Here is a 57671-nt window from a genome sequence, read left to right on the forward strand (position 1 = left end):
TACCGATCGGCCGGACGACGGGTCTCGTCGGCGGTCTCTATCTTCTCTGGTTATTGACCCGCTCGAAACAAAAATGATGCGGCTTCAAGCGGATGGAGCGGGATCGTCAAGCGGTACGACCATGGGATCGCCGGTCACCGGATCGTCAATCACGACGGCCGCAAGCCCGAAGACTGTCTGCACGAGATCAGCCGTCATCACACTGCGCGGATCTCCCTCGGTGATGATACGTCCATCGCGCATTACGACGATATGATCAGCGTAGCGGCACGCCTGATTGAGGTCGTGCAGCACGGCAACAACGGTATTGCCCTGGCGCCGGTTGAGGTCTCTGAGCAGGTTAAGCAGCTCAATCTGGTGCGCGATATCGAGAAATGTGGTTGGCTCATCGAGAAGGAGAAGCGGCGTTTCCTGTGCCAGGACCATCGCAATCCAGACGCGTTGGCGCTGCCCGCCCGAAAGTTCGTCAACCGCCCGCGATGCGAGTTCTTCCACCCGGGCCGTTTTCATAGCCCAGGTGACGGCGTCTTCATCCGCCTGGCTCCAACGCTGCAGGAACGACTGGTGTGGATAGCGACCGCGAGCAACCAGATCGGCTACGGTAATGCCGTCGGGTGCGACCGAACTTTGCGGAAGAAGGCCAAGTGTGCGCGCAACTTCGCGCGCAGGAATGCGCTCGATCTGCTTGCCATCGAGAACGACATGGCCGTTATCAGGCCGGATGATACGTGCAAGCGCCCTCAAAAGCGTGGATTTTCCGCAGGCATTGGGACCGACAATCACGGTGAAAAGGCCGTCGGGAACCTTGAAGGTCAGATCACGGGAAATCGTCCGTTCGCCGTAGACCAGCGTCACGTCCCGCGCTTCGAGCCGGGATTGCTCGCCTTGCGGCACTGATTTTGAAACAGGCGCGACCATGAAACCTCCAGCTTTGCGTCGGCTCCTTTTGGCCGAGTGGCCGAAGCATCGTCAAGTACAAATGCCGGTTTCAGAAAAATCTGCCGGACGCAGCGAACCGGCGACAGATGTCAAAAGGGCGAGGCTCTAGCCTCGCCCTTCAATTCAACGGAGACGTTGGGGGAGAGCGTCCGCCGGTATCAGCGGTATGTAACTCTCGCCACCAAGCTGCTCCAGGTGTTCTTTCTTCGCGACAGCAATCAGCTCCGGGTCCGTCAATGCCCTCACCGCGGATGCAGCCAGCACCTTTCCGGCCTGCAGCATGCCCTTGTGGGCATAACCCGATGTACCCTGAGACACCATCTGCCAGGTGTGCGGCGGCGTTCCATAGGCCTCTGTTGCGACATAGACCTGTCCGGTCGGCACGAGCCAGCTCACATCACCGACATCGGTGGATCCATGCAAGAACGTCGGGACCTCTTCAAACGCATTCAGGTCTTCGGAGAGGATTTTGCCGCGCTTGGCGATCCTCGCCTGCACTTCACTTGAGAACGTCTTCTGAATACTCCCTGCGAAGTCCTTCTCGCTGTTGGAGAAATTGGCAACGCCGAACTTCTCGAACTCCTGGTGCATCATGCGAGCAAGGGTGACATTGGGAACGAGGTCGGCGGAAGCCGCATCGAAAGTAATTTCGAGTTCCGTCCCGGTCATCAGGGCCGCACCTCGGGCAACATCCTTCACCCGCTCGGTAATGTCACGAACCTGATCCATTCTGGGGGCTCGCACCTTGTAGAGCACCTGCGCCTGCGACTGCACGACGTTGGGCGCTCTCCCACCGGTATCGGTGATCGCATAGTGGATGCGGCCATCCTGGATGATGTGCTCACGCAGGTAATTGCAGCCCACGTTGGTCAGTTCGACGGCATCGAGTGCCGAGCGTCCAAGGTGCGGTTCAAACCCTGCATGGGCGCTTGTCCCCTTGAAGGTGAAATAGAGCTGGTTGGTTGCCAGCATCCGGGCATTATAGGCGAGGTTCTCATCCCAGGGGTGCCACGTGAAGGCAACGTCGACATCTGAAAACAGACCTTCGCGGGCCATGTAGGCCTTGCCGCCACCACCTTCTTCGGCCGGGCAGCCGTAAAAGCGGATCGTGCCGGCGAGACCCAGTTCATCCTTGCATGCCTTCAGTGCCAGAATGGCGGCAAGTGCGCCTGTCCCAAGGAGATTGTGGCCACAGCCATGGCCGTTACCACCAGCAACAATTGGATCGTGTTGGGTTACACCACTCTTCTGGCTCAACCCTGTCAGCGCATCGAATTCACCAAGGATTGCAACGACGGGCTGGCCTTCTCCGTAGCTTGCGACGAAGGCGGTTTCGATGTTGCCGGCATTGCGGGTGACATCAAAGCCGGCCTTTTCCAGTTCATCGGCCAGAAGGGCTGCAGACTGCGTTTCTTCATAGCGGATTTCGGCAAACGACCAGATTGCGTCGGAGACCGATTTCAGACTGTCGGATTGGGACGCGACTGTCCGTTCGATGATATCGAGATAAGTCATAATATTCCTTCAGGCGGTCTGTTCGACAGGCTTTTTGCCGTGGACGGCGGGAAAGGTTGTGGCGATGGCGCAGACAATGACAGCGCAGCCGACGATCACGGAAAACGCGATGCTGTAATTCTGGTTGGTTGCCGAAAGGACAGCACCGATCAGCATCGGAGATGCGAAAGAACCGAGCTGTGCAAGCGAGTTGATCAGGCCGGTCGCGGTTCCAACCGTATTTTGCGGAAAATGCTTCATGATGCTGACGAAGACGCTGATCGAGATCGCATTCAGGAAGACGTTTGAGACGGAGAGATAGGCGAAGGCGAGCGGAATGGATTCCTCATTGGCCATGAGGTAGATGAAAACAGCTGAGACAGCCGAGCCAATGCAGATGAGGTATTTTTCCTTCTGGTGGAAAAATCGGTCGAGCAACCAGCCGCAGGTCAGGAACGAAATGAAGCCAAGGGCCGGCGGGATCATCGAATAGGCTCCCATCTGCACCATGCTCATGCCCTTCACCTTCACCCAGTAAGATGGCAGCCAGGACTGAAGACCCCAGAAGACGATATTGGTGAAGAAGTAGACCAGCGTGATTTTCCAGGTCAGCGAATTCTTGAGCAGTGCGCCGATGCGCTTCTTTTCTGAGACCTTTTCGACCTTTTCCTTGACGACAGGCTGATCGTTCGTCGGTTTCATGACGTAGAAGAGAGCGACCGAGAGCAGCAGTCCTACTGCGCCGAGGACATAGAACATCATTTGCCAGCTATGAGCGGCGATCAGCGCGGTTATGACGATCGAGCCGACGGCAAATCCCACGGAGGCACCCGATTGCAGGACTGACTTGGCGCGGGCCATCTGCGATTTTTCGAAGTGCTCGGTAATGGCTACGGATCCACCGGCAGGAAAGACTGCCTCACCTGCACCAGTGACAGCACGTGCGGCTGCCAGCCCAACAGCATTGCTGACGGCGCCCGAGACGGCGGTCCCCAACGACCAGACGGCAACTGCAGAGCTCAGGACGCGCCGGGCACCAAAACGGTCTACCAGATAACCACCGATAAGCTGTGTCATCGAATAGGCGAGAAAGAAGGCGCTGATGATCATGCCCTGATGGTCGGGGCTGAGACCAAACTCTTCACTGATCGGGATGATTGCGATGTTGATTGCCGTCTTGTCGATAAAGCCGACGACCCAGCATATGAACAGCATTCCTATGATGACGTGGCGACGTTGTATGTTTGAAAACATGTCGGAAGTTCCCCTTGTTTAAACTTTCCTCTTTTGTCGCACCGCTTCCGAAGAATGATATGGTGATTGCCACATCTTCAATTGAATTTTTATATGTATTGCCACATAGTTTCTAACATGAAGATTGATTTCGTTTCGAATTCTGCGTTTCGCGAGTTGGCCCAGTCTGGCATTGTCAGTTGGGAGGACCGGCAGATCGCACCAGCTGGATCGACAGGCGAGATTGGTCACACGATCGTCAGCGATGATGACAGCCTGCAGCTTATCGTCGATCATTCGCATTTCACGGCCCACCAGAGCGAATTCCGCATTCGGGGCGATGATCGGCAAAGTGTGGCTGATCTGGTGTTGCGATCGGTCGAGGCCTCGATCATCGCACTACAGTCCCGCACCATCGAGAAGCTAGGCTCGGTCAATGCGGCAGTCATCAACTCTCTCGATGACAACGAGATCGTCCATAACGTTTTGCGCGAAGTCATGAACGTCCTACCGCATTCGGACGCCGGCGTGTTCAGACTTTTTGACGAAAAGACTGGCCTTCTCATTCCCGTCTCCTATGACGGACTGCCGGAGGATTACGCGCATTATCGGCTTCAACCGAACGAATCCGTATCAGGCGAGGTGTTTTCGACCGGTCAGCCTGCCATCCATAACGGACGGCAGAACATCATTGATGCTCACAGGGTCATGCGGCCCGAAAGCCAATCCTTCATGGAGCGGTCCAATATTGCCAATGCCCTGCTCTGTGTGCCCGTGATGGCAGAGGGACGGCGTCTTGGAACATTGACCACGCTGTCCTTTTCGCCTGACGGGGCCTTCTCGTTGTTCGATCAGACCATTCTCGAACTTCTGGCGAGCCAGGTGGCCGTCGCATATCAGCGTTCATTGACCTATCAGAACACCCTTGCCGCATCCCGCCGGCTCGAACAGATGCGCAGCGATCTTGCCGACAAGAATAGCGAGCTCGATCGCGCAGTTGATCTGCATGAGAGCCTGTTGCGCATCTTCTCGACCGGCAGCAGCCAGAGCGAGCAGCTTGAGGCCGTATCCAGACTTTACCACGCCGAATTCATATTCGAGAACGTGCTCGGCCAGGATCATCGTTCATCTGGCTGGAATGAAGACGGTGATGTCGTGCGACAAGCCGTAGAGGTTGCAGAGGTCAGCGTCGGGCACTTTCGTTATGATGGCTCCGTCGACACCGCCTTCCGGCGCGCACTCTTTGGAACTCTTGCCGCCTTCGTCGCCCTCGACTTTGTTCGCGACATGTCCCGGATCGATGCCATGAATGTCCGGAAAAAAGGCTATTTCGACACGCTTTCCTCAGCGGGAGACACCAGAGACCGCCGCGCCAATTATGGCTTCCGACCGAACAGGTTCAACCAGATCTTCGTCGCATTGACGCCTGGGGGTGAAGCAACTGCAAATGCCAGCCTTACCCGCCAGAAGACAATTCTTGATCTGCAGAAGGTGATGACACTCTCCAACGCCCTGATCTTCCACGAAGACGATGAGATCGTTGTCCTTGTTTCCGCTCCGACCTCTGCAGCACTCGAGCGCAATCGTCAGGTTATGGCAGAGGCCATATCGCGACTGGATATTCACGTCGGAGCAAGCAACCCCTACGAAGAGGTGGCAAACCATCACCAGGCGCGAGCCAAGGCAAAACAGGCTGCAGATGCGCTCCAGCGCCGTGGGAAGGCCGGCCTGCTTCAACATGCGCAGATGGGGCTCGACATGCTTTTAGGCGGACAGGATCGCGATGAGGTGCTTGATTTCGCGACGCAGGTCCTTCAACCGCTGCTTCAGGACCCGAAACATCTCGTTCTCTTCGAGACGTTCACGCAGTATATGCTCGCAGGAAAATCACCTGCAAAAACGGCTGACGCACTGAGTATCCACCCGAATACCCTCTATCAGCGTCTCGCAAAGGTGGAAAAGCTGACCGGCCGCGATCTTGACGATGCGGCCGATTACACGTTGCTCTGCGTCGCAAGCCAACTCTACCGCACCTATACGACTGGCAAGCCGGACGGCTAGAACGGGCGCTCACGCGTGGTGCGCGACAAGCGTCTGTTTCACGCTCGCAATACCGCGGCGCAGGAATGGGTCTGTGTGAATGTAAAAATACTGCACCCCCTTCTCGAGCCAATAGGGCAGTTCGTCAGCCGTTACCAATGTGCCGGCAATCTTGCCTGCTGCACGTATTTTCTCCACGGCAACGGCAACCTTCTCCATCACTACGTCCGGGCGCGGTTCGCCGAACGGCGGCGCAGGCGGATAGCCCATGTCCTGCGAGAGGTCGCCAGGCCCGATGAAAAACACATCGATGCCTTCGACCTTCAGCATATCTTCCAGCCGGTCGATGGCATCAGCCGTCTCGATCATTGCAACAACAAGGCGTTTTTCGTAATCGGCCGGCAGCGCGTAACGCACGGCATCGACAACCGCACGTGCCTGATCGGCATTGTCGATCATCGGCACCATGATGCCGTCAGCACCGGCGTTCAGATAACGGATAATCACCGGCCGTTCGTGAGAATGGGGGCGCACGATTGCAGCGCCGCCGACGGAGCGAACGATCTGGCCGGTTTCCCGGACATCTTCAAAACTCCAGGTGCCATGTTCGCAATCGACGAAGACGCAGTCACCGCCAAGTTCGATCAGGCGCCCGGCGAGACCTGATGAAACATGATGCGTGTTGTACATGGTGACAGCCTCGCCGGCCAAAAGCCGAGCGCGCAGCTTCGTTCCGTTCATCACTTCCTCCTATGTTCCGGCAGATCCGGAGTATCAGCAGGCGCTCCCACCCAGCGTGCAATCTCGATGTCAGCGGACGTATCGCGCATGTAAGTCGGGCAGATATGGAGCTCCGGGATGACGGCGCTCTTGTTGAGGCTTGCGCAGAGCGCGATGGCACGTGCGACGTCAATCGGATCCATCATCACCGCACGCTCCTCCTCAAGTGGCGGGCGGGCACGGTTATCCATGATGGGCGTGTTGGTTTCGCCAGGCAAAATGGTGGTCGCGCGAATGCCCTGATTGCGATAGGTGTTGTGCAGGAACGTCATGAAGTTCTTCACGCCTGCCTTGGCCGCCCCGTAAGCGGCTCCCCCTAAGAGATTGGGATTAACCGCGGCGAGTGACGACACGGTGATAACGGTGCCATCACCTCTGGCGATCATGTCTGGAAGAACCGCCTGGGTCAGGTTGAACACGGCTGTCAGGTTGACATTGAGGGTAGAGTTCCACTCTTCCTCGCTGAGAAAACGTGCATTCAGCACCTTGCTGGCGCTCCCGGCATTGTTGACGAGGATGTCAACAGGACCAATACCGTCCTTGATCCACTTCACCGTTTCGATGATGTCATCGCGCTCTTCGATATTCAAAGCGCGGGCAAATGCCCGCCCTTTTGCCTTTTCGATCAGGCTTGCAACATCACGAAGCGGCTCCAGGCGACGACCCGTCAGGACGACGGTCGCGCCGTCTCTGGCCAGAAGCAGTGCGGTCTCGCGGCCAATGCCCGACCCCGCGCCCGTGACCAATGCGATCTTTCCTTCAAGAAGTCCCATGTCTCTCCCCTACTCCGCTGCAACTGCCGTTGATCCGGTATAGCCATAGATATCCTTGGCTGCCTTCGCCGTAACCAGATTTTCCGACAGATCGTGCGTTATGAGCTCTTGAGCGCGCTCGGACGCACGGCCCCAGCCGCCGCCGCCGGGCGTTTCGACTTCCAGCGTTTCACCGGTTTTCAGGACAACCTTGCCCTTGGGGAAATGCGGTTTGCCTTCCTTGAGGACCTTGCCGGCCGATCCGCTCTGACCTTCGACGACACCGAAGCAGGCATGGCGAACACGTTCGGAGGCAAGGTAGATATTCATCGGGTTCTTGCCGAGATTGCGCAGGATGACCCGCTGGCCGAGGCCACCGCGATATTTGCCCGCACCGCCGGAATCGGCGATCAGTTCCTTGCATTCGGTGAGCGCCGGAACAGCAACTTCGAACATTTCGATCGCAGTAACCTTGCAGTTTGACGGGAAGCTCAACGTGTCGAGCCCGTCGAATTCCGCGCGTGCGCCCTGCCCGCCGTGGAAATTCTGCACCGAACCATATTGAGAACCGTCGTTCCTCTGGCCGACGCAGTTTGCGGCCCAGATCGGAGCTCCACCGCTGTCCCCCATCACCTTGTCGGGCACAACACCTTCAAGAGCCTTGAAGATCAATGAGGGAATGACGTGACCGATCAGGTTGCGCGAATTGCCTGCCGTCCATTGCTGCGGATTGAGGATCGATCCGAGTGGCGCTTCATCGGTGATCGGAATGATGCAGCCTTCATTGTTGGGGGTCTCAGGATCAAGAAGGCACTTCAGCGCATAGACAGAATGCGCATAGCGATAGTTGGTGCGGCAATTGATCGAATGCAGGACCTGATCCGATGTCCCGGTATAATCCACATGGACCGAGTCATCCTTGACGATGACAGATGCCCTCAGGGTCACGTCGACATCGTAGCCATCAAGCAGAACCTCGGCGCTATAGGTGCCATTTGGCCACTCACGGATCGCGTTACGGGTCTGCGCTTCCGAGCGAGAATGGATTGCCTCAGCCAGTCCTTCAACATCGTCCAAGCCGTATTCATCGAGGAATTTGACGAGCTCTCGCCCCATGACATTGTTGGCAGCAATCATCGATTCCAGATCGCCGCGAACTTCGGTTGGAAGGCGGACCGATGCTTCGATGATGTCGAAAACGTCCTCGTTCGGCACGCCCGCGTTCAACAATTTGACGATTGGGAAGCGGATACCTTCTGCGAAAATGTCGCTTGCTTCCGAATGCAGCGGCGCACCACCAATATCAGGCAGGTGGGCGATGGAGCCGGCATAGGCGACAACCTTGCCGTTCTTGAAGATCGGGGTGATCATTGTGACGTCTGGCAGGTGACCCGTGCCGATTTCCGGGTCGTTGGTCGCCAGGACATCGCCCTCCACCAGCTTTTCCGCCGGGAATTTCGGCAGAAAATACTTCTGGGCCGCAGCCGGAAGGGAGGTGATGAATACCGGTATGGACCAGGTGCACTGCGCGAGCGCTTGGCCCTTGGCATCCAGAAGCACCGTTACATAGTCGTGGTTTTCCCGAACAATCGGCGAAAAGGCGGTTTTTCCGAGAACGTTATCTGCCTGATCAGCGATGAAAATCAGGCGATTCCACATGACCTGCAGATTGATCGGGTCGTTGAAATCGGTAGCGGGTTTCGACATCGTAGAGCCCTCAGAGAATGTTGATGACGAGATTGCCATGGGCGTCCACATGGAAGACGCCACTTGGGCCGACCACTGCGGTCGATTCGCGCTGTTCGACGATTGCAGGCCCCTTCACAGCCTCGCCGACGGGAAGCTTGTAGTGATCGTAGACCGATGTCTCCACGTAGCCACCGGCTTCCTGGAAAAACACCTGCCGGCTTCCCTTACGGGCATCGGCAACCACGGTTTCATGCGGGCGCGTGACCTGATCCTTGTCGCCACTGGCGCGCAGGCGCCAAGTGATGACTTCAAGGGGCGCCGCAACCGTACGGCCGAAGAGCTCGCGGTAAAGCTTGAAAAAGGCATCACGCAGTTCCTGAAGGAACGTCTCCTTCGGCAAGGAGCGATCCGGCAGGACAACCGTGATTTCGTGGCCCTGACCGACATGGCGCATGTCGACGGTATAACGGTTGGTGATTGTGTCCTTCGGCACGCCTGCAGCAGACACAACTTCCGCACCCTGTGCGGCGAGGTCGTCGAGCAGGCGGTTCATGGCATCGATATCCCAGCTCTCAAGTCCCATCGGATGACTTGCGGAGAGATCGACTGCGACCGGTGCAATCAGCAGACCGATTGCCGAGCTGACGCCTGCGCCTGTCGGGCAGATGATGCGATTGATGCCGAGCTTGCGAGCGATGCCGTAGGCGTGAACCGGACCTGCTCCACCGAAGGCAACCATAGGCAGGGACCGTGGATCAACGCCAAGGTCGGTCGCATGCATGGCCGCAGCCTTGCTCATCGATTCATTGACGAGATCGTGGATGCCCCAGGCGCATCGTTCGATAGAAACGTCGAGCGATGTCGCGAGTTTGGCCATGGCATCGCGTGCGGCATCCTTGGAGACCTTGAATGAACCGCCAACGAAGGAGCCCGTTCCCATGTAGCCAAGAAGGATATCCGCGTCGGTCACGGTCGGCTGGGTGCCGCCACGCTGGTAGGCCGCAGGTCCTGGCATGGCACCGGCAGAATGTGGACCGACGTCAAGCAGACCAAGCGGGTTCTTGGCGGCGATGGAACCGCCGCCAGCACCAATCTCGATCATCTGGATTGACTGAATTTTCAGAGGGAAGCCAGAGCCCTTGCGGAAACGCTGGTAGTGGGCGACCTCCAGGTCCGTCCCGACATTCGGCTCACCATTCGGGATCAGGCAAAGCTTGGCGGTTGTTCCACCCATATCGAACGAAAGAACACTGTTTTCACCGGCGGTCCGTCCAAATTCCGCAGCAGCGACCGCGCCGGCCGCAGGACCTGATTCAATCAGACGCACCGGCAATTCAGCGGCGCGACGGCTCGGTACGAGACCACCCGACGAGGTCATCCACAGGACCTGGCGATCGATCCCCTTGGCCGAGAATTCGCGCTGCAGATGCGCCACGTGACCCGCCATTTGCGGGCGGGTATAGGCGTTTACCACAGTGGTCGACGCACGGTCGAACTCCCGCATTTCCGGGCACACTTCAGAAGACAGCGAAACGAATACGTCGGGATATTCTTCGCGAAGCAACGCGGCAACGCGCTGTTCGTGCTGTGGGTACTTGTAGGCGTGCAAGAGGCACACGGCCACTGAGCGGATACCTTTTTCCTTCAATCGTCCGGCGATATCGCGAACTGTCTCTTCCTTGAGTTCGGTCATGACCGATCCGTCGGCGGCAATACGCTCTCTCGCACCATAGCTGTTGGCACGCGACACCAGGGGATCGGGGTATTTGATGTTGAGGTCGTAGAGGTCGTAACGGCCTTCGTTACGGATGCGCAGCATGTCCTGAAAGCCATCCGTGGTGACGAAACCGGTTTCCACACCCTTCCGCTCAAGGACTGCGTTGGTGACCACGGTTGTTGCACCAAGCACCTGGAGGTTCTCGATCGAAATGGTGTCCGCAAATTTTTCCAGCAGTTCGGAAACACCCTGAACAACGGCTTCGGCCGGATTTTTCGGGGTGCTCAAGACCTTGTGCAGGTGAAGATCGCCCTTGTCGTCCAGGAGCGCGAAATCGGTAAAGGTACCGCCGGTGTCGAAAGCAAGTTTTGCCATGTTTCCCTCAGTGCGACGTGACCAGCGGCTATCCCGCTGTGAAGGGGCCGATCTGTTGCGACCCTTTGTCTGTCATGAGGTTAGGCGACGGCTGGCTGGATTGGCCAACACAACTACGGTCTGCCGCCATATGGTTTGCTTATGACGAAGTCAGATTGAGCGTATGCCCGGATGATGGCTGCCAAGCAGTTTGCCGACGATTTCGACAAGGATGGAGCGCGCTGCCAGAGCGGGTTCTGAAAGCGGCAGATGATCCGAGACGCAGAGTGAAACAGTCGCGTCGATCACCGGCGTTGTCAGAGGCCGAACCTGCGCACCTGCAAAGCTGGAAGTTTCCGAGACCACAGAGGCCGGCAGGATCGTCGAGCCGAGACCATCGAGCACCGCAGCACCAAGTGCCGGAATGGATTCGATTTCCGACAGCACATCGGGAACGGATCGGGCCCGGTTCAGGGCATCGTCAATCAACCGGCGCAGAAAGTGGTTCTTGCTGGGCAACAGCAGGGGGTGACCATTCAGCGCAGAGAGTGGAAGCGGCTGTCCGGCCTCAGCTGGAAGCTCCATGTCGGCCGGAGACACCAGGAACATTTCTTCGCGGAACAGCGGCTGCAGCGTCACGCCTTTGATCGGGTTGGACGTATAGATCAGCGCCATGTCCATCTTGCCGGTCATCACGAGCTCGCTCAGGATATGACCGAAACTGTCGTTGATGTGGACGATGATCTGCGGGTACTTCGCGCGGATTTCCTTGAGGATCGGCAGGGAGAGAGCACTCGACGACGAATAGGTGGCAAGCCCGATCGATACGCGCCCTGCGACCGATTTGGCCGATTGTTCGATGTCGGTCTGTGCCTGGTCGATCTGACGCAGCATGATCTGTGCGTGGCGATAAAGGATCATGCCTGCTTCTGTCGGCGTAATACCGACATTGCTACGGATCAGAAGCTGGTGGCGAAAATGGGCTTCAAGAGAGGCGATCTGTTGCGACAGAGCCGGTTGGGCAATACGCAACAGACTTGCCGCTCTCGATACGCTACCGGTATCGACGATCTTGACGAAGCTTTTCAGTTTTTTGAAATCGACACTCATGGTTCCCAAGCCTTTGGCCGGAACCTAAGGCCAGCAGGACGCAAATTGCAAGGCCTCCTGCCGGCGTAGCAGCAACTACTGGAGTTGCGTCACAGCCCGCTCGATACGGCTGCAAGCCTCCTGAATAACCTCCATGGAGGTTGCAAATGACAGGCGGAAATGCGGAGAGAGCCCATAAGCTGCCCCTTGCAGTGCGGCAACGCCGACGCCATCGAGAAGGTAGAGGACGAAATCGAGATCGTTCTCGATCACCTTGCCATCCGGTGTCTTTTTCCCAATGACGCCGCTGCAGTTTGGATAGAGATAGAATGCTCCATCTGGCACGGCGCAGGAAAGGCCAGGAATAGCGTTGAGCTTGGCGCAGGCATAATCGCGCCTTTCCTTGTAGACATCGGTGCTCTCAGCAATAAACCGCTGGTCGTCGGACAAGGCATGTGCGGCTGCCGCCTGACTGATGGATGAGGGGCAAGATGACATTTGTGACTGAAGTTTGTTGATGGCAGCAACGAGTGGCGCCGGTCCTGCTGCGTAGCCGATACGCCAGCCCGTCATGGCGTAGGATTTGGAGACACCGTTCGCCAGAAGCACACGGTCCTTGAGCGCAGGCACAGCCGCCACAAGTGTCGTCATCGGCTCATCCTTGAACCAGACCTGATCGTAGATGTCGTCGCAAAGCACAAAGACGTGGGGGTGGCGCAACAACACCGCACCGAGCGCCTCAAGTTCACGTCTGGTATAGGCAGCCCCCGTCGGATTGGAGGGTGCGTTGAGGATGAGCCAGAGCGTTTTCGGCGTAATTGCCATTTCGAGCGCTTCCGGCGTCAGCTTGAAACCCTTGTCCTGCGGGCACTCGACGATGACAGGCTTACCTTCATTGGCGATGACCATGTCAGGATAAGACACCCAGTAGGGCGCCGGGATGATAACTTCAGCATCGTTTTCGACACTCGCCATCAGGGCTAGAAACAGGATCTGCTTGGCACCTCCACCAACACAAATCTCGTTGTCGGCGTAGGTCACGCCAAGACGGCGCGCAAAATCACCGATGATTGCCTTGCGCAGCGCCGGCGTTCCGTTGACCGCGGTATATTTCGTCTCACCGCGATCGATTGCGGCGTGCGCTGCGGCCTTGACGTTTTCCGGGGTATCGAAGTCCGGCTCTCCAACCGTGAGATCAACGATATCTCGGCCAGCGGCCTTCAATTCCCGGGCGCGTGCTGCAGCCGCCGTACTGGGCGATACTTTTATCCTGGACACGCGTGTTGCAGGCACGAATGTGCTCATTGGAACTTCCTTAGTCTTGTTGGTCAGGGAGTTACGAAGCGTCAGTGGACAGCTTCGGTTTCACCGCGCATTTTTCCGGTCAGGAACAATTCGCCGAGTTCATCGTGGGTGATGTCTTTGGGAAGGCCATCCCAGATCACCTTGCCGAGGCGCAGAATGACAGCGCGTTCAGCGACTTCCATCGCCTTCTTCGTGTTCTGCTCGACCAAAAGGATCGTCATGCCATCCGCATGCAGCCGCAGCAATTCGTCAAAAACGATCCCGATTGCTGCCGGTGACAGGCCCACCGATGGCTCATCGACGAGCAGGACCTTCGGCCGCTGGAGAACGGCCATCGCCACTTCCAGAAGCTGCTGCTCGCCACCCGACATGTTGCCGGCAAGCGTGGAGCGACGGGTCTTCAGGATCGGGAAAAGATCATAGACGTAGTCACGATCCGCCTTCACCTTGGCATCACGGATCGTATAGGCCGCCATCTGCAGGTTTTCATCGACGGTCATCACGGGGAAATTACAACGTCCCTGGGGAACGAAGGACATACCCTCCCCCAGGATGGCACGAGACTTTGCACCTGCGATATCCTTGCCGCGCCAGTCAATGCCGCCCCCCTTGACGGTCGTCATTCCATAGAGGGTTTTGAGAAGCGTCGATTTCCCGGCGCCATTCGGACCCATCAAGGCAACGAACTGGCCTGCCGGAATATCGAGATCGACGCCGTTCAGAATATCGAGGTTGCCGTAGCCTGCACGCAGGTCACGGATGAGGAGATTGGAGTTAGCCACCAAGATAGGCCTCCCTGACACGCTGGTCCTGAATGATGTCGTGTGGTGCCCCCTCGACAAGCTTCGTGCCCTGATCGAGGACAATCACCCGCTGACAAATGCTCGTCACCACATCGATATTGTGTTCGATGACGAGGAAGCTGACGCCCAGCGACTTGTTGGCATAGAGGATCGTGTCGACGACGCGCTCGATAATCTTCGGATTGATGCCCGCCATCGGCTCGTCCAGCAGGATGAGTTTCGGCTCAGGCATCAACATCGAGGCAAACTGGATGAGCTTCTGCTGACCGCCCGACAGATTGCCGGCCGGCTGGTGACGGACGTCCCAAAGGCCTGCCATCCTGATTAGTTCCCGTGCACGTTCCCGCAGTCCGTCGATACGGCTTTTCGATAGCTTGCCAAGCCCGAAGGTCGAAGCAAGAGTGGGAAACGTAAACATCTGGCCGGCGATGATCAGATTTTCTTCCACATCGAGCGACTTGAATGTCACCGTCTTCTGGAAGGAGCGCAACATGCGCCCCTCGCGGGCAATCCGGTTGAGCGACCAACCGGTGATATCCTGGCCATCGAGAATGACCGTACCGGAATCAGGCCGGGCAAGGCCCGAGCTGCAGTCGAAGAATGTCGATTTTCCCGAGCCGTTCGGTCCGATCAGACCGGCAATCTCACCCCGGTTGATATGGATAGAGACATCGTTGACCGCGCGGATTGCGCCATAGGATTTGCAGAGATTGCGGATTTCGAGGATCGGCAGGTGACTGGTCATTTTGCACCTCCGATCATGTTCCAGAAGCGGTTGATGAGCGGCGCACAGCCATTCTTGAACCAGAACACGAGAACCAGAAGGCAACCGCCATAGGCAATCATGCGCAACTCAGGGGTAATGCGAAGAGCCTCGGTCAATCCGACGAACAAGAGGCTGCCGAACACCGTACCTGAGATCATTCCGGCACCTCCACCGAGCACGATGATCAGCATGGTGGTGGAGTAGTACATCTGGAAGGTCAACGGGCTGACGACCGTAAGGTAATAGGCATAGAGGCAACCGCCGACACCGGCAAAGACAGCACTGATCATGAAGACGATCAGTTTGTAGCGCCAGGTGGGCACTCCGAGAGATTCAGCCAGCGTTTCGTTTTCACGGATCGCCACCATGTTGCGCCCTGCCGGCGAGCGGACAAGTGCCCACGCAGCAAGCGTTGCCAGAACACCGATTGCCAGAGCGAGGTAATAGAAGTTCGTCGTGCCGCTGACGGTGAACGACCACGGGCCGAGCTCAAAGTAGGGCTTCGGAATACCGGACAGACCCATGTCGCCACGCGTGAGCGATACCCAGTTCTTCGAAATTGCCTGACCGATGATGACAAATCCAAGCGTACACATGACGAAAGAGGTCGAGCGGAGGCGCAAAGCCGGGATGCCAAGCGGGAGAGCAAGGGCGCCGGAGACGACACCTGCGGCAATCAGATTGACGTAGAACGGTGTTTCGAAATGGACAGCGAGCAAGCCTGCCGTGTAGGCCCCGATGCCGAAGAATGCCGCCTGAGCAAGCGAAAGAAGACCCGTATAGCCAACCAGCAGGTTAAGACCATGCGCGGGAAGCATGAAGATCAACGCGATAATAAGAGCGTGCGTGACGTATCGTGTTCCGATGAAGGGAAACACGAGGGCCAGAACGACCAGGAGAAGGGCAAGCGGGATACGAAGATCGCGCCGGCGCAGCTTGCCTGCTGTGTCTGTGAGTGACATGTCTAGTCCTCAAAGTTCGAGTACATGCGGCGGGCGCGGCTATCAGAAGCGCGCCTGCGTCGAGAAAAGACCGTGCGGACGCCACATCAGCATCAGGATCAGCGTTGCAAAACCAACGGTGTCTCTGAATTGCAGGCCGATATAGGTCGCGACAAGGCTTTCGGCGATGCCGAGGATCATGGCGGCAAACAACGTGCCGCGAACGTTTCCAAGACCGCCCATGATGATGATCGGAAGCGTCTTGAAGGTGATGAGTTCGCCCATGCCGCCGTAGACACTGACATTGACAGGTGCTGTCAGCACACCGGAAAGTGCTGCAAGTGCGGCACCGAGAATGAAGGTGCGCAAGACGACCTGCGGCACATCGATACCGACAACCCCGCAACATTCAACGTTCTGCGACACGGCCCGCATCGCCATTCCGAGACGGCTATAGGTCACCATGAGTTCGAGGCCGATGAAGACCATGATACAGACGATGAGAATGAGAATGCGTTGTTGCGCAAGGCTGAAACCGAGGATCGAGATTGGCTCGATGTAGCCGCCGGAGAAGAACTTGTAGCCGCCACCGAACACGAAGATCACCGTGTTCTGCAGGATCAGCGCGATGCCGAGGGTGGCAAGCACCCCCGATTCCGGAGGTGCGCCAACCATGCGCCGCATGACCAACTGGCCAACGACATAAGCAACGACGATCGTCGCAAGGACGCCAACGACGATCGACGCTTCGTACGACAGACCAAGATAGTCGATCGCAAACCAAGCTCCGAACGTGCCGAGCATGTAATATTCGCCATGGGCGAAGTTGATGGCCCTCAGCACGCCAAAGATCATGGTCATGCCAACGGCAACGATCGCATAGACGGAACCGGTGACAATCCCGTTTACGACCTGCTCGAGAATGGTCGAGAGCATAGTTTCATTCCTCCCAGCGACTTAGTTGGCAGGATACTGGATGTCCGCCGAGTATGCGCCTTTGATACTCGGTACGCCATTTTCGATCTGCAGGAGGATCATCGGCAAGCGAGCCTGGTTGTGGTCGTCAAAGGTCACCTCGCCGACAGGGCTTTCGTATTTGATCTTGGAAAGCGCGTCGCGAACTGCAACCTTGTCGGCGCTTCCGGCCTGCTTGATCGCCTGGGACAGCAAATTGACGGTGTCCCAATGCACGTAAGCGTGGTTGTTCGGGGCTTCGCTATAGGTCGTTGTGAACTTTTCGACAAAGGCCTTGCTGGCGGCGGAGTCATATTGCGGAAGCCATGCAGCCGCCTCGACGGCACCCTCCATCGCCTTCGGCGCGGCCTTGATTGTCTTTTCCGTATTGAATTCGCCATTGCCGATCAGTGTGACCTTACCGGCCATCCCAAGCTCAAGCATCTGGCGGGCAATGATTGGCGTGGTGTCTGCCAGGCCGTACATGATGATGGCCTGCGCGCCATTGTCGCGGATCTTTGCGAGGACACTGCGAAAGTCGACTTCGCCTTCCTTGTAGTAATCTTCGCTCAGGATCTCGCCCTTGTAGTCGGGCAGATATTTCTTGGTGAAGGTGATCGCGGAGCGACCGTAGTCGCTATCAACAGACAGGACAGAGAACTTGGTGAAACCACGCTGTTCTGCCGCATATTTGGTGATGACGAGGGCTCGGTTCTCATCTGTCGGGTAGTTGCGATAGGTCCATTTGAAGCCACCGACACCCGCCTGATAGGTGATCTTCGGGTTGGAAGAAGCAGCGTTCAGGAGGAGGACTTCCGCATCTTCCGCGACCGGTTGCATGGCAAGGGTAACAGAGCTCGATACGTCGCCGATGACGAAATCAACGCCGTCCTGATCGATCAGGCGACGGATCGCCGAAACGCCTTCTACAGGTGTTCCCTGGCTATCGGCATTGAACAGTTCGATCTGCATGCCATTGACGCCGCCGGCAGCATTGATGTCTTTCACAGCAAGTTCGGCACCATGCATGGAAAACGCGCCGTAGCGGGCGTTAGGGCCGCTCATCGGCGCAACGATTCCAAGCTTGATGGTGTCTGCAGCCTGAACCGGAGCTGCAAAAGCACCGGCGACAGATAGGATCGCGGTCGAGATGCAGAGCATCCTGCGAGTAAACTTGTATGTCATGTTCCCACTCCGTGTGTTCGGATGACGTCGTCCGGCTCCATGCCGTGCGCGAAATGCCGCTTTTTGCGGTTCTTCTTAGCCAGTCTTCATTCCGGCTTATGTCACAGTAGGTTCATGCAGGCTTGCTTGGCCAACACAACTCCTTTCTGCCGCCATAGCGTTTCGTTATAGCGAATTGTCGTATCGGGAGTGTCCCTAGGTCGACCTGCGTCAAAAGCATGCCTGCCGTGAAAGCAAATGCATTCATTTTCAGCATCGATAAGACTAAATAATGCGCATCACACAAACACATGGACAAGATGATGCGTATCGGCAGAAAACTGAAGACCTACCTGGAAAATCGTCGCGCTATTCGCGAACTGTCGGAACTTGACGACCGCGCACTGAGCGACCTCGGCGTTTCCCGCCACAACCTTCGCGCAGCCGTCGAAGGCCGCCGCTAAAGGCCAGATGAACGTTGCCGCACAAGACATGACGGCACGCTCACCCACTACGGTTCGTAGAGAAATCTTCGAAACGAAAAATGGCAAGCGCTCTTCTGGAACGCTCACCATTAAAAGCCTGACGCAGCCTTACTATGAAACAGGCTGCGCCAATGGCTTCAAGAGATTGTTGTCTCTTATCCTTTGACGCCTGAGGAAATCATAACAGCCTCGGTAACCTTCTTCTGGAAGATCAGATAGGCGATCGCGACCGGCATAGCGCCCAGTAGCGCGACCGACATCAGCCGTGCGTAAAAGACGCCGAAGGCATCGTTCACCTGGGTAATCCCGACAGGAATGGTCATTTTGCTTTCGCTTGTCACGGCGAGGAAAGGCCAGAAGAACTGGTTCCACGCCATGATGAAGGTGATGATCGCGAGCGCCGTCGTGATACCCCAGTTCAGCGGCAGATAGACCTTGAAGAGCAGCGTGTAGTCGCCGCCACCATCCAGCACCACCGCCTCGCGCATCTCCTTCGGCACAGCATCGAAGAACTGTTTGTAGACGATGATGACGACAGGTACGATCAGCTGCGGCAGGATGATACCGGCCCAGGTGTTGATCAGCCCAAGGTCATTGATGAGGATAAACTGCGTCACCACAAGCGCCTGTGATGGAACCATGAAGCTTGCCAGCACGACACCATAAAGAATGCGCCGGCCCGGAAAACGAAGCTGGGAAATTGCGTAGGCGCACATCATTCCCGAGACAATCACCGTGGCGGTGATGATAACGGCCGTACCGATCGAATTGATGTACCAGTTGATGATGTTGGTATTCCAGAGAATATCGACATAGGCTCCGAGATTGAATTCGTCCGGCATGACACCGGCGGCATCCGAGACAACCCGCTCTTCCGAACGGACAGACGTGATGAAAGCCCAGTAGAGCGGGAATATCCAGATCGCCGCGGCCAGGAACGTGCCGAGCGTCAGCACCCAGTTTTCAAACAACCTTGCGGATTTCATCGACGCCCTCCGGCACGCAGAAGCTGGAACTGCAACACTGAAAACACGGCAATCACGACAAACAGCACAAGTGCGATCGCAGAGGCGTATCCGCCGTGATTGAGCTGGAAAGCTTCACGATAGACCATCAGCAGCAGGACATAGGATGAATTGAATGGCCCACCGCTGCTGAGCAGGTAAACCTGGTCGAATATCTTCAACTGCAGGATCAGTTGCAGTGTCAGAACGAGGCCCGTGACCGGCCATAATAGCGGCCAGGTCACCCTGGTGAACTTCTGTATCCGTGTCGCACCGTCGAGTGCGGCAGCCTCATAATAATCCTTGGAAATGTTTCTGAGGCCGGCAATGAACAGCAGCACATTAAAGCCGTTGGTCCACCAGATTGTCACGGCCGCAACAGTCGGCATTACCCAATAGGGGTTCTTGAAGACCGGGACGGGTTTGCCGTTGAAAAACGCGATGACCGGCTGGAGGACACCGAACTGGAAGTCGAGCATCCACATCCAGATCTGCGTCACCACCGAGACGGGCAGGATGTAAGGCAGAAAGAATATCGCCAGTGCCAGTGCCTGCAACGAGCCCCGAAGGCGCGTGATCAGCAAGGCGATGCCGAGCGCAAGCGCCGTCGTCGGCACAACCGTCAAAAGCACGAAATATCCGTTGTTCTTCAAAGACGTCAGAAACAGCTTGTCAGATAAAAGCCGCTTGAAATTATCGAGCCCCACCCATTCCCCCGGACCAATCAGGGGTGAGTTTGTCAGGCTCAGTTCAACGAGCCTTATCGTCGGGTAGAGAAACACCAGCGCGAAAGTCACGACGAACGGCGCCACGAGGGTCGCAGCCACGGCAACTTCCTTGCGCCGGTTTGTGAGCATTGCCACGTCACCAACCTCCCAGAAAAAAGACAGGCCGCGCTCAAACGCGCGGCCTTCGCATCGGATTACTTCAGCTTGTCCTGCAGATCCTGCTTGATCTGTTCTGCTGCAGCCATCGGCTCGGCATAACCGTGAATGGCGGGCGAGATGATGTTGATGGCCGCGTCATAGGCGGGCGATGCCACACCTGCGATCGGTGAGCGAGGATCATAGGAGGCCGTATTGGCGAGCGCCGAATAGGTCGCATTCGGCTCCATCTTCTTGAATGCTTCGCCCTCCGCGACTTCCTTGTAGGCTGGAATATGGCCGGCCTCGGCCCATGAGAGCGAGTTCTTTTCCATCCAGCCGATCACCGTCATGACGGCCTTACGTTTTTCTGGTGTCATCTTGTTGTTTGCCGGGATCGCAAAGGCATGGGAATCCGCCCATGTGGTTTGTGTTCCCATCAGGTTCGGCACCTGAACAGCGCCCCACTCGTATCCGAGCGATCCTTTTTTCGCGAGGTCGATCATGGTGGGCACTTCCCACACGCCGTTCAGCGAAAAGGCAGACTTCCCAGACGTAAAGAGCGCCACGGACGCTTCGTACTCCGCCTGCTCGGGCTGCCATCCCTTGTCGGCCCAGGTCGTCATGACTTCAATCGCCTTGGCGGCCTTTTCCAGATTATCGCCTGCAAGGACCTCTTTGCCGGTGATCAGCTCACCGCCCTGTTGGCGCAGCAGCGTATAGAACACACGGAAAGTGCCGCCATCGTCGCCGGTCGCATATGACACCGGCGCGGCAGCACCCTTCTCCTTGGCGAGTGCCAGAGCTTCCTCGAAATCCTTGAGATTATTGATGCCGGTCAACTTGCCATTGGCGTCGAGGAACTTCGAACCTTCCAGATAGGACTTGTTGTAATAGAGGACGATGGAGTGAATATCGAAAGGCATGGCGTGCAGTTTGCCATCGTCGGAGCTAGCCGCCTTGACAGACGCCGGGAAGAAACTCTCCTTCGTGACGCCGGCATTTTTCAGATCTTCGTCGGTGATCTCATCAAGCACGCCCTCTTCAAGACCAAGCGGAAGGCGTGAAAGATGGTAGGTCATCACATCAGGCCCCTGCCCGACAGCCACGGATGTGCGAACCTTGGTGTAAAAGGGAATGCCCCACTCCAGCGTCGTGCCGGTGATTTTGATGTCTGGATGTTCTTCGTTAAAGCGCGTGATCAGCGCTTTCATACGCACACCGTCACCACCACTCAGGAAATCCCACCATGTGACATTTTCCTGAGCCATTGCCGGTATCGCCATCAGCGCCATAGCCGTCGCTGCAAGCAGACTTCTGTATCGCATGCCCATTTCCTCCTCCTGAAAGCCACCCTTCTCCCGTCGGTGGCGGTTGAACCAATTCACTGCGACGCTCAGCGAAGCCGTTGCCCGTCCTCTGCGAAAACAAGGATGTCACCGGGTGCCACGCCAAGAGAGATTGTCTGGCCGTCGAGGCTATCGCGGCGCCCGCGCGTCTCGACGACAATTGGCCGTCCGTCTGCAAGGCGCGTATGCAGGTAGGAGACACCACCGAGGTCCTCCTCCATGTCGACGGTTACAGGAATACCGTTTTCCACCGTATGAAGGTGTTCCGGCCGAAGCCCGATCCTGACGCGGGTTCCATCACCGACATCGTTGGTGATCTCAGCTGTAAGCTCCCTGTCTGTTCCATCGATACCAATCCGCAAACTGCCGTCCGCACGGCCAAGCACCCTGCCGGACAGGAAGTTCATCGCGGGTGATCCGATAAAACCGCCGACGAACTGGTTGTCGGGATTGTCGTAAAGCTGCAGGGGTTTGCCAGCCTGCTGCACCACCCCGCCTTTGAGGACGAATATCCGGTCCGCCAAGGTCATCGCCTCCACCTGGTCGTGCGTGACATAGATCATCGTCGCGCCGATCTGCTTGTGAAGCTTGGCCAATTCGAGCCGCATCTGCACGCGCAGCTCAGCATCAAGATTGGACAGCGGCTCATCGAACAGGAACACCTTTGGCTGTCGGACGATCGCCCGTCCGATCGCGACGCGCTGGCGCTGGCCACCCGAAAGTTCGGATGGCCGTTTTTTGAGGTGATCTTCGAGGTGAAGGATGCGCGCTGCCTCATTCACCATCTCATCGACCTTCGTCTTGGCCGTCTTCTTCAGTCTCAGGGAAAAGGCCATGTTTTCGAAGACTGTCAGGTGCGGGTAGAGTGCGTAGGACTGGAACACCATCGCGACCTCGCGCTTGGCTGGCTCCACGTCCGTAACATCCCTGCCCTCGATGGTGATCTTGCCCGCCGTTGTGTCTTCCAGGCCTGCAATCATGCGCAAAAGCGTGGATTTTCCACAGCCAGAGGGCCCGACAAAGACTGCGAAGTCACCAGTGGGTATTTCCATGCTCACGTCATGAATGACATCCACCGCGCCGAAGCTCTTTTTGACATTGCTGAGTGTGATGCCCATGCCAGGCCTCAATTCAGCTTGAGACGGAAGACGTGGTAGGAAAGCGGTGCAATTGCGCCCTTGAGCTTGCCGTCTTCCACACCAACTCCCGAACCAGCCTTTGGAACTACATGATCTGGCCGGTCAGGACCGTTGGTCTCGTTCAGACCGTAGCCCTCCATCGCATGGTGCTCCGCAAGAGAGAGATCGGAAAAGCCGGTCAACCCGACGTCAAGCTCGGCCTTCTCTGTCAGGTGACGGTTGACGACGAACAACGTCAACATGCCCTCGTCCCTGTTGTAGACGGCGGAAACATCGAGGTAGCAGACGTCGTCGGCAACGCTGCAATCGTAGGTCGGTGCATCAACGGCAACGTTCAAAGCCTGACCGCGGCCATAGATCGAAGCAAAGCGATAGGGATGGTAAATCGTCTGGCGCCACGCGGGGCCATTCTTTTCAGCACGGATTGGGGCAATGACGTTCACGAGCTGCGCGATGCAGGCAATACGAACACGGTCCGAGCGACGGATGAATTCATTGAGGAGACCCGCAACAAACAGCGCATCTTCGAAATTGTAGGTTTCCTCGAGAAGTGCCGGGGCTTCCGGCCAGTCCCAGGTGCGCCAGCGATGGCTGTCCTCGTCGCGAATGTGATACCAGACGTTCCACTCGTCAAAGCAGATATAGACATCGTTCTTGGCTCGTTTCTTCGCCTTCACGTAGTCGATCGCACCGGCAATCGTCTGAATGTATCGGCCGGTTTCCTCGATCTTGCCGAAGTAGTTCAGCGTATCCTTGCTCTTGTTACCGAAATATTTGTGCAGCGAGATGTAGTCGACGTTCTCGTAGCACTCCTCGAGAACCTCGCGTTCCCACTCGGGATAGGTCGCCATTCCGTCGTTGGAGCTGCCGCAGACGATCGCCTCAATGTCCTTGTCGAAGCCCTTGAAGGCCTTTGCGGTCTCATTGGCCAACCGGCCATATTCGGTTGCGACCTTGTGACCGATCTGCCAGGGACCATCCATCTCATTGCCCAGGCACCACATCTTGACATCATGGCCATTCGGCTTGCCATGCGAGTGACGCAGATCACTCCATGTCGTACCGCCCGGGAAGTTGACATATTCAAGGAAATTGCGGGCGTCTTCCAGTCCGCGCGAACCGAGATTGACCGCAAGCATCATTTCGATGCCGGCCATTTTGGACCAGTCGGCAAACTCGTTGATGCCGATTTGGTTGGTCTCCTTCGAACGCCAGGCAAGATCGAGACGAACAGGACGGTTCTCGCGCGGACCGATACCGTCTTCCCAGCGGTAGGCCGATACGAAATTACCACCGGGATAACGAATGGCGGGGATTTTCAGATCCTGCACGAATTTCAGAACATCCTTGCGGAAACCCTGGGCGTCAGCCTGCGGGTGGCCAGGCTCATAGATACCACCGTAGATCGCCCGTCCCATGTGTTCGATGAAGGCCGAATACAGCCTTTCATCGATGTCGCTGATTTTGAAGTCGCGATGAACGGCTATACGAGCCTTCATGAATGTCTCCTCCATAACAATCAATAATTACGATATGCATCGTAATTTTCGATATACTTCGACAGAGGCGGACGCGTTGTCAATGGGGATATTGTGCTGCACTGCGAAGCGGGCGCATGAGGCGTCCCGTCATCGTCATTCGCTGAGGGTTTTTAGGCGAAGGAGAATATCCTGATCATAGTTGCCGAAACCGCGGCCGAAGATGTTAATGCCGCCTGGATGCTTGCTGTCTGCCTTGACTTCCACACGCAAACGCACTGACCTGTGCTCATTGAGCCCGAGATCACTTGCTCTGACATCGGAAATATTGTGCCCATCGACAAAAGTGCCGCCAGGTCCGACGGACCAGGTCTTGAGCATGCCGTATTGGGACCCCTGGAGCTTCCACCATGCAGGGGTGTAGGTGCCGCGACGATCTCCGAAATCGCCTGGAGATGTCCACACACCGATTTCAACACCGTTGATCGACAAGACGATGTCGGAAGGCCAGTTCGCAAGCGTCCCGGGCACCTCCGAACTGACCTCCATCACGACATCAACGGATTCGATCAACTCCCCGCGAAGCTTGGCATTATTGGGAAACTGGTATTCAACAAACCCGCTGGTGAACCACAACAGGCTGGTTTTCATGCGCTCCGGGTCCATGTAGGTTTCCGGAACGTCGAGGAGGCCGATGATCCCATCCGTCGAACAAATGCCGCAAGGTGCGGTTACTGCGTTGCTGGTGTAAAGCCCAAGCGGCATTGAAACTTCGATGACATTGTCGCGGATTGCTTCGGGAGCAGGCTGCAGCGTCACGATCAATTCGTCATAGACAGCAAAACAGACCTTCTGATTTCCCTTTTTTGCCCGTCTCGATTCGGTACGAATAAGACCGGCCTCTTCCAGTATCTTGAGGTGGGATGAGACGGATGATTGCGGAAGCTCGGAAACTTCGGCAAGTTCATTGACGTTGATGCCGGGATGGTTTGCGATTTCCTGCAAAAGCTGAATGCGTGGAAGAGCAAAAATCCCCTTCAATGCCCCCAGATCCTTGCGAGGATCAATCACCAAGAATTTCGAACTCATTATAGCTCCCAACATCAGATTATGGGATCTATATCAGTTTTTCCGATGAATATGTAGATGTCTTTTGTCGTAGAATTTCGCTGCGGCGGCAGGGAAGACCGGAGAGACGTGCAGCCTCTCCGGGTCGTAGAGCGTCGTGCGCTTAAGCGCGCTGCTCGAAACGTTCCGGCCGGAAGGTGGCCAGCATGGGGTGTTCTTTACCGGTGGCGATTTCATAGGCCAGCAATTCACCAATGATCAGGCCAAGCGTCGCACCGCTGTGACTGAAGGCAACATAATAACCAGGGATACGTTTCAGCGCCCCAACGACCGGCTCACCGTCGCCCGGGATGGGCTTGCCACCAACACCGATGGACGCCACCTCGAGCTCCGGATTGCCTTCAAGCACCTTGGACGCTTCCTTGAGCAAGGCCTCGACGACCGAATGGTCGATCTCGTGACTTCCATCTGCCTTGATCTTGACCCCTTCATCGGCAGCCCAATCCGCATCAATCGAAAACGTCCCGCCTGGCGCTGGCCGCACGGCAACACGTGGCGTGTTCAACACCGCCGCAAGGGGGTGGTCGAGCGGCTTTGTCTGTACCAGAAGGGCAATCGGGGTATCGTCGCCGATTGTCAAACCTGATTCCGCCGCCATTTTTGGCACGTCAGGCCCTGTCGCCAGAACAACCACATCCGCGCTGAACCGGCTGTCCGACGTTGTCACCACGCCAACGGCACGCCCTTCCTCGACTATGACGCTCGCCTTTCCCTGATCAGTGATGAGCACGCCGCCAAGAGCGGAAAATTCCTCCAGAAGATGACCGATCAGTCGCGGCAGATCGACCCAGCCTTCGCCAGGATTAAAGATCGCCCCCGGCGCCGTCACCGCCCGCGTATCAACACCTGGCGTCGAGTTTGCAACAGCCTGGGACGACAGGTGCCTGGCGTCATAGCCGATCGAGGTTTCATATGCGAAGGCGCGTTCTATGCCGTTGCCTTCGCCTTCTGCATCCCAGGTGAGGCCACCTTCGAAACGCAGCCAGTCCGCATCCTGATGACGGGCAGCAAGCGTGCGATAACGATCGATCCCTGCCATCCGCAAGAGATGATAAGGCTCGGAGCGCATTCTGGCGGAGTTCAACCAGGAGAGTGAACGGCCAGATGCACCGTTTGCCGGTGGACCATCATTGACGATGGTGACCTTCACGCCGCGACGGGCGAGCTGCAAACCGGTGGAAACGCCAAAGATGCCGGCGCCGATGATGATGGCTGAAGTGATGATGGTGTCGCTCATTATCGTGTCTTTCGATGGTTGTTCGTCAAGATCGGTAAGAATGATCAGGGGCTTTCCCAGCGTCCGCTCGTCGTCGAACGCATCAGCGCGTCTATCGCCTTCATGTTGGCGACAGCGTCGTCGAGGCCGTCGGAAAGCGGCGTTCCTGTCAAGATGGCAGATGCGAAGGCATCGACCTGTTCGCGATACTGGTCGACGGGATCGATTATGATCTCCTCGCGTCCGCCGCCGGAGAGGTCACGCCCGTCATCACTCGCGATCACCGTCACCTCATCTGCCGGGGCGTTGAACGGCACCTTTATCTCGATACGGCCGCGGGTCCCGAGGATCGTCACTTTCTGGGTCAGCGCCAGTTGCGTCGCGCAGGTGAAAACAAGCTGGCGCGCCCCCGGAAACTCCATCAGCCCGCTCGTCAGCCTATCTGTACCGAACACCGGATCACGTTCCATCAAGGCGATGGCGCGCAACGGTTCGGCATCAAACAGAAAACGCGCTGTATTGATGGCGTAACAACCGACGTCGAACAACCCACCGCCGCCAATGGATGCCTGATTTCGGACATTCGCTGGATCATCGAGATAATAGGAAAAGATCGTCTGCATCGCCCTGAACTCTCCGATGCGCCCTTCCGCAATGAGAGCTTTTGCCCGTTTCCACTGCGGATGGTGACGCACCATAAACGCTTCAGCGACAGGAAGCTGCGCCTTGGCCTGCGCTTTTGCCAACACCGCGGCTTCTTCTGCATTGAGTGCGATCGGCTTTTCGCAAAGCACAGGTTTGCCACGCTCCAGCGCCTTGAGGGTCATGGGCACGTGAAGGTGATTGGGGAGCGGATTATAAATGGCATCCACCTCTGGATCGGCGAGCAACGCCTCGTAGCTGCCATAGGGCTTGGCAATCCCGAAAGATGCCGCGGTTTCCTCGGCCTTGGTCAGGTCACGCGACGCAATCGCTGTGACCCTGCCAAGACGACTGGATTGAATGGCCGGGATAACGGCCTTGACCGCAATCCCTGCACAGCCAAGCACACCCCATCTGATTGTCTTTGTCATTGTCTTCTCCTGCGCGCCGATCTCACAGCACTTCCGCAAGGAAGCGCTGAAGGCGCGGGCTTTGCGGATGATCAAAAATTGCTTCGGGCGTTCCTGCCTCGACAACACGCCCCTCATCCATGAACACAACCTGGTCCGCCACACGCCGGGCGAAGCCCATTTCATGGGTCACGACGATCATCGTCATGCCCTGTTTTCCAAGGTCGGCCATGAGGTTGAGGACACCCTTCACCAGTTCCGGATCGAGAGCACTTGTCACCTCATCGAACAGGATGACTTCCGGCTCCATCGCCAAGGCACGGGCAATTGCCACGCGTTGCTGCTGACCACCAGAAAGACCACCTGGCCGATGGTGCTGACGGCTCGCCAGACCGACATCGGCAAGGCGTGCCTTGGCGATACGCTCGGCCTCTGCCTTGGACATGCCCTTGATCTTCGTGAGCGACAACATGACGTTTTCAAGCGCTGTGTGATCGGGAAAGAGATTGAAATGCTGGAAAACCATACCGACGCGACGGCGCAATCGTTCAGGCTTCATCGCAAGAATGCTCTGCCCGTCAACGAGGATGTCGCCGCTTTTCGGCTCGACCAGACGGTTAAGGCAGCGCAGCAGCGTCGACTTTCCAGAACCGGACGGTCCAATGATGCATGTGACACTTCCGGCTTTGACCTGTAGATCGACGCCTTTCAGGACATCGAGGTCACCATAGGCCATACCGAGCTGGCGAACATCCACACTACCGCCCGTGAACGACGATTGGGTGGAGCGGGAGGCGCCGTCGAGTTCACTGACCTCTTCAAGACCGCTGGTGATCGCTGTTGGGCGTTGTTTACCGACCCGAAGACGAAAGTCGATCGCGTTGACGACATGTGTCAGCGGAACGGTAACGACGAGATAAAAGATGCCCGCGAGCAAGAGTGGTGACAGGTTGCCGGTTACGACAGCCTGGTCCTGGCCAACACGGAAGATTTCCCGTTCCGACGCCAATAGCCCCAGAAAATAGACAAGGCTGGAATCTTTCACATTGCCGATAAACTGGTTGACCAGTGCCGGCAGCACTCGGCGCACACCCTGCGGCACCACGATCAGCCGCATCCCCTGCCCGTAGCTCATGCTGAGCGCCCGGCAAGCCTCCATCTGCCCGCGCTCGACGCTCTGGATGCCAGACCGGAAAATCTCGCCAATGTAGGCGCCAGCAATCAGGCTGAGCGCAAGGATGCCAAGCGGGTAAGGCGATGGACCGAACAATTCACGCCCTAGGCGGGCAAATCCCTGACCGATCAATAGAATGGTAACAATGGCTGGAAGCCCGCGAAAGATATCCGTGTAGATACGGGCAGGTATACGCAGCCACGCAGAGCGCGATATGCCCATGATAGCGAGTATCATGCCGATCACGACACCGAGCACCGTCGATGCGGCAGCCAGGATCAGCGTATTCTTCAATCCAACCGTAATCATGGTCGGCAGGACTTCTGCCATAGCATTCCAGTCAAGGAAGCTGCGACGTAAGTTCTCGAGCCAGTTCATCTGATATTCCCCTGCATGAAGAAAAGCCGGTCCGACCCCGGGGAGCCGGACCGGGAGGTGGCATCACTGCTTGGGAAGATAAGCTTCTGGCATCGGCGTACCCGGGAACCACTTCTCGTGCAGCTTCTTCCAGGTGCCGTCCTGCATTGCGGCATGCAGTTCCTTGTTCAGCGCGTCGCGCAACGCATCGTTGCCCTTTCGAATGACGAAGCCGGCAGGCGCATCGAAGCTTGGAACATTGACAGCAATCTTGAGTGCCGGGTAACGGCCGGAGTAATCCTTCGCTGCCTCGTAATCGAGGAAGTGGGCGTCGATCGTGCCATTGTTGAGGGCCGACACGGCCGTGTTGTTATCGGGGAATTTTACGAGATCAGCATCGGCGAAGTTCTTCTGGGCATAGATTTCCTGCAGGGTCCCCTGCACGACACCAAGGCGCTTACCCTTGAGGCCGGCTGCATCCTTGATGCTTGCCTCCGGTGTCAGCACAGTGAGATAACCGGCGAGGTAACCATCAGAAAAGTCCACAGTCTCCTTGCGCTTGGCGGTCGTTCCGATTGCGGCAGCGGCAACATCAAAGCGGCTGTTTGCAACTGACGGCATGAGAGCGGCAAACTCCTGGCCGGTAAAGATGACCTGATCTTTCTTGAAACCGAGACGCTCGGCGATATTGAGGAAGAGCTCGATATCAAAACCGGTAAAACTGCCGTCTGCGGTGGTGAAGGCATAAGGCTTGGCGTCGCCCATCGTGCCAACGCTGATTGTACCTGCGTCGATCAGGCCATAGGGATTTTCTGCAGCATAGGCCGGGATGGCACTGACCGAGGCCGAAAGACCAACGGCAAGTCCCAGAATGGCTGCACGAACTCTGGTGAAAGGCGACGTTATTGCTTGTGAAAATGTCATTGGTTCATTCTCCTCTGGTGGTAACGTTTTGCGATTTTTGAAGACACACGGGTCCCACCCGGACGAAGACATTGCAGCTCGCGTCCGGACCATGTGATCACATGCCGATTAATTAGAAATTTCATCATGAGACCGGTCTCTTTATTGATTGAGACCGGTCTCTTTGATTTCAGTCAATTGTTATCTTCGCATTTGCTACTCGTCAATATCTCTTGTAAGGCTTGTTTCATGGAACCGAATTCGCCCCAAAACAGCTCCGTGACCGTCGCCGATGTCGCCCGCAAGGCAGGCGTCTCGAAAGCGACGGCGGCGCGCGTCCTGGGCGGATACGGAACCGTCAGCGAACGTGTTCGCGAGATCGTCACGGAAGCCGCCCGCGCGCTGGACTACCGTCCCAATGAACTTGCCCGCAGCATGACGACAGGACGCTCGGGCACGATCGGTGTTGTCGTCGGGGATATCGAGAACCCGTTCTTCAGCCTCGCCATGCGCGGCATCGCAGATGTCGCCCGCCAAGCCGGCTTCACGGTTATCCTCATCAATTCAGGAGAGGACGTCAGCGCGGAAAAAGAGGCGATCCGCACCCTGCTCGCAAAGCGCGTCGATGGCCTGATTGTTTCACCCGCCAAGGAAAGCGACGTCGAGCACTTGCGGGAGGTTGCCCGTTCAGGACGCCCTCTCGCCTTGCTTGATCGGGGAGTAGAGGCCTTCGAGGTCGATACCGTTATCGCCGATGATCGGAATGCTGCAGAAGGCGTCACACGCCAGCTGATCGCCCTTGGCCATCGGCGCATCGCCTATCTGACCGCCTGTGACACGCCTGACCATAAGTTCCGCTCACCAGGCGACATCAACACCGGATCGGTCCGTCGCCGCGTTGAGGGTTACCTCGACATCTGTCACGAGGCAGGCTTCAGCAAAAGCGAAACGACTGTTCAGATGGGCGCATCGACGCCTGAACTTGCCAGCGAGATTGCAAGGGCGATGCTTGAAGCGAAGGATCGTCCGACTGCGATCATTGCATCAGACAGTGTTATTGGACTTGAAGTGTTCAAGACGGCAAGAGCAATAGGCCTTTCGATCCCCGACGATCTTTCTCTCATTTCCTTTCATGACGCCGATTGGACAGCGGTCACCTCTCCGCCTGTCACAGTGGTACGCCAACCTGTCTACCGGCTTGGTGAGATGGCGGCAAAGCTGCTTGTCGAACGCCTTAGCGGATTTGATGCCGCAGCCCGACGCGTGGTGCTGGAAACAGAGGTGATCCAGCGTGCCTCGATTGCGAGCCCCTTGGGAACATCCGTTTCTTCGTGAAGCCGCCCCGGCGATCGTGCCGGGGCCTGCTTCTATGAGCAATCAGTTGAAAGGCGACAGGCATTGTGCGCGCACACCGGCATGCGGCACGTAGGAATTGTCCGCAGCCCGGTAACTCCTGTATCTTTTCGCGCACCATGCATAATGATCCGGGGAAAGCGCCCGCTCGTGCATATGCTTTGCTCCCGGCGGCGGCGGTGGAGGCGGATTTCCATTGTCTGGGGGCGGCGGCATTTCCTGCGCGTTACCGGCGACGGCTCCGCCGACGATCGCGCCGGCCGCAAAGGCAGCCAAAGGATACCACCATCCGTCGGGCCCACGTCTGTAACCGTCACGTCCCTCACGGAGGCCATGGTAACCGTTCCACTCCCCGGGCGCGTTTTGCGCGACCAGGATTTCAACCCCATGCAACAGATCAAAAGGCGCAGCCATCGCAGGCGGCGTCATCACAAATGTCGCGGTGCCCATGGCGGCCAACACCAGGCTGGCTTTCCTGCCAAATTGTTTCATTCCATTCTCCTTTTTTCGGTCGGCTAAGAAGCGGAAGAAAACGAGGGTATTCGTGGCGGGAGAGTGGCGATTTCGGGCGGGAAACAACTTATAAAAAACCGGCAAGTTTCAGATACGGAAACTGCCGCCACGCATTTTTTGATATACAATACATTACCAAATCATCGTTGCCGTACTCGATGTCCGAAGCCTAGTGTGACGTCTTGATCTGTTAAATCGAGAATGCAATGTCGACCTTTGGTAGCCTTATAATCCTCGTTTTTCTGGCAATTGGTATTTTCGCCTTCTATCGGTGGGCATCATGCGACACCGGGAGGCAAGATTAGAACTGAGGTGACGATAATGAATGTTCCGAACCAAATTGAACCTGCAAACTACGACGTTGCGGCCCGCGTGACGCAGATCATCGTAGAGCAACTCGGGGTGGACGCCGACAAAGTCACCAACGAGGCGAGTTTTTCCGACGATCTGAATGCCGATTCCCTTGAAGTCGTACAGATCGTCATGGAAATCGAAGAGGCGTTCAATCTCGAAATCCCGGATAAGGCGGCAGACAAGATCATCACTGTCGGCGATGCCATCCGTTTCATAGAGACGGCCAAAGGCTGAACGGTCGACTGAAACTCACGATTTACGGCGTCAGATTGGTTTCTAAAGCCTTGGCCGAGACCGCCATTTTCTGCTGCTCAGCCAGGCGCCAGGCTTGAGGCGACATACCAGTCTCGCGCCTGAAGAACCGATTGAAGTAGGCCGGATCGGCAAAACCCAAGCCCTCGCCAATCATCCTTACTGTCGAGGCTGTAAATATCAGTTCCTGCTTGGCGACTTCGAGTTGTCGCCTGGCAACAAGCCGTTGCAGGCTCAAGCCGCATGCGTTTCTGACAAGCCGGTTGAGATGCGTTTGAGAAAGGCCAAGCCTTTCCGCATAAAAGGCAGCCTGACGAGGTTCGCGTACATGCCGAGCAATCAATGAAAGGAGAAGGTCGAAGCGCTTTTCCGTGACACCGTCTCCCCTCTCCAGGCTGATCGGACGGGCAATCCTGGCAAGCCAGGTCGCAACGACAGCGAGCTGCCCTTCGATCATCGCGTCCCAGCCCGCCTCATGCGCGATGTACTCTCTTGAAATGGTTTGGAAGGCTGACTGAAGCAAATCAAGCTCTGGGATGTCTTTCAAAGCCATGAGCTTGGGGCTTGCGAAATTTCGGCGCAGCACGGCTTGCGTAGAGGTCGAAAGCGCTCCCGGTAAAACCGTAACGATCACGCCTTCAATCGTTCGCGAAAATCTGAAACCGTGCTCGAACCCCGGTGGGACGACAATCGCGACCGGCGGATTGATCGGCTCGACCCGCCCCTCGAACACGGCATCGCCTTCACCGCCGGAGATAAAGAGTATCTGCAGAAACCCTGCATGCCGGTGCGAACCGATCTCGAACCGGTGCAGGCTGCTTCTCGAATAAAGCGTTTCGCAATGAAACCGAAACTCGCTGTCTGGTGCCGGCTCCTCCCCGTAAAGTCTATCTCCCATCGCAGCACGCATTCAATTCGGCCTCCCCTCCGATGGTCGGATTGTGCAATTATTGCGCCGAAAAGTCCATTGAGAACCTGCTTTGGCAACGGCAATTTCTTGACCGGAGACAATTTCGGGAGGAAAGAATGCGCACGCAGGTCGTCATTATCGGCTCTGGCCCGTCGGGCCTTTTGCTCGGCCAGTTGCTGGCGAAGTCCGGCATCGACAACATTATTCTGGATCGCGTCAGCAAGGACTATATTCTTGGCCGCGTTCGCGCCGGCGTCCTGGAAGAGGGCTCAGTCCAACTGCTCGAGAAGGTCGACGCCGCGGGACGACTGCACCGGGAGGGCTTGCCGCATGACGGATTTTCTCTGGCTTTCGATGGCCGTGACCACCGCATCGATCTCTTCGATCTGACGGGCGGCAAACGCGTCATGGTCTATGGCCAGACAGAGGTCACACATGATCTCATGGATGCGCGCGAGAGCGCCGGCGCGACCACAATCTATGACGCATCAAACGTCATCCCCCACGATTTCGATGGCGAAAGTCCCTATGTTACCTATGAAAAAGATGGCTTAACGCACCGCATTGATTGCGATTTCATCGCGGGATGCGATGGCTTTCACGGTGTCAGCCGCAAGTCGGTCCCGCAAAAGGCCATCCAGGAATTCGAGCGTGTTTACCCGTTTGGCTGGCTCGGCATTCTGGCCGATGTACCGCCAGTCAGTCATGAACTGATCTATGCCAACCACCCGCGCGGCTTTGCACTCTGTTCCATGCGCTCTGAAACACGCAGCCGATATTACATTCAGTGCTCGCTGGACGACAAGGTTGAGGACTGGAGCGATCAACGCTTCTGGGACGAGATACGCACCCGACTTCCCGAGGAACATGCGCAAGCCATGACGACTGGCGCCTCCTTCGAAAAGTCGATCGCTCCTTTGCGTTCCTTCGTTTCGGAGCCGATGCGCTTTGGCCGTCTCTTCCTGGCAGGAGATGCCGCGCACATCGTGCCACCAACCGGGGCCAAGGGTCTGAACCTCGCGGCAAGCGATGTCCACTACCTGAGTGAGGCATTGATCGAATTTTACAATGAACAGTCAGAAGCAGGCATCGACGCCTATTCCCAAAAAGCACTCGCCCGCGTCTGGAAAGCGGTGCGCTTCTCCTGGTGGATGACAACGATGATGCACCGGTTCCCTGAAACAGGAGATTTCGGGCAACGCATTCAGGAGGCCGAACTCGACTATCTGACGCATTCGCGTGCTGCTTCTACGTCGCTCGCGGAGAATTACGTCGGCCTGCCGTTCTGACCGACGGGTTCGGAAAGTAGGTCATTCGCCGTCTCACGAATGGCCTGCATGAGCAATGCCAGCGGCAATGACGGTTGGGTATCTGCACGCACAGTCAGTCCAACGGGGCCGCTGGTATCGCCGGTATCCACGGGCAGGATCGCCAGAATCCCATCGGCGATATCCGCTGCGACAACGCCTTCGGAAATGATCCAGACGGCATCACTGGTTCTCAGATAGGCGCGTCCAAATGCATCGGAAACCGTTTCGATGCGGATGGGCAATGCGGAGACGCCATTGGCGATCAGGAATTGCTCGACAACAGGACCAATCACCGATTGCCGCGTCGGCATGAGCACCGGAAACTCGTGCAGGCGCTCGAAAACGGAGACGCCTTCATCAAGAAGCGGATGGTCTGCACGGACGACGAAACGGACCTTTTCCGAGTAAAGGTGTTCAAAGGAAAAACCGGCCATTTTTTCCGGCGCAGCCAGACGACCGACAACGAGATCGAGATCCCCGACCCTTAGCTGTTCCAGCAGGACAGCGTTTTCTCCGGTGACGATCTTGACGGGACTTCCGGTTTTTTCCGCGAGAAAACCGTCCATCGCCTTTGGCATGATCCTGACCGAAACGGTTGGCAGGGCTCCTATCCTGACCGGGGGGCCTGCTCGTCCAGCTTCCTGCGAAACGGAATCGACAGCCTGCCTGAGCGCGGTCATCGTCGCGCCTGCATGCCGCAGAAATATCTCTCCGTAACGGCTTATTCTGATACCGCGCCCTTCGCGATCAAACAGTGATACACCGAGGATTTCTTCCAGTTCACGGATGGTTTTGGTGACCGCCGGCTGGCTCACATGGAGAATTTCCGACGCTCTGATGACGCTTTTCTGGCGCGCAACCTCCACGAAGGTCTGCAAATGTCGGAACTTTATGCGCTGATCGACCATCGATCCATAATCCATAGGTTATCATTTTCATCAATAAACTCATTTTACTTAACCGTATGGCACTTGCAATATCGCCGGCAGGAGGAGTCATCATGAATTTTCTGCGTTCTGGCGACAACGCAATCCACTTCCGCGCCACTGGACTTGGCAGCGGAAAGCCAGTCATCGCCTTTATCAATTCGCTTGGAACAGACTTTCGCATCTGGCAGCCCGTCATTGATGCGCTTGGCGAAAACTACGCCTTTGTGCTGCACGACAAGCGCGGACATGGTTTGTCCGATATTGGCGCTACGCCCTACTCGATCGACGATCACGTCGATGACCTGATCGCGTTGCTCGATCATCTCGGCGTCAAGAAGGCGATCATTTGGGGTCTATCCGTTGGTGGCCTGATCGCGCAGGGCCTTTACACCCGCCGCCCCGATTTGGTGCAGGCACTCGTGCTCAGCAACACGGCCCACAAAATCGGCACAGCCGACATGTGGAACGGCCGCATCGAAAAGATCTCCGCCGATGGCCTATCATCTCTGATCGACCCGGTCATGGAGCGCTGGTTCACACCGCCATTCCGCGATCCGTCGAACGTGATTTACGCCGGCGCACGCAACATGTTGGCCCGCCAGCCGGCAGAAGGCTACAGCGGCACCTGTGCCGCAATTCGCGACGCGGACTATACCGAAGCCACTCGCCGCATCTCGGTCCCGACACTCTGCGTCGCGGGCGATGGCGACGGTTCGACGCCGCCTGAGCTGATAGAGACGCTCGCAAGCCTGATACCTGGTGCACGCTCCACCACCATTGAGCAATGCGGCCACATTCCCTGCCTTGAGCAACCGGCGGCTTATGCAAAAGCCGTCAGTGATTTTCTCAATACCTTGCCGGAGGCCTGATCGATGGCTGAAAATAAAGACAGATTTGAACGCGGCATGAAAACGCGTCGCTCGGTTCTGGGCGATGCCCATGTCGATCGCGCTGAAGCTGTGACCACCCCGTTCGACCGACCTTTCCAACAGCTTATTACAGAGTCCGCTTGGGGAACCGTGTGGTCTGGCAACCATTGGACAAAGCGTGAGCGTTCGATGGTCACCATCGCTCTGCTAGCAGCGCTTGGACAGGATGAAGAACTTGCAATGCATGTGCGCGCAACCGTCAATACCGGCGCGACAGACGAAGACATTCGCGAGGCGTTGTTGCATGTTGCAATCTATGCCGGGGTTCCTGCCGCAAACCACGCCTTCAAGATCGCCAAGCTTGCGCTGGCAAGCATGCGCGCCGATAGTTCTCGTGAGGAGGAGACGAAATGAGCAACACACCGCCCGAAACTGGGCCGTTCTTCGCACGTGACCGAGACATCCATCCACCAGCTTTTGCACCGGGCTACAAGACCTCGATCCTGCGGTCACCACAGCGCGCGCTTATTTCGCTGGATGGCACAAAAAGCGAAATCACCGGACCAGTTTTCGGCCATAACATGCTGAATGAACTGGATAACGACCTCATCCTCAACTATGCGCGGCCCGGCGAAATGCCGATCGGCCCTCGTATTCTTGTTCACGGCCGGGTTATCGATGAACGAGGCCGTGGCGTCGAAGGGGCGCTTGTCGAATTTTGGCAGGCCAACGCAGGTGGACGTTACCGTCACAAGAAGGAAACCTATCTTGCGGCAATCGATCCGAATTTTGGCGGTGTTGGCCGCACGATTACTGACGAGAATGGCTATTATTGGTTCAAGACGATCCAGCCCGGTGCTTATCCCTGGCCAAACGGCGTGAACGACTGGCGACCAGCCCATATCCATTTCTCGGTCTTCGGCCACGGTTTTTCACAGCGTCTGATCACACAGATGTATTTCGAGGGCGATCCGATGATCTGGAATTGTCCCATCGTCAAAACCATTCCTGACGAAGACGCGATCAGGCGATTGATTGCACCACTCGACATGAATTCCACCATCCCGATGGACATGCGTGCCTACAAATTCGATATCGTGCTGCGCGGTCGCCGTTCGACAGTGTTCGAGAACCGTATGGAGGGTAACTGACCATGGTTCAGCCGCTCAACTACTTCAAAGAAACCTCCTCGCAGACGGCAGGCCCCTACGTACACATCGGTTGCACACCGAACTTCGTGGGTATCGAAGGCATCTTCGAAAAAGATCTTGGCTCGGGCGCGCTCTATAACGACAATGCCCTTGGCCAACGCATCACCGTGCGCGGCACGGTCTACGATGGCGGCGGCAATGCGCTCAAGGATGCCTTGATCGAAATCTGGCAGGCGGATTCGAACGGGCTCTACAACAGCCCGAGCGAAACGCGTGGTGCCGCCGATCCCAACTTCATAGGCTTCGGGCGCTCGCCGGGCGACATGGACACCGGCGAGTTCGTGTTCGAAACCATCAAACCAGGCCCTGTCCCCTTCAAGGGCGGCCGCATGATGGCACCGCACATCACGTTCTGGATTGTTGCGCGCGGCATCAATATCGGACTGCATACCCGCATGTATTTCCCGGAGGAGCAGGAAGCCAATGCCGCTGATCCGGTGCTTGCCCGCGTCGAGCATAAAAGCCGGCTTGCAACGCTGATCGCCACCAGGGAAGAAGGGAACACCTATCGTTTCGACATTCGCCTGCAGGGCGAAGGCGAGACCGTGTTCTTCGATATCTGACCAGACATACCGGAACCAGACATGAGCCTTCTGCCTTTCGAACATCCGTTTTTATCCGGCCTTTTCGGAGACAGCGAAATTATCGAGCTGTTTTCTGCGAGAGCCGATATCGACGCGATGTTGCGCTTCGAAGTCGCACTTGCTGAAGCAGAGGCGGAGGCCGGTATCATTCCAGCAGATGCAGCGGCAACGATCGTCACCGGTCTGTCTGCATTCTCCGCAGACATGACAGCCCTTCGGGACGGCGTTGCAAAAGATGGCGTTGTCCTGCCCGAACTGGTTCGGCAGTTGCGATCGGCAGTCGGTGGGCCGGCGGCAGATAAAGTTCATTATGGCGCGACCAGCCAGGACGTGATCGACACCAGCCTGATGCTTCGGCTGAAAGCGGCGTCAGAAATTATCGTTTCACGGCTGGGGCGCCTTGCCGATGGCCTGGATGCCCTGTCATCGCGTGACGGCAAAGAAAGGCTAATGGGATATACGCGAATGCAAGCGGCAATACCCATCACCGTCGCGGACCGCGTGCGGAGCTGGGCTGAACCACTGGAGCGTCATCTTTTCAGGCTGGAGACCTACGCGCAAAATGGTTTTGCGGTTCAGTTCGGTGGTGCTGCCGGCACGCTCGAAAAGCTCGGAGACAAGGCTGAAACCGTGCGCGCCATCCTAGCGACGCGGCTCGGCCTCACCGACAAGCCGCAATGGCATAGCCAGCGTGACGGGATTGCTGAATTTGGCAACCTGCTTGCACTGACAACCGGGAGCCTCGGTAAGATTGGACAGGACATCGCCCTTCTGGCTGAACTGGGTGGGGAAATTCGTCTGTCCGGTGGTGGCGGCTCCTCTGCCATGCCGCATAAACAAAATCCCGTTTCAGCCGAAACTCTTGTGACGCTCGCACGATATAACGCGGTGCAGCTTTCGGCCCTGCATCAGTCGCTCGTTCATGAGCAGGAACGATCCGGGGCGGGCTGGATGCTGGAATGGTTGGTCCTGCCGCAAATGGTCACAGCAACCGGAAACGCATTGCTTGTTGCCGAGCGGCTTGTCGCTCAGATCGACAAGCTGGGTAGCACCAAAAGCTGACGAAAATGCCCGCAAGCTTTTGACGAAAGACACCTGCTGGCACATTTAAAGCGCATCACGCGACGGTCGCCTCGTGCATCGAGAAACCGTCTGCTTTTATCGTCGTTACACATTGAAATAACGCATCTTTTACTGATCGCAGTAAAACAGAAAAATCGTGAAGATCAGGGTTTTTCAACAATCGAAATGCTTGACATAAAAATGAACTAACTGGTACAAACAAACTTAACAGAGCCAGAATGCGCGAGAGGAGACTGCGCTTCAGGCGAGACAAAATACCGGATGGAGGAGTTTGGGACCGAAAGTCTCAAAGCGCGGTGGACAGAGCCCCAGGCACTGGTCCGCACCGGACGGGTTGGAGGAAGAATGTCATACAGTCTCGATTTTTCGGCGGTTTACGAACGCCTGCCTGAGTTGCTGGTCGCGTGCTTGGCGACGATCGGCCTTGCAATCGCCGGCATGTCCCTTGCCACCGTTATCGGTGTCTTAGGTGTCATCGCGCGCAGGTCTCGTTTCAAGCTTTTGCGTGGCATTGTCATCGGCTTTGTCGAAGCGATCCGCAACACCCCATTTCTCGTGCAGATCTTCTTCATTTTCTTCGCCCTCCCGCAGATTGGCATCAAGCTAAACCCGACTGTCACCGCGATCATCGCGCTCGCCTTGAACGGTGGAGCTTATGCCATCGAAATCATTCGCGGCGGCGTCGATTCCATACCGAAGGGTCAGGTGGAGGCCGGACTGGCACTTGGCCTGCACCGCTCGCAGATCTTCCGGCACATCATCATCAAGCCGGCATTGCGGGCGGTTTATCCCTCGCTCACAAGCCATTTCATCATGCTGACTTTGACGACATCTGTCTGTACGTCGATTGCGGCTTACGAATTGACGTCCGTCGCGCAAAAGATAGAGGCTGACACCTTCCGTTCATTTGAAGTCTATTTCTCGATCACGCTGCTTTATCTGGTGATTTCGTCGCTGATGATGGGTGTCTTCGGCCTCATCTCCCGCATTTCCTTCAGCTATCCGGTCAAGTGAGGCGACGACAATGGCATCCATCGGCCCCAACGAACTGTTTTTCCTGCTGCAAGGTCTGAAGTGGACACTTGCTCTGACAATCATCGGCTTTATCGGCGGTGGCGTCTTCGGGCTTTGCGTAGCGCTTGCCCGCACGGCTGAAAGTCCCCTCTCCCAGCGCGTCACGACCGGATACATCGCCGTCTTCCAGGGTACTCCCCTCCTGATGCAGCTCTTCGTCGTTTATTACGGCGTGGCGCTTGCTGGCCTCAATGTCGACGCCTGGATTGCAGTTGCCATTGCCTTCACCCTGCATGCCAGCGCGTTTCTTGGTGAAATCTGGCGTGGTGGCATTCAGGCCGTGCCGAAGGGGCAGACCGAGGCCGCTAAGGCACTCGGGCTGCACTACGGCTCCATCATGAAGGACGTCGTTTTGCCGCAGGCTTTCAAAATCGCTCTGCCTGCTACGATCGGCTTCATGGTGCAGCTCATCAAGGGCACCTCGCTCGCAGCCATAGTCGGTTTCGTTGAGCTGTCACGCGCAGGCCAGATAGTCTCAAACCAGACATTCCGCCCGCTCACCGTCTTCGCGCTCGTCGGCGTGATCTATTTCCTGATCTGCTGGCCGCTTTCCCTTTGGGGCGCCGGCGTTGAAAGACGGCTGCAGACTGCGTCGCGCTAACCACCGCTTTTATCCACGCATTTCCCTTCGGAAATGCACCATTCATCAGCTTTGTAAGGAGGAGCAAAAGATGAAAAACACCAGGACGACATTTTCACGCCGCACCCTGCTCGCGCTCGCCGCAGCAACGGTCGCCCTGCCATTCGTGGCACCGGTCGATGCGTTCGCGGGTACCGTTGAAGAAGCAAAGGCCAAGGGCAAGGTTGTCATCGGCATCCAGGGAGACAATTCGCCCTGGGGTTTCGTGAACTCAAGCGGCGTCCAGGACGGTCTTGACGCTGATATTGGCAAGGCCTTCGCAGAATATCTCGGGGTCAAGGTAGAATTCGTGCCGCTTGCGGTGGCAAACCGCATCCCGGCGCTTCTGACTGGCAAAGTCGATGTGCTTTTTGCGACGATGGGCATGACGGCAGAACGCGCCAAGACGATCCAGTATTCGAAGCCTTACGCCGGTAACGTTCTCTCGGTTTATGGCCCAAAGGACAAGAAAATCGCCGGTTATGACGATCTTACCGGCGTTGCAGTTGGCGTTCCGAAGTCGAGCGCCATGGATACGTCCATTACGGCCGGAGCAGGAAGCAAAGCCAACATCCTGCGCTTCGACGATGACGCTGCCAACATCCAGGCGCTTATTTCCGGCCAGGTCGAAGTTGTCGGCGGCAATCAGTTCTATGGAGACCGCCTGAATGCGGCGGCCAAAGACAAGTACGAGCCGAAGTTCGATCTGACCACGCTCTACAACGGTGCGGGTACACGTCCCGGCGAGAAGGACTGGAACGAGACCATCAATACCTTCCTCGACAAGATCAAGTCGGACGGACAGCTCGCCAAGATCTACGACAAATGGATGAAGCGCGAAGTCCCGAGTTTCCCGGATTCTCTGCCCGACATCCCCTTCACCGTGAAGTAATCAGGAGGCTCCCATGCCGCAATCCGCCGCAACACAGGTTCCGCTTATAGCCCTTGAAGGGGTTGGCAAGTGGTATGGAGCCTATCATGCTCTCAAGGACGTCAACCTCACGGTCCGCAAAGGCGAAAAAATTGTCCTTTGCGGCCCGTCGGGGTCGGGAAAGTCGACGCTGATCCGCTGCATCAACCATCTGGAGGAAATCCAGGAGGGAAAGATTACCGTCGAAGGCAACACCCTCTCGGATTCGAGCCGCGCCATCGACGCTGTCAGGCGCGAGGTCGGCATGGTGTTCCAGAACTTCAACCTTTTCCCGCACAAAACCATCATGGAGAACTGCACTCTCGCTCCGATGCGTGTGAAAGGCCTGCAGAAAAGCGAGGCAGAAGCGACCGCCCGCAAATACCTGGAACGGGTTCGAATTCTCGATCAGGCACACAAGTTCCCCGCCCAGCTATCGGGCGGCCAACAGCAGCGCGCAGCAATTGCCCGCGCGCTCTGCATGGAGCCGAAAGCGATGCTCTTTGACGAACCAACATCTGCGCTTGACCCTGAGATGGTCAAGGAAGTGCTCGACACCATGATCGGGCTTGCCCGGGACGGTATGACGATGATCTGCGTCACCCACGAAATGGGCTTTGCCCGGCAGGTTGCCGACCGCGTCGTTTTCATGGCGTCCGGTGAAATCATCGAAGAGGGCCCTCCGGACGAATTTTTCCGCGATCCCAAGCATCAGCGCACCCGCACATTCCTGGGTGAAATTCTCGCCCACCATTGAGTTCGCGAACCGAACGGGAGGCGGATCAATCCCGCCTTCTCTCCCACGCCGACGAGCGACACCGGATCATGACAGACCCAACTTCTTTCAAAGTCGGCCTGATAGGCGCCGACATTCAGCTTTCGAAAACCCCCGCACTCCACAGACGCGAAGGTGCAGCCCACGGGCTCGACTACGCCTACGAACTGATGGACATTCATGCCCTTGGTCTCTCTGAGAGTGCATTGCCAGACCTGCTCCGCGACGCGCAGGATCGGGGATTTGCGGGCGTCAATATCACACACCCTTTCAAGCAGGCCGTTATACCGCATCTTGATGACCTGTCTGACGACGCCCGCATGCTGGGGGCTGTAAACACGGTTGTTTTTCACGACGGCAAAAGAACCGGCCACAACACCGACTGGTATGGCTTTTATGAAAGCTTCATACGTGGCCTGCCCGATGCAAAGCGGGACCGCGCCCTGTTGATCGGAGCAGGCGGCGCAGGTGTTGCCGTCGCCCATGCCGCGCTGAAGCTCGACATTACCCACCTCGATATATTCGATTGCGACAATAGCCGCGCCGAGCGCCTTGCTGGCGAACTCAACGCTCGTTTTGGTGAAGGCCGCGCTTTTGCCACACAAGATGCGGGCGTGTCATTGTCTTCTGCCGATGGTCTGATCCACGCAACGCCGATGGGCATGCCCGCTCATCCTGGCATGCCAATTTCTGCAAGCCTGATTGAGCCCCGTCACTGGGTTGCTGACATCGTCTACATGCCGCTTGTCACTGAACTCCTGGCAACAGCAGAAAAAAAAGGGTGTCGGACACTGCCGGGCGGCGGCATGGCGGTATTTCAGGCGGTTGGCGCCTTCCGGCTGTTTTGTGGTCGTGAACCTGATGCCTCCCGTATGGGCGCCCATTTCACCGAACTTTGCATGGCAGAGGGGGTCGCATGAGCCTTTTCACCGTTCTAAGCGGCCCGAACCTCAATCTTCTTGGACAACGCCAGCCGGAAATCTACGGTTATGAAACGCTCGCCGACATCGAAAAAGCGTGCCGAACGATCGCGGATGCCGCGGGGCACGATCTCTTTTTTGCGCAGAGCAACCGGGAATATGAGTTAATCGACTGGATTCATGAGGCACGCGGGAAATCGGCTGGGATTGTCATTAACCCCGGCGCGTTTACACACACATCGGTCGCAATCCTCGATGCGTTGAATGCCTTCGAGGCACCGGTCATCGAGGTTCACATTTCCAATATTCACAAACGCGAGGTTTTCCGCCACCACTCCTATGTGTCGACCAGAGCCGAGGGGGTCGTCGCCGGCCTTGGCATTGAAGGCTATGAAGTGGCTCTACGCCACCTCATCGGCCGCTCTTCCCGACAAGCGTGATATGGTCGGCGCTCAACACATAACGAAGAACCATCTCGGCCACGTGGCGCGACAGCGTATCCTGGCCGCCCGGCGTGAAAAGCTCGTTGCCAAAAATGTAAGAAAAGGTCGCGACGTTGGAGACATTGAAAAACGAAAGTGCACTGATCTGCCAGTGAAGTTCGAGTGCATCAATGCCTTCGCGGAAGACACCACTCTGTTGCCCCCTTGTCAGAACACTCTCAAGAGCTTCGATCGCGGGTCGATTGAGCTGCCGGATTTTTCCCGACATTTGCATGTGCCGGCCGTGATGAATGTTTTCGATCATGACCATCCGAATAAAAGCCGGATTGCGGCGGTGATGATCGAAGGTGAAACGACAGAGCTTGTCGAGCGCTGCGGCCGGCTCAAGATGATCCAGCTCCAGGTCGCTCTCGCCGCCACGAACCTTTGCATAGGCCTCTTCAAGAACGCGCTGGTAGAGGCCCTCCTTGTCGGCAAAGTAATAGTAGATCATGCGTTTCGACGTGCGGGTCCGAGCCGCTATTTCATCGATCCGCGCGCCCGACAGGCCGTTTTGCGAAAACTCTTCCATCGCAACGGCCAGAATATCGCGACGGACACCTTCCGGATCCCGTTTTGCCGGGCGGGTTTCCTTCGAGGTTGCCCTTGCTATCATAACTCATCCATCTGCGAAGCGGCCGCCATCGAAGCGCCCCATTATTAACCAATTAGTACATAGTGTTGAAAGGGAACGCAACATGATCAGCTATGACACGGGCAAACAAAACATGCCATTGCGCACATCGATCGCGACCGTTTCCATCAGCGGGGAGTTCCCAGAAAAGCTTGCCGCAATCGCCAAGGCAGGGTTCTCAGGCGTCGAGATTTTCGAAAATGATTTCCTGACCTATGACGCATCGCCACGCGATGTGAAGCGGATGGCGAGTGATTTCGGATTGGACATCACGCTTTTCCAGCCATTTCGCGACTTCGAGGGGATGCCGGAGCCGCATCGCACCCGCGCGCTTGAGCGAGCGGAGCGGAAATTCGACATCATGGGCGAACTCGGCACCGACCTTATGTTGATCTGCTCGAACGTATCGCCAATTTCGCTTGGCGGAATTGACCGGGCTGCTGCCGACTTTCACGAACTGGGCGAACGTGCTGCCAGACACGGTGTCCGGGTTGGCTACGAGGCGCTGGCCTGGGGTCGCCACATCAACGATCATCGCGACGCCTGGGAGGTAGTTCGTCGCGCCGATCACGCCAATGTCGGCATTATTCTCGACAGTTTCCACACCCTGTCCCGCAAGATTGATCCGAATTCGATCCGCTCCATTCCCGGCGACAAGATCTTTATCGTGCAACTCGCCGATGCGCCGTTGATTGACATGGATCTCCTTTACTGGAGCCGTCACTTCCGCAACATGCCGGGCGAAGGCGATCTCCCCGTGGTCGATTTCATGCGCGCTGTCGCCGCTACAGGTTATGCAGGCCCGCTGTCGCTTGAAATCTTCAATGACCAGTTTCGCGGTGGATCGGCCCGCCTGCTTGCCGAAGATGGTCATCGCTCGCTCGTCTACCTCATGGACCAGGTGCAACGGCTGGAACCCGACATCCGCATCAAGGCACCAGATATGCCGGAGCGGATCATCACGCGGGGCGTGGAATTTGTCGAATTCACCACAGGAACCCAGGAAAAGGAAAATCTCGAAACGCTGCTTGCTGCGCTTGGTTTCAGCCGATCGGCTAGACATCGTAACCGCGATGTTGATCTTTACACACAAGGCGACATCCGGATCGTCATCAACACTGACAATGCAGGCGACAGCTTTGCCGGTGCATCCTACTCTGTACATGGCACCAATGCCTACGCGTTCGGCCTCAAGGTGGACGACGCCGAGGCGGCATTGAAACGCGCAGCCGGTCTCGGCGCACCGACCTTTGCAGAACCCCGTCAGCCAGGTGAAGTTCCTATTCCGGCCATCCAGGGGGTCGGAAACGGTGTCATCTATTTCCTCGACGCTTCGCCAAAATTATCGTCGATTTGGGAGCGGGAATTCACTCCCTTCAAGACCGGCGTCGTTCAATCCGGTGCTGGACTTTCCCGTATAGATCATCTCGCGCAAACAACGCATTACGATGAAATGCTCACATGGCTTCTTTTCTACACCTCGATTTTCTCTACCCGACGGACTCCGATGGTCGACGTGGTCGACCCCGGCGGCCTTGTCCGCAGCCAGGCGATAGAGAGCGCACCGGATCCACGTTTTCGCCTGACCATGAATGGCGCAGACAGCCGCAAGACCTTCGCAGGAAAATTCCTGGCTGAAGGTTTCGGTACGAGCATCCAGCATATTGCATTTGCAACAAGCGACATATTTGCGACCGCGGATAGACTGCACGCCCTCGGTTTTCAGGCTCTACCGATCTCGCGAAATTACTACGATGATCTGGAAGCGAGGTTTGGTCTTGAACCAGCATTCTCAGACGCGTTGCGCGCGGCCAGCATCCTCTACGATCGTGATGACAGTGGAGAATATTTCCAGATTTACAGCCGTACGTTTGGCGAGGGTTTCTTTTTTGAAATCGTCGAGCGTCGCGGCAATTATGCTGGCTACGGCGCCATGAACGCTCCATTCCGAATTGCCGCACAGCGAAGACTTGATCGCCCGGAGGGAATGCCGAAACAATAATCGAAACCGGAACCCACGACAAAAGCCACAAAAGTTGAGAAATGATAACTCCACGGTTATCATTGATCATTTCTTTTTCATTTTACTTTCCACGCTGCAGACAGCAATTTCGTGCAATCGATCAGTGCGGAGGAACCGCTGGTCACGTGGGAGGAAATCATGAAGTTATTGCTCACCGCTGCTTTTGCAGCCATTTGTCTCGGCTCTGTGGCCCATGCTGAAACCATCAAGGTAGGTGTCGTCGGCCCGTTCTCCGGTCCCTTTGCTCTTCAGGGAAAAAACTTCAAGGCAGGGATCGATGCCTGGTTTGCCCTGAACTCTAACAAGGTCGGCAACGATACGATCGAGGTTATCTATCGCGACGTGCCGCAGGCCGATCCGGCCCAGTCGAAGGCGCTGGCTCAGGAACTGGTGGTCAAGGAAGGCGTGCAGTATCTCGCTGGCTTCTACTTCACCCCGGATGCCATGGCGGTCACGCCGCTGTTGAAGCAGGGCAACGTGCCGATGGTGGTCATGAACGCTGCAACGTCAGCTATCGTGACCAAAAGCCCTTATGTGGTGCGCACATCCTTTACCACCTGGCAAACCTCGACCCCGATCGCCAAGGTCGCCTTTGATGGTGGCGTCAAGAAAGTCATTTCGCTCGTGAGCGATTACGGCCCGGGCGTTGATGCGGAAAATGCCTTCAAGGCCGCATTCACGGCGGCAGGAGGTGAAGTCGTTGAAAGCATCCGTATGCCGCTTTCCACCAACGACTTCAGCCCGATCATGCAGCGTGTCAAAGATTCGGGTGCGCAAGGCGTTTTCGCCTTCCTTCCATCGGGTCCGACAACACTCGGCTTCGTCAAGGCATTCAATGACAACGGCCTGAAATCCAGTGGCATCAAGCTGTTTGCCCCGGGCGATCTGACACAGGAATCCGACCTGCCGGCACTCGGTGAAGCGGCACTCGGCATGCAGACCACGTTCCACTACGCCGTCTCGCACGACTCGGCGGAAAACAAGGCATTTGTTGAGGCCTCGTCCAAGGCCATCGGCAATCCAAAGGAACTTTCCTTCCCGGCGGTCGGCGCTTTTGATGGCATGTATGTCATCAGCAAGATGATCGAGGCGACCGGCGGCAAGCAGGACGCTGAAAAAGCTGTCGACGCCGTCAAAGGCCTGTCTTGGACAAGCCCGCGCGGCCCCGTGACGATTGATGGCGAAAGCCGTCACATCACGCAGAACATCTACCTGCGCGAAGTCGCCAAGGCTGACGATGGCACTTACTACAACAAGGAAGTCCAGACCTTTGAAAAGCAGGGTGATCCCGGCTTGGCAGCAGCGAAGTAACAACAAGCCGCAGCAAGACTTGAGCCGCCCTTCGGGGCGGTTCGCATAGATAAGGCCGAAATAGGCCGGAGGAGCTTTTCCACATGCAGACGGTTTTCAGCATCCTCGTCGATGCGCTCGCCTATGGCATGGTCCTTTTCATCATTTCCATCGGGCTTTCGGTAACGATGGGATTGATGCGGGTCGTCAACCTGGCGCACGGCGCCTTTGCCATGATCGGCGGCTATCTAGCATCATACGCAGCACATGGCCTCGGTCTCGGATATGCGGCTGCCATTCTGATTGCGATTGTTGGAACCATCATCATTGCGATACCTCTCGAGCGCTTTCTCTACAGGCGCATTTACGGGTCGCCGGAATTGACGCAGGTCCTGATGACGATCGGCATCACCTTCTGCATTATCGGGATCGCCAACTATGTCTTCGGCCCCACCCTGAAAACCATCCCGCTCCCACAACAGCTTTCGGGTGCAGCCGATCTCGGTTTCCGGACGATTGCCACACATCGTATTTTTGCAATCATCTGCGGCCTCGTGGTTGCAGGCGCGCTTTGGTTCACATTTGAGCGCACCGCCTTTGGTATCAAGTTGCGTGCTGCCGTCGACAACGCCGCCATGGCTGCGGCTCTCGGGGTCAGGACCGAAGTGATCTACGCCATCAGCTTTGCGATCGCCGTTGGCCTGGCGGCCATGGGCGGAGTTATTGGAGCAGAATTGCTTCCTGTCGAGCCATACTACGCGCTGCGTTACATGGTGACGTTCCTTGTGGTCGTCTCAGTGGGTGGTGCAGGTTCTATCCCCGGCGCGCTGGTCGCTTGTCTGTTGCTCGGCGCTATCGACACCACCGGCCGCTACCTGGCCCCCGAATATGGAGAATTCTTTTTCTACCTCGCGGTCATCGTAATCATCACGATTTTCCCGCGCGGCCTGATGGGAAGGCTCAAGTGAAATGGCGGTTCTCATGAATGAAGTAACAGCACCTGAAAAGACCGCGGCCAACCGATCCACCCTGCGTGCACTCGGCGGTCCGGTTCTCATCATCGCAGCCGCGATCGCCGGGTACTTTTTGTTTCCGGACAACCTGGCACTTCTGACTCGGATCATCGCAATTGCGCTCCTCGTCCTGTCCATCGACCTTGTCACGGGTTATTGCGGGGTCGCGACGCTTGGGCATGCGGCACTGTTCGGCGCTGGCGCATACGCGGCAGGCATTGCCGCGGCCCATTTTGAAATCACGGACCCGTTTGCCATGACGCTCATCGGAGCTACCGCAGGTGGCGTCGCTGGCCTCCTCTCGGGCACAATCCTACTGAGGGCCCACGGCCTGCCGCAACTTGTGCTATCGATCGCCGTCATCCACCTGTTCCACGAAGCTGCGAACAAGGCATCCGGGTGGACGGGCGGCAGCGACGGGCTCTCCGGTGTCTCGCCAGACGCAATTTTCGGCACCTTCGAATTCGACCTCTATGGACGCACCGCCTATGTCTATGGCGTCTGTCTCTTGTTGGTGGTTTTCCTTGCCCTGACGGTGGTTGTGAATTCGCCCTTCGGCATGCTTTGCCGTGGCATCAAGCAGGATAGTATTCGTATCAAGGCAATGGGTGGCTCGGTCAACGCAACTGTCCTCAAGATGTTTGTCATCTCGGGTATTGTTGCCGGCATTGGCGGTGCGCTCAACGCAATCTCCACTCAGGTGGTGGGACTGGACAGCCTGAGCTTCACACTCTCGGCAGAGGCCTTGGTAATGCTCGTTCTTGGAGGTGCAGGATCGCTCTACGGGGCGCTGATCGGAACCGTTACCTTCATGTGGTTTGAGGATGTTGTCTCAGCCGCAAACCCGTTCCACTGGCTGACCATTGTCGGACTTTTGCTGATTGCTGTCGTCCTCTTCGCTCCACGCGGATTGTACGGAGCTGGTGAACAAATACTCGGACGTCTGAAAGGAGGCCGCAAATGACGCCAATCTTCGAAGTCTCCGGACTGCAAAAAAACTTTGGCGGTCTTCTGGTCACCAACGATGTATCGCTCACGCTGTCCCCCGGTGACCGCACGGTCCTGATCGGCCCGAACGGGGCAGGCAAGACAACGTTCGTCAACCTGGTGACCGGAAATATCCAACCATCAGCCGGAACCGTGCGCATTGCAGGTGAAGATGTGACGGGCCTCAGCGCTGCCCAGCGGGTAAAGCGCGGCCTTGTGCGCTCATTCCAGGTTACTCGGCTTTTCCAGGACATGACGCCTGAAGAACATGTTGCACTGGCAATCCTGCAGCGTGAAGGAAAGACGGGCCGGATTTTTGGGCGCTACAGTGCCATGCCTTCTGTCATGCAGGAAGTCCGCGATATTTTAGGGACGCTCGGTCTTCTTCCACTGGCCGGAACACGTGTGCGCGAAATCGCCTACGGCCAGCAACGCCTGATCGAGATTGCACTCGCCATGGCTCTCAAACCCAAAACTCTCCTTCTCGACGAACCGGCAGCGGGGGTCCCTTCAACAGAGACGTCCCGCATCGAGCAGGCGCTCGACCGACTGCCGTCCGACCTCGCAATATTGATGATCGAGCACGACATGGATCTCGTGTTCCGCTTTGCCAAGCGCGTTGTGGTTCTGGCCGCTGGTGCCGTCATTTTTGACGGCTCGCCTGAAGAAGTCACGTCCAACGCCGAAGTTCGCCAAGCCTATCTGGGAAGTTATGCCGATGCCCGCAGCGCCGCTTGAAATCTCCAACCTGTCCGCAGGCTACGGTCCGACCCGTGTGATCGAGGGCCTGTCTCTGTCCGTCCCGTCAGGTTCTCGCCTTGCCGTGCTTGGACGCAATGGCGTCGGCAAGACGAGCCTGTTTGCGACGCTCGCCGGCCAGACGAAAAGGTTCTCCGGCGACATCCGCCTTGGCTCACAGGATATAACCGGCCTGCCGAGTGCCGCGCGCGCCCATGCGGGCCTGGGTTATGTCCCGCAAACCCGTGATGTCTTCCCGACCCTGACGGTCGAGGAAAACCTCTTTGTTGGTCTCAAGGGTAGACCCAAATCCGCAATCGAAGAGGCCTACAGCCTTTTTCCGCGATTGAAAGAACGTCGGCGCAATCTCGGCTCGCAGTTGTCGGGCGGTGAACAGCAGATGCTGTCAACGGCGCGCACCATCCTCGGCAAGCCGAAGGTTCTGCTTCTGGACGAACCGCTGGAAGGTTTGGCACCGGTCATCTGCGAAGAGCTTATGGCAGCGTTTTCGAAACTGGCACAATCGGGGGAAATGACCATCCTTCTGGTCGAACAGCGTATCCAGATGGCGATCGATTTTGCTGACCACGCGATCATCATGGAGCGTGGGCGTATCGCCTGGCAGGGCTCTTCGAGCGAGCTTTCAGATAATCCAGATATCATCGACACGTATCTCGGCGTTGGAGGCCTCCACTAGAACCTCCAGAACATCCGAAAGCTGAAGCCGACGATGCGAGCGACATCCCGGTGAAAAACGACGTAGAATAAAAATTCCATTCCGCTAAAGTGAATATTCATCACGAGGAATAGGAAGAAAAATGACCGTCAATGAGGCTCCGGGTTCGGTAAAGGCATTCGAAGAAAGGTTGCACGAGGTTGCCGACAGCCTGCCCAAGCGTTTGCGGCAATGCGCCGATTACGTTGCTTCCAACCAGGACCGAATTGCCGTCTCTACGGTTGCAGAAATGGCTGAGGGTGCAGGTGTGCAGCCTTCAGCTTTCATGCGCTTCTGTCAGATCATGGGCTTTTCCGGGTTTTCGGAAATGCAGCGTCTTTTTCGCGAATCTTATGTGGGCGGTTGGCCCGATTACGCCACGCGTCTCGATCATCTGCGCGAAAAAGGCGACGAGAGCGCATCCGGCCTGCTTGCAGAGTTTGTGGAGGCTGGCAGAGCATCGCTGGAATCGCTCCTGAAGTCAGTGGACACCCGCCAACTCGATGAGGCTGTTTCCGCTCTGGCAAAAGCGAGAACCGTTCATATTGTTGGACTGCGGCGCTCGTTCCCTGTTGCGAGCTACCTTGCCTATGCCTTCGAAAAAATGAAGGTTCCAGCGGTTCTGCACAGTGCCGTCGGCGGCCTCGGCAACATCAGCGCAATTTCTCCTGACGACGCGCTGATCGCGATCACATTTTCTCCCTACTCGTCGGAAACGTTGGAGCTCGCCGATGCTGTGCGGGCAAAAGGCGTTCCCGTCGTTGCACTGTCTGATTCGGCGGTTAACCCGCTTCGCAAGGGGGGAGCCATGTTGCTGACTGTGACAGAGATCGACTTTGGTGCTTTCCGTTCACTTTCTGCCACGCTTTGCGTTGCGATAACGCTTGCGGTTGCCGTGGGAGCGCGCAAGACTGACTGAATATTTTTATTGAAAACACAGAAAATAGAATTTATGCTCCAAATTAATAAAACGGCATTCTAAACCTGCCGTTTTGTCAAAGCGCCAGATCCTGGCGGAAAAGACAGGTGAGCAGAGGAGGCTCATCTGAGAACGGCGGCCTGGTTCTCAGCCGCCAAGGAGGAGCCTTTTGAAAAAACTCGATCTCATTACGATTGGGCGTTCTTCTGTCGACCTTTACGGCGCACAGGTGGGCGGACGTCTGGAGGACATGGCCTCCTTCAACAAATATATCGGTGGTTCGCCGACCAATATTGCAGCCGGCGCCGCACGGCTTGGCCTCAACAGTGCCGTCATCACGCGTGTTGGCGATGAACACATGGGCCGATTTATCCGCGAGCAACTCGTCCGCGAAGGTGTCGATGTTCGTGGCGTCAAAACAGACCCCGAAAGGCTGACCGCACTCGTTCTCCTGGGTATCCGCGACCAGAACCAGTTCCCTTTGATTTTCTATCGCGAAAACTGCGCTGACATGGCGCTATGCGAAGACGACATCGACCCGGCGTTCATCGCAGACGCGGCCTGTGTATGCGCGACGGGCACCCATTTGTCGCATCCCAAAACCGAAGCAGCCGTCCTCAAGGCGCTCAGGCTTGCTCGCGAAAATGGCGCCAAGACCGCACTCGACATCGACTACCGACCCAATCTCTGGGGTGTTGCAGGTCACGGCGATGGTGAAAGCCGTTTTGTCGAGTCAGAGAAGGTAACCGCCAAACTGCAATCGACCCTGCACCTCTTCGACCTGATCGTCGGAACGGAAGAAGAATTCCATATCGCCGGCGGCTCGACCGACACATTGGCGGCTCTGAGGGCTGTTCGCGCAGTCTCCAAGGCAACCCTGGTCTGCAAGCGCGGACCGATGGGAGCTGTGGTCTTTACCGGTGCAATACCAGACAATCTCGATCACGGTGAATCGGGTGAAGGTTTTCCGATTGAAGTGTTCAACGTCCTTGGTGCAGGCGATGGCTTCATGGCCGGGCTTTTCCGGGGATGGCTCAGAGGCGAGGATTGGCCGACAACGTTGAAATTTGCCAATGCCTGCGGCGCATTTGCGGTCTCACGCCACGGCTGTACCCCAGCCTATCCGAGTTGGGAAGAGCTGCAATATTTCTTCCGCACTGGCATTCGAAACAAGGCGCTTCGCAAGGATGAAGGCTTGGAGCAGGTACACTGGTCGACCAACCGCAAGGGCGACTGGAACACGATGCGCGTCTTTGCTTTCGATCATCGCATGCAGTTGGAGGGGATGGCAGACGAACTCGGTGTGGACCATGGCCGCATCGGTGACTTCAAGAAACTCTGCCTGGCAGCAACCCGCCAGGTTGCAGGAAACGAAGAAGGATACGGCATCCTCTGTGACGGCCGGCTTGGACGGGACGCGCTCTATGAGGCAAGTGGATCTGGCCTATGGATTGGCAGACCTGTTGAATGGCCAGGATCGCGACCTTTGACACTAGAACCTGCTCTGGGGGCGGACTACGGCGGCCTAGCGGAATGGCCAGTTGAAAATGTCGTGAAGGTGCTGTGCTTCTATCATCCCGACGACACGGACGAAATGCGCACTGAGCAGGAGCAAACCGTCACTCGCCTGTTCCAAGCCGCCCGTCGCAACCGGCTGGAGATGCTGCTGGAGATCATTCCATCGAAGGTCAATCCGACAGATGACACGACGGCGGCCCGCATCATCGATCGCTTCTACGAAATCGGGATCTACCCGGACTGGTGGAAACTGGAGCCGATGAAAACCGAGGCTGCCTGGAAGAATGCCTGCGATGCGGTCCAGCGTAACGACCCTTATGTCCGAGGTATTGTTGTTCTCGGTCTGGATGCTCCACAGAGCGAACTGGAGGAAAGTTTCCGCCTCGCGGCCGGCTTTGATCTGGTCAAGGGATTTGCGGTGGGACGTACAATCTTTGCGGAGGCTGCCCGTGCTTGGCTCGGCGGCAAAATGACAGACGCCGAGGCAATCAAGGACATGGCACAGCGCTACAGCAACCTGTGTCACATTTGGGATGAGGCGCGCGCCAAAAAGGGAGAGGCAGCGTGAAAACAGTAAGACTGACGGCTGCGCAGGCGATGGTTCGTTACCTTGCCGCGCAGATGAATGAACACGGAGAAACCTACATTGCCGGTGTATGGGCCATATTCGGCCACGGCAATGTCGCTGGTATCGGCGAAGCGCTATATGGCATTAAAGATGAATTGCCGACCTATCGCGGCCAGAACGAACAGTCGATGGCCCATGCGGCAATTGCTTATTCCAAGCAACTGCGCCGCCGGCGCGCCATGGCGGTAACATCGTCGATTGGCCCCGGCGCAACCAACATGGTCACGGCAGCCGCACTGGCCCATGTGAACCGTCTGCCGGTTCTGTTGATCCCCGGTGATGTCTTTGCCAATCGCGGACCCGATCCGGTGCTGCAGCAGATCGAAGATTTTGGCGATGGCACGATGACGGTCAATGACTGCTTCCGCCCGGTGAGCCGATACTTTGACCGCATCATGCGACCCGAACAATTGCTGACCGCCCTTCCCCGCGCCATGCGGACGATGACGGACCCGGCAGATTGCGGTCCGGTCACACTTGCATTCTGCCAGGATGTCCAGGCCGAAGCCTACGATTATCCTGAAAGCTTCTTTGAAAAACGTGTCTGGCGCCAACGCCGACCCGAGCCCGATGCGACAGAATTCGACAATGCGCTCGCCGCTTTGAAGGCTGCCAAGAACCCGATCATCGTTGCCGGAGGCGGCGTTCATTTTTCCGGCGCGACAGACACCCTGAAAGCGTTTGCGGAAAAACATTCCATCCCGGTCGTGGAAACACAGGCGGGCAAGTCCGCGCTCGCTTGGGATCATGACCTGAACTTCGGCCCTGTCGGTGTGACAGGTGCGGAATGTGCCAACATCGTCAGCGAAAAGGCCGATCTGGTGTTTGGCGTGGGCACCCGCTTCCAGGATTTTACGACGGGGTCTTGGGCACTCTTCAAAAACCCGAACCGAAAGATCCTGGCGCTCAACGTCCAGCCCTATGATAGCGCCAAACACGGTGCAATCGGCCTGACGGCTGATGCAAAGATTGGGCTTGAAAAGCTGTCAGAAGCCCTTGGAGATTATAGTTTTGCCTCTCCCGACGCCAAACTCAAGGCCTCGTGGTACCAGAAGGCCGACAGCCTGACTAACCCTCCAGGTGATGCAAACAGCCTGCCAACCGACATGCAGGTGATCGGCGCGGTGCAGCGAGCCTCTCGTGACAACACAGTCGTCATGTGCGCAGCCGGAACCATGCCGGGCGAACTCCACCAGCTCTGGAAATCAAAGCTGCCACTGTCCTATCACATGGAGTACGGCTTTTCGTGCATGGGATATGAGGTCGCCGGTGGCCTCGGCATCAAGATGGCGGAGCCGGATCGGGACGTCATCGTCATGGTTGGTGACGGCTCCTACATGATGATGAACTCTGAGCTTGCGACCGCTGTCGCGATGGGCATGAAGATCACGCTCGTTATCACCGACAACCGGGGCTACGGCTGCATCAACCGGCTGCAGATGGGCACCGGTGGTGCAGAGTTCAACAACCTTTACGCTCATACCAACGTCAACCCGATTACCATCGATTTCGCCGCGCATGCCGGCGCCATGGGCGCGGATGCCAAGAAGGTTTCGTCCATCGCTGAGCTGGAGACGGCATTAGACACTGCCCGCGCTTCGGCGCGCACGACGGTCATCGTCATCGACACCGATCCTTACCCAACTCCTGAAGCTGGCGGCTATTGGTGGGATGTGGCCGTTCCGGAAGTCTCCAAGCGCCAGGAAGTCAATGACGCACGCACTCGTTATGAATCCGCATTGAAGGAAAGACAGTAAGATGATCCGTTACGGAACGAACCCGATCGCCTGGTCCAATGATGACGACCGCACGCTCGGCGCGCACATCAGCCTTGATCAATGCCTGAACGAGACAGCGAAGATCGGCTTCGACGGTATCGAGAAAGGTCACAAATTCCCCCAGGATCCGGACGGGCTGAAAGCTGTGCTTTCTCCCAGGGGCCTGTCTTATGTCTCCGGCTGGCATTCACTCAATCTTCTGACAGATGATATCGAGACCGAGAAGAAGGCTATGCAGCCTGCGCTCGACTTGCTCAAAGCCATGGGGTCGAAAGTCATCATTGTTTGCGAGACCTCCAACGCCATCCACGGTAACGATGACCAGCCGCTCGTTGACCGGCCGCGGCTGAAGGAAAGCGACTGGGCTGCCTTCGGCGCGGGCGTAGAGGCGCTTGCTGCCCATGCATCTGAGCAGGGCGTTACACTCGTCTATCACCACCACATGGGAACCGTCGTCGAGAGCGAGGAAGAGATCGATCTCTTGATGAAACACACGGGCCCCAAGACGCGTCTGCTGCTCGACACCGGCCATTGCCTGTTTGGTGGCGGTGATCCGGTTCGTGTGGCGAAGAAATACATGAACCGCGTCGGCCACATCCATGCCAAGAACGTGCGGCCCGCTATCGCTGAACAGGTTCGCAACGAACGCCTCTCGTTCCTTGAAGGTGTCCGGCGTGGCGTGTTTACCGTTCCAGGTGACAGCGAAGGCGGCGTCGATTTCCCGCCAGTGCTTAAAATCGCGGCCGAGCATGGTTACAGCGGCTGGCTGGTGATCGAAGCAGAACAGGATCCGGATGTCCGCAATCCCTTCGAATATCAGAGCCTAGGCCTGAAATCCCTGAAGTCATTTGCTAAGGAAGCAGGGCTGGACAAAGCGGCAGCCGCCTGAAGCAGCAAGGACAGCGGAAGGATTGTCCGAGCTCTTTCCGCTCTCCACATCCCCCGATAGATGAAGGCCGTTACATGCCTTCCGACGTATGCTCAAAATACAGGGAGAAACACCATGACTTCACTTCTGCGCAAGCCGGTGGCAAAGACCGGCAAGGTGCATGACATCACGCCCCAAAGCGCGGAATGGGGTTATGTCGGCTTCGGCCTCTATCATTTGGGTC

At 56.9% G+C, this 57671-nt stretch carries 57 protein-coding genes (2 of these 57 running past the window's edge); 29 read left to right on the forward strand and 28 right to left on the reverse strand.

What is annotated here, in order from left to right:
• Positions 1 to 77, forward strand: partial view of an iron chelate uptake ABC transporter family permease subunit gene (locus FY156_18005; protein UXS03453.1) — the final stretch only. The gene continues 922 nt to the left of window position 1, outside the view; only the last 77 of its 999 coding nucleotides appear in the window; its start codon lies off the left edge, out of view; the stop codon is at positions 75 to 77.
• 7 nt (positions 78 to 84) lie between these two features.
• Here FY156_18005 and FY156_18010 read toward each other — a convergent pair whose 3' ends face one another.
• The 3 genes from FY156_18010 to FY156_18020 all read right to left on the reverse strand — a co-directional run bounded on the left by FY156_18010 (position 85) and on the right by FY156_18020 (position 3687).
• Complete coding sequence (locus FY156_18010; GenBank protein UXS03454.1) at positions 85 to 918, reverse strand: ABC transporter ATP-binding protein; 834 nt, start codon at positions 916 to 918, stop codon at positions 85 to 87.
• 144 nt (positions 919 to 1062) lie between these two features.
• Positions 1063 to 2454 carry an amidohydrolase gene (locus tag FY156_18015; protein ID UXS03455.1) on the reverse strand — a complete coding sequence of 464 codons (1392 nt, stop codon included), beginning with the start codon at positions 2452 to 2454 and terminating at the stop codon, positions 1063 to 1065.
• Between the two features lie 9 nt (positions 2455 to 2463).
• Complete coding sequence (locus FY156_18020) at positions 2464 to 3687, reverse strand: MFS transporter (GenBank protein UXS03456.1); 1224 nt, start codon at positions 3685 to 3687, stop codon at positions 2464 to 2466.
• Positions 3688 to 3804: 117 nt separating this feature from the next.
• On the opposite strand from FY156_18020, the gene FY156_18025 reads away from it, so the two are divergent.
• Positions 3805 to 5727 carry a GAF domain-containing protein gene (locus FY156_18025; protein ID UXS03457.1) on the forward strand — a complete coding sequence of 641 codons (1923 nt, stop codon included), beginning with the start codon at positions 3805 to 3807 and terminating at the stop codon, positions 5725 to 5727.
• A 9-nt stretch (positions 5728 to 5736) separates the two neighbouring features.
• Here FY156_18025 and FY156_18030 read toward each other — a convergent pair whose 3' ends face one another.
• From FY156_18030 to FY156_18080, 11 genes are all read right to left on the reverse strand, one after another.
• Positions 5737 to 6447, reverse strand: a complete 711-nt coding sequence (locus FY156_18030) for a 2,4-dihydroxyhept-2-ene-1,7-dioic acid aldolase (GenBank protein ID UXS03458.1) — start codon at positions 6445 to 6447, stop codon at positions 5737 to 5739.
• Positions 6447 to 7259 carry an SDR family oxidoreductase gene (locus FY156_18035; GenBank protein ID UXS03459.1) on the reverse strand — a complete coding sequence of 271 codons (813 nt, stop codon included), beginning with the start codon at positions 7257 to 7259 and terminating at the stop codon, positions 6447 to 6449. Before FY156_18035 ends, FY156_18030 begins: the two co-directional genes overlap by 1 nt.
• Before the next feature lie 9 nt (positions 7260 to 7268).
• Positions 7269 to 8945: a hydantoinase B/oxoprolinase family protein gene (locus FY156_18040; GenBank protein UXS03460.1), complete on the reverse strand. Its 1677-nt coding sequence runs from the start codon at positions 8943 to 8945 to the stop codon at positions 7269 to 7271.
• Positions 8946 to 8955: 10 nt separating this feature from the next.
• Positions 8956 to 11019: a hydantoinase/oxoprolinase family protein gene (locus FY156_18045; GenBank protein ID UXS03461.1), complete on the reverse strand. Its 2064-nt coding sequence runs from the start codon at positions 11017 to 11019 to the stop codon at positions 8956 to 8958.
• Positions 11020 to 11169: 150 nt separating this feature from the next.
• On the reverse strand, positions 11170 to 12108 hold the full coding sequence (gene nac / locus FY156_18050; GenBank protein ID UXS03462.1) for a nitrogen assimilation transcriptional regulator: 939 nt from the start codon (positions 12106 to 12108) through the stop codon (positions 11170 to 11172).
• Positions 12109 to 12183: 75 nt separating this feature from the next.
• Complete coding sequence (locus FY156_18055; GenBank protein ID UXS03463.1) at positions 12184 to 13392, reverse strand: aspartate transaminase; 1209 nt, start codon at positions 13390 to 13392, stop codon at positions 12184 to 12186.
• 41 nt (positions 13393 to 13433) lie between these two features.
• Entirely contained in the window at positions 13434 to 14177 is a 744-nt protein-coding gene (locus FY156_18060; GenBank protein ID UXS03464.1) for an ABC transporter ATP-binding protein, read from the reverse strand.
• Positions 14167 to 14940 (reverse strand): ABC transporter ATP-binding protein, encoded by a 774-nt coding sequence (locus FY156_18065; GenBank protein ID UXS03465.1) that lies wholly within the window; start codon positions 14938 to 14940, stop codon positions 14167 to 14169. The genes FY156_18060 and FY156_18065 overlap by 11 nt, the downstream gene beginning before the upstream one ends.
• Positions 14937 to 15923, reverse strand: coding sequence for a branched-chain amino acid ABC transporter permease (locus FY156_18070; GenBank protein UXS03466.1), 987 nt, complete (start codon positions 15921 to 15923; stop codon positions 14937 to 14939). Before FY156_18070 ends, FY156_18065 begins: the two co-directional genes overlap by 4 nt.
• Before the next feature lie 42 nt (positions 15924 to 15965).
• A complete protein-coding gene (locus tag FY156_18075; GenBank protein UXS03467.1) occupies positions 15966 to 16838 on the reverse strand; it encodes a branched-chain amino acid ABC transporter permease in 873 nt (290 codons plus the stop codon).
• A 21-nt stretch (positions 16839 to 16859) separates the two neighbouring features.
• Positions 16860 to 18041, reverse strand: a complete 1182-nt coding sequence (locus FY156_18080; protein UXS03468.1) for an ABC transporter substrate-binding protein — start codon at positions 18039 to 18041, stop codon at positions 16860 to 16862.
• A 302-nt stretch (positions 18042 to 18343) separates the two neighbouring features.
• Between FY156_18080 and FY156_18085 the strand changes: the two genes are divergently transcribed.
• Entirely contained in the window at positions 18344 to 18484 is a 141-nt protein-coding gene (locus FY156_18085; GenBank protein ID UXS03469.1) for a DUF1127 domain-containing protein, read from the forward strand.
• Positions 18485 to 18491: 7 nt separating this feature from the next.
• Positions 18492 to 18671 carry a hypothetical protein gene (locus tag FY156_18090; protein ID UXS03470.1) on the forward strand — a complete coding sequence of 60 codons (180 nt, stop codon included), beginning with the start codon at positions 18492 to 18494 and terminating at the stop codon, positions 18669 to 18671.
• Here FY156_18090 and FY156_18095 read toward each other — a convergent pair.
• From FY156_18095 to FY156_18140, 10 genes are all read right to left on the reverse strand, one after another.
• Positions 18661 to 19491, reverse strand: a complete 831-nt coding sequence (locus FY156_18095) for a carbohydrate ABC transporter permease (protein UXS03471.1) — start codon at positions 19489 to 19491, stop codon at positions 18661 to 18663. The genes FY156_18090 and FY156_18095 overlap by 11 nt on opposite strands.
• Positions 19488 to 20366, reverse strand: coding sequence for a sugar ABC transporter permease (locus FY156_18100; GenBank protein UXS05140.1), 879 nt, complete (start codon positions 20364 to 20366; stop codon positions 19488 to 19490). Before FY156_18100 ends, FY156_18095 begins: the two co-directional genes overlap by 4 nt.
• 65 nt (positions 20367 to 20431) lie before the next feature.
• On the reverse strand, positions 20432 to 21700 hold the full coding sequence (locus FY156_18105; GenBank protein UXS03472.1) for an extracellular solute-binding protein: 1269 nt from the start codon (positions 21698 to 21700) through the stop codon (positions 20432 to 20434).
• A 68-nt stretch (positions 21701 to 21768) separates the two neighbouring features.
• Entirely contained in the window at positions 21769 to 22839 is a 1071-nt protein-coding gene (gene ugpC / locus FY156_18110) for a sn-glycerol-3-phosphate ABC transporter ATP-binding protein UgpC (protein ID UXS03473.1), read from the reverse strand.
• A gap of 8 nt (positions 22840 to 22847) precedes the next feature.
• A complete protein-coding gene (locus FY156_18115) occupies positions 22848 to 24359 on the reverse strand; it encodes an alpha-N-arabinofuranosidase (GenBank protein ID UXS03474.1) in 1512 nt (503 codons plus the stop codon).
• A 135-nt stretch (positions 24360 to 24494) separates the two neighbouring features.
• The gene (locus tag FY156_18120; GenBank protein ID UXS03475.1) at positions 24495 to 25427 is read right to left on the reverse strand and encodes a MarR family transcriptional regulator; all 933 of its coding nucleotides are present in this window, start codon (positions 25425 to 25427) and stop codon (positions 24495 to 24497) included.
• A 142-nt stretch (positions 25428 to 25569) separates the two neighbouring features.
• The gene (locus FY156_18125) at positions 25570 to 26703 is read right to left on the reverse strand and encodes an FAD-binding oxidoreductase (GenBank protein ID UXS03476.1); all 1134 of its coding nucleotides are present in this window, start codon (positions 26701 to 26703) and stop codon (positions 25570 to 25572) included.
• A gap of 44 nt (positions 26704 to 26747) precedes the next feature.
• A complete protein-coding gene (locus FY156_18130) occupies positions 26748 to 27755 on the reverse strand; it encodes a Gfo/Idh/MocA family oxidoreductase (GenBank protein UXS03477.1) in 1008 nt (335 codons plus the stop codon).
• Positions 27756 to 27777: 22 nt separating this feature from the next.
• The gene (locus FY156_18135; GenBank protein ID UXS03478.1) at positions 27778 to 29286 is read right to left on the reverse strand and encodes an amino acid ABC transporter permease/ATP-binding protein; all 1509 of its coding nucleotides are present in this window, start codon (positions 29284 to 29286) and stop codon (positions 27778 to 27780) included.
• Between the two features lie 63 nt (positions 29287 to 29349).
• The gene (locus FY156_18140; GenBank protein UXS03479.1) at positions 29350 to 30189 is read right to left on the reverse strand and encodes an amino acid ABC transporter substrate-binding protein; all 840 of its coding nucleotides are present in this window, start codon (positions 30187 to 30189) and stop codon (positions 29350 to 29352) included.
• A 228-nt stretch (positions 30190 to 30417) separates the two neighbouring features.
• Between FY156_18140 and FY156_18145 the strand changes: the two genes are divergently transcribed.
• Positions 30418 to 31503 (forward strand): LacI family transcriptional regulator, encoded by a 1086-nt coding sequence (locus FY156_18145; protein ID UXS03480.1) that lies wholly within the window; start codon positions 30418 to 30420, stop codon positions 31501 to 31503.
• Positions 31504 to 31545: 42 nt separating this feature from the next.
• On the opposite strand, the gene FY156_18150 is transcribed toward FY156_18145, so the two are convergent.
• A complete protein-coding gene (locus FY156_18150; protein ID UXS03481.1) occupies positions 31546 to 32013 on the reverse strand; it encodes a BA14K family protein in 468 nt (155 codons plus the stop codon).
• Positions 32014 to 32355: 342 nt separating this feature from the next.
• On the opposite strand from FY156_18150, the gene FY156_18155 reads away from it, so the two are divergent.
• A complete protein-coding gene (locus tag FY156_18155; protein UXS03482.1) occupies positions 32356 to 32622 on the forward strand; it encodes an acyl carrier protein in 267 nt (88 codons plus the stop codon).
• Between the two features lie 22 nt (positions 32623 to 32644).
• Here the strand turns inward: FY156_18155 and FY156_18160 are convergent, their stop codons facing one another.
• Positions 32645 to 33550, reverse strand: a complete 906-nt coding sequence (locus tag FY156_18160) for a helix-turn-helix domain-containing protein (protein UXS03483.1) — start codon at positions 33548 to 33550, stop codon at positions 32645 to 32647.
• A gap of 116 nt (positions 33551 to 33666) precedes the next feature.
• On the opposite strand from FY156_18160, the gene pobA reads away from it, so the two are divergent.
• Positions 33667 to 34839, forward strand: coding sequence for a 4-hydroxybenzoate 3-monooxygenase (gene pobA / locus FY156_18165; protein ID UXS03484.1), 1173 nt, complete (start codon positions 33667 to 33669; stop codon positions 34837 to 34839).
• On the opposite strand, the gene pcaQ is transcribed toward pobA, so the two are convergent.
• Complete coding sequence (pcaQ, locus tag FY156_18170; GenBank protein ID UXS05141.1) at positions 34818 to 35768, reverse strand: pca operon transcription factor PcaQ; 951 nt, start codon at positions 35766 to 35768, stop codon at positions 34818 to 34820. The two genes, pobA and pcaQ, sit on opposite strands and share 22 nt — an antisense overlap.
• A 92-nt stretch (positions 35769 to 35860) precedes the next feature.
• Here pcaQ and pcaD point away from each other — a divergent pair, with 92 nt between their 5' ends.
• The 11 genes from pcaD (at position 35861) to aroQ (ending at position 44274) form a co-directional block, all read left to right on the forward strand.
• Complete coding sequence (pcaD, locus tag FY156_18175; protein UXS03485.1) at positions 35861 to 36658, forward strand: 3-oxoadipate enol-lactonase; 798 nt, start codon at positions 35861 to 35863, stop codon at positions 36656 to 36658.
• Positions 36659 to 36661: 3 nt separating this feature from the next.
• Positions 36662 to 37072 carry a 4-carboxymuconolactone decarboxylase gene (gene pcaC / locus FY156_18180; GenBank protein ID UXS03486.1) on the forward strand — a complete coding sequence of 137 codons (411 nt, stop codon included), beginning with the start codon at positions 36662 to 36664 and terminating at the stop codon, positions 37070 to 37072.
• A complete protein-coding gene (pcaH, locus tag FY156_18185) occupies positions 37069 to 37809 on the forward strand; it encodes a protocatechuate 3,4-dioxygenase subunit beta (protein ID UXS03487.1) in 741 nt (246 codons plus the stop codon). The genes pcaC and pcaH overlap by 4 nt, the downstream gene beginning before the upstream one ends.
• A 2-nt stretch (positions 37810 to 37811) precedes the next feature.
• Positions 37812 to 38432, forward strand: a complete 621-nt coding sequence (gene pcaG, locus FY156_18190; GenBank protein ID UXS03488.1) for a protocatechuate 3,4-dioxygenase subunit alpha — start codon at positions 37812 to 37814, stop codon at positions 38430 to 38432.
• Between the two features lie 21 nt (positions 38433 to 38453).
• Positions 38454 to 39515, forward strand: a complete 1062-nt coding sequence (locus FY156_18195; protein UXS03489.1) for a 3-carboxy-cis,cis-muconate cycloisomerase — start codon at positions 38454 to 38456, stop codon at positions 39513 to 39515.
• Positions 39516 to 39881: 366 nt separating this feature from the next.
• On the forward strand, positions 39882 to 40550 hold the full coding sequence (locus FY156_18200; GenBank protein ID UXS03490.1) for an amino acid ABC transporter permease: 669 nt from the start codon (positions 39882 to 39884) through the stop codon (positions 40548 to 40550).
• A gap of 10 nt (positions 40551 to 40560) precedes the next feature.
• The gene (locus FY156_18205) at positions 40561 to 41211 is read left to right on the forward strand and encodes an amino acid ABC transporter permease (protein ID UXS03491.1); all 651 of its coding nucleotides are present in this window, start codon (positions 40561 to 40563) and stop codon (positions 41209 to 41211) included.
• Positions 41212 to 41281: 70 nt separating this feature from the next.
• A complete protein-coding gene (locus FY156_18210; protein UXS03492.1) occupies positions 41282 to 42121 on the forward strand; it encodes a transporter substrate-binding domain-containing protein in 840 nt (279 codons plus the stop codon).
• A 13-nt stretch (positions 42122 to 42134) separates the two neighbouring features.
• Positions 42135 to 42896 (forward strand): amino acid ABC transporter ATP-binding protein, encoded by a 762-nt coding sequence (locus FY156_18215; GenBank protein UXS03493.1) that lies wholly within the window; start codon positions 42135 to 42137, stop codon positions 42894 to 42896.
• Between the two features lie 68 nt (positions 42897 to 42964).
• A complete protein-coding gene (locus tag FY156_18220) occupies positions 42965 to 43834 on the forward strand; it encodes a shikimate dehydrogenase (protein ID UXS03494.1) in 870 nt (289 codons plus the stop codon).
• Positions 43831 to 44274, forward strand: coding sequence for a type II 3-dehydroquinate dehydratase (aroQ, locus tag FY156_18225; GenBank protein UXS03495.1), 444 nt, complete (start codon positions 43831 to 43833; stop codon positions 44272 to 44274). Before FY156_18220 ends, aroQ begins: the two co-directional genes overlap by 4 nt.
• Here aroQ and FY156_18230 read toward each other — a convergent pair.
• Complete coding sequence (locus tag FY156_18230) at positions 44246 to 44932, reverse strand: TetR/AcrR family transcriptional regulator (protein ID UXS03496.1); 687 nt, start codon at positions 44930 to 44932, stop codon at positions 44246 to 44248. The genes aroQ and FY156_18230 overlap by 29 nt on opposite strands.
• Before the next feature lie 118 nt (positions 44933 to 45050).
• On the opposite strand from FY156_18230, the gene FY156_18235 reads away from it, so the two are divergent.
• From FY156_18235 to iolB, 11 genes are all read left to right on the forward strand, one after another.
• The gene (locus FY156_18235) at positions 45051 to 46952 is read left to right on the forward strand and encodes a TIM barrel protein (GenBank protein UXS05142.1); all 1902 of its coding nucleotides are present in this window, start codon (positions 45051 to 45053) and stop codon (positions 46950 to 46952) included.
• A gap of 159 nt (positions 46953 to 47111) precedes the next feature.
• Positions 47112 to 48284 (forward strand): ABC transporter substrate-binding protein, encoded by a 1173-nt coding sequence (locus FY156_18240; protein ID UXS03497.1) that lies wholly within the window; start codon positions 47112 to 47114, stop codon positions 48282 to 48284.
• An 83-nt stretch (positions 48285 to 48367) separates the two neighbouring features.
• The gene (locus tag FY156_18245; protein UXS03498.1) at positions 48368 to 49231 is read left to right on the forward strand and encodes a branched-chain amino acid ABC transporter permease; all 864 of its coding nucleotides are present in this window, start codon (positions 48368 to 48370) and stop codon (positions 49229 to 49231) included.
• A gap of 1 nt (position 49232) precedes the next feature.
• Positions 49233 to 50240 (forward strand): branched-chain amino acid ABC transporter permease, encoded by a 1008-nt coding sequence (locus FY156_18250; protein ID UXS03499.1) that lies wholly within the window; start codon positions 49233 to 49235, stop codon positions 50238 to 50240.
• Positions 50237 to 51001, forward strand: coding sequence for an ABC transporter ATP-binding protein (locus FY156_18255; protein ID UXS03500.1), 765 nt, complete (start codon positions 50237 to 50239; stop codon positions 50999 to 51001). The genes FY156_18250 and FY156_18255 overlap by 4 nt, the downstream gene beginning before the upstream one ends.
• On the forward strand, positions 50982 to 51698 hold the full coding sequence (locus FY156_18260; protein UXS03501.1) for an ABC transporter ATP-binding protein: 717 nt from the start codon (positions 50982 to 50984) through the stop codon (positions 51696 to 51698). The genes FY156_18255 and FY156_18260 overlap by 20 nt, the downstream gene beginning before the upstream one ends.
• Positions 51699 to 51819: 121 nt before the next feature.
• Positions 51820 to 52635 carry a MurR/RpiR family transcriptional regulator gene (locus FY156_18265; GenBank protein UXS03502.1) on the forward strand — a complete coding sequence of 272 codons (816 nt, stop codon included), beginning with the start codon at positions 51820 to 51822 and terminating at the stop codon, positions 52633 to 52635.
• A 169-nt stretch (positions 52636 to 52804) separates the two neighbouring features.
• Positions 52805 to 54721, forward strand: a complete 1917-nt coding sequence (gene iolC, locus FY156_18270) for a 5-dehydro-2-deoxygluconokinase (GenBank protein ID UXS03503.1) — start codon at positions 52805 to 52807, stop codon at positions 54719 to 54721.
• Positions 54718 to 56538: a 3D-(3,5/4)-trihydroxycyclohexane-1,2-dione acylhydrolase (decyclizing) gene (gene iolD, locus FY156_18275; protein UXS03504.1), complete on the forward strand. Its 1821-nt coding sequence runs from the start codon at positions 54718 to 54720 to the stop codon at positions 56536 to 56538. The genes iolC and iolD overlap by 4 nt, the downstream gene beginning before the upstream one ends.
• Before the next feature lies 1 nt (position 56539).
• Positions 56540 to 57448, forward strand: coding sequence for a myo-inosose-2 dehydratase (gene iolE, locus FY156_18280; protein UXS03505.1), 909 nt, complete (start codon positions 56540 to 56542; stop codon positions 57446 to 57448).
• A 114-nt stretch (positions 57449 to 57562) separates the two neighbouring features.
• Positions 57563 to 57671, forward strand: partial view of a 5-deoxy-glucuronate isomerase gene (gene iolB / locus FY156_18285; protein UXS03506.1) — the start only. 704 nt of this gene lie beyond the right edge of the window; the window shows 109 of its 813 coding nt (coding positions 1–109); its start codon is at positions 57563 to 57565; its stop codon lies off the right edge, out of view.

Origin of the sequence: Agrobacterium tumefaciens (genome assembly GCA_025559845.1) — a bacterium.
In the GTDB taxonomy this organism is placed as follows: Bacteria; Pseudomonadota; Alphaproteobacteria; order Rhizobiales; family Rhizobiaceae; genus Agrobacterium.

Excerpts from the sequence above, each read along its gene's own strand:
- FY156_18010 (UXS03454.1), bottom strand. The coding sequence starts at position 918 with ATGGTCGCGCCTGTTTCAAAATCAGTGCCGCAAGGCGAGCAATCCCGG.
- FY156_18015 (UXS03455.1), bottom strand. The coding sequence starts at position 2,454 with ATGACTTATCTCGATATCATCGAACGGACAGTCGCGTCCCAATCCGAC.
- FY156_18020 (UXS03456.1), bottom strand. The coding sequence starts at position 3,687 with ATGTTTTCAAACATACAACGTCGCCACGTCATCATAGGAATGCTGTTC.
- FY156_18025 (UXS03457.1), top strand. The coding sequence starts at position 3,805 with ATGAAGATTGATTTCGTTTCGAATTCTGCGTTTCGCGAGTTGGCCCAG.
- FY156_18030 (UXS03458.1), bottom strand. The coding sequence starts at position 6,447 with ATGAACGGAACGAAGCTGCGCGCTCGGCTTTTGGCCGGCGAGGCTGTC.
- FY156_18035 (UXS03459.1), bottom strand. The coding sequence starts at position 7,259 with ATGGGACTTCTTGAAGGAAAGATCGCATTGGTCACGGGCGCGGGGTCG.
- FY156_18040 (UXS03460.1), bottom strand. The coding sequence starts at position 8,945 with ATGTCGAAACCCGCTACCGATTTCAACGACCCGATCAATCTGCAGGTC.
- FY156_18045 (UXS03461.1), bottom strand. The coding sequence starts at position 11,019 with ATGGCAAAACTTGCTTTCGACACCGGCGGTACCTTTACCGATTTCGCG.
- nac (UXS03462.1), bottom strand. The coding sequence starts at position 12,108 with ATGAGTGTCGATTTCAAAAAACTGAAAAGCTTCGTCAAGATCGTCGAT.
- FY156_18055 (UXS03463.1), bottom strand. The coding sequence starts at position 13,392 with ATGAGCACATTCGTGCCTGCAACACGCGTGTCCAGGATAAAAGTATCG.
- FY156_18065 (UXS03465.1), bottom strand. The coding sequence starts at position 14,940 with ATGACCAGTCACCTGCCGATCCTCGAAATCCGCAATCTCTGCAAATCC.
- FY156_18070 (UXS03466.1), bottom strand. The coding sequence starts at position 15,923 with ATGTCACTCACAGACACAGCAGGCAAGCTGCGCCGGCGCGATCTTCGT.
- FY156_18075 (UXS03467.1), bottom strand. The coding sequence starts at position 16,838 with ATGCTCTCGACCATTCTCGAGCAGGTCGTAAACGGGATTGTCACCGGT.
- FY156_18080 (UXS03468.1), bottom strand. The coding sequence starts at position 18,041 with ATGACATACAAGTTTACTCGCAGGATGCTCTGCATCTCGACCGCGATC.
- FY156_18085 (UXS03469.1), top strand. The coding sequence starts at position 18,344 with ATGCGTATCGGCAGAAAACTGAAGACCTACCTGGAAAATCGTCGCGCT.
- FY156_18090 (UXS03470.1), top strand. The coding sequence starts at position 18,492 with ATGAACGTTGCCGCACAAGACATGACGGCACGCTCACCCACTACGGTT.
- FY156_18095 (UXS03471.1), bottom strand. The coding sequence starts at position 19,491 with ATGAAATCCGCAAGGTTGTTTGAAAACTGGGTGCTGACGCTCGGCACG.
- FY156_18100 (UXS05140.1), bottom strand. The coding sequence starts at position 20,366 with ATGCTCACAAACCGGCGCAAGGAAGTTGCCGTGGCTGCGACCCTCGTG.
- FY156_18105 (UXS03472.1), bottom strand. The coding sequence starts at position 21,700 with ATGCGATACAGAAGTCTGCTTGCAGCGACGGCTATGGCGCTGATGGCG.
- ugpC (UXS03473.1), bottom strand. The coding sequence starts at position 22,839 with ATGGGCATCACACTCAGCAATGTCAAAAAGAGCTTCGGCGCGGTGGAT.
- FY156_18115 (UXS03474.1), bottom strand. The coding sequence starts at position 24,359 with ATGAAGGCTCGTATAGCCGTTCATCGCGACTTCAAAATCAGCGACATC.
- FY156_18120 (UXS03475.1), bottom strand. The coding sequence starts at position 25,427 with ATGAGTTCGAAATTCTTGGTGATTGATCCTCGCAAGGATCTGGGGGCA.
- FY156_18125 (UXS03476.1), bottom strand. The coding sequence starts at position 26,703 with ATGAGCGACACCATCATCACTTCAGCCATCATCATCGGCGCCGGCATC.
- FY156_18130 (UXS03477.1), bottom strand. The coding sequence starts at position 27,755 with ATGACAAAGACAATCAGATGGGGTGTGCTTGGCTGTGCAGGGATTGCG.
- FY156_18135 (UXS03478.1), bottom strand. The coding sequence starts at position 29,286 with ATGAACTGGCTCGAGAACTTACGTCGCAGCTTCCTTGACTGGAATGCT.
- FY156_18140 (UXS03479.1), bottom strand. The coding sequence starts at position 30,189 with ATGACATTTTCACAAGCAATAACGTCGCCTTTCACCAGAGTTCGTGCA.
- FY156_18145 (UXS03480.1), top strand. The coding sequence starts at position 30,418 with ATGGAACCGAATTCGCCCCAAAACAGCTCCGTGACCGTCGCCGATGTC.
- FY156_18150 (UXS03481.1), bottom strand. The coding sequence starts at position 32,013 with ATGAAACAATTTGGCAGGAAAGCCAGCCTGGTGTTGGCCGCCATGGGC.
- FY156_18155 (UXS03482.1), top strand. The coding sequence starts at position 32,356 with ATGAATGTTCCGAACCAAATTGAACCTGCAAACTACGACGTTGCGGCC.
- FY156_18160 (UXS03483.1), bottom strand. The coding sequence starts at position 33,550 with ATGCGTGCTGCGATGGGAGATAGACTTTACGGGGAGGAGCCGGCACCA.
- pobA (UXS03484.1), top strand. The coding sequence starts at position 33,667 with ATGCGCACGCAGGTCGTCATTATCGGCTCTGGCCCGTCGGGCCTTTTG.
- pcaQ (UXS05141.1), bottom strand. The coding sequence starts at position 35,768 with ATGGTCGATCAGCGCATAAAGTTCCGACATTTGCAGACCTTCGTGGAG.
- pcaD (UXS03485.1), top strand. The coding sequence starts at position 35,861 with ATGAATTTTCTGCGTTCTGGCGACAACGCAATCCACTTCCGCGCCACT.
- pcaC (UXS03486.1), top strand. The coding sequence starts at position 36,662 with ATGGCTGAAAATAAAGACAGATTTGAACGCGGCATGAAAACGCGTCGC.
- pcaH (UXS03487.1), top strand. The coding sequence starts at position 37,069 with ATGAGCAACACACCGCCCGAAACTGGGCCGTTCTTCGCACGTGACCGA.
- pcaG (UXS03488.1), top strand. The coding sequence starts at position 37,812 with ATGGTTCAGCCGCTCAACTACTTCAAAGAAACCTCCTCGCAGACGGCA.
- FY156_18195 (UXS03489.1), top strand. The coding sequence starts at position 38,454 with ATGAGCCTTCTGCCTTTCGAACATCCGTTTTTATCCGGCCTTTTCGGA.
- FY156_18200 (UXS03490.1), top strand. The coding sequence starts at position 39,882 with ATGTCATACAGTCTCGATTTTTCGGCGGTTTACGAACGCCTGCCTGAG.
- FY156_18205 (UXS03491.1), top strand. The coding sequence starts at position 40,561 with ATGGCATCCATCGGCCCCAACGAACTGTTTTTCCTGCTGCAAGGTCTG.
- FY156_18210 (UXS03492.1), top strand. The coding sequence starts at position 41,282 with ATGAAAAACACCAGGACGACATTTTCACGCCGCACCCTGCTCGCGCTC.
- FY156_18215 (UXS03493.1), top strand. The coding sequence starts at position 42,135 with ATGCCGCAATCCGCCGCAACACAGGTTCCGCTTATAGCCCTTGAAGGG.
- FY156_18220 (UXS03494.1), top strand. The coding sequence starts at position 42,965 with ATGACAGACCCAACTTCTTTCAAAGTCGGCCTGATAGGCGCCGACATT.
- aroQ (UXS03495.1), top strand. The coding sequence starts at position 43,831 with ATGAGCCTTTTCACCGTTCTAAGCGGCCCGAACCTCAATCTTCTTGGA.
- FY156_18230 (UXS03496.1), bottom strand. The coding sequence starts at position 44,932 with ATGATAGCAAGGGCAACCTCGAAGGAAACCCGCCCGGCAAAACGGGAT.
- FY156_18240 (UXS03497.1), top strand. The coding sequence starts at position 47,112 with ATGAAGTTATTGCTCACCGCTGCTTTTGCAGCCATTTGTCTCGGCTCT.
- FY156_18245 (UXS03498.1), top strand. The coding sequence starts at position 48,368 with ATGCAGACGGTTTTCAGCATCCTCGTCGATGCGCTCGCCTATGGCATG.
- FY156_18250 (UXS03499.1), top strand. The coding sequence starts at position 49,233 with ATGGCGGTTCTCATGAATGAAGTAACAGCACCTGAAAAGACCGCGGCC.
- FY156_18255 (UXS03500.1), top strand. The coding sequence starts at position 50,237 with ATGACGCCAATCTTCGAAGTCTCCGGACTGCAAAAAAACTTTGGCGGT.
- FY156_18260 (UXS03501.1), top strand. The coding sequence starts at position 50,982 with ATGCCCGCAGCGCCGCTTGAAATCTCCAACCTGTCCGCAGGCTACGGT.
- FY156_18265 (UXS03502.1), top strand. The coding sequence starts at position 51,820 with ATGACCGTCAATGAGGCTCCGGGTTCGGTAAAGGCATTCGAAGAAAGG.
- iolE (UXS03505.1), top strand. The coding sequence starts at position 56,540 with ATGATCCGTTACGGAACGAACCCGATCGCCTGGTCCAATGATGACGAC.